Here is a 57671-nt window from a genome sequence, read left to right as displayed (position 1 = left end):
CGCCAGTTGCGTAATTCTTCCTGGATTGTTGCTGTAGTTACAGCATCATCCGATTGTTCTTCACGTTCACGTGAGCGACGTTGTTGCTGAGAATTGCTCCCTGGCTGGCGTCCACCATCCTGGTACATTTGTGACCCCAGAGAACTGTTCTGAGTAACCTCAAGTCGTTCCACTTGAATGCCTTGAGCTTGAAGCGAGCTACGCAGTTGCATCATTTGCTGTTCCAGCATGTCTTTCGCCATCGTATGCTCAGTCATAAACCGTGCAACCAATTGCCCGTTTTGCAAAGTAATTTGCACATCCAGCTTACCCAGATGCTCCGGACGTAGTGAGATAGTTGCCTCCGAAAATCCCTTTTGCTGCACGATATCCAGCTTGTTCACCACAAACTGTGTCATCTCTTTTGCAAACTGAGATGCTTGCATGACAGGTTCGGCTGGTTTACCTGCTGATGTCCCGGATGAACGTAAGGACAACTCTCCTGCCGTAATGATACTTGAATGGTCCACTTCTAGAGCTTCATTTGCAATAGGTGTTGAGTCCGTTTCCGCTGTAACTTTAATTCCAGTATTTGAAGCGGCCGCAACAAGAACTTGTGATGCCACTGAGTCTTGCTTGGACGTTTGATTTGTTGGAGCCACTTGCACAGCCTGATCCTTAGCCACCGCTAATGTATCCAGAATGGATTTAAGTTCAGTCCACCCTTTGTTAAGACTGGTGTCAACGCCAGCATCCTGCAGCTGACTTTGAAGAGATTGAAGCAGATGCTTGAATTCTGGAGCATTCTTGACAACTGTACTATCCGGCTCATTCATACCCGCAATTAACTGTGTGAGCACATCCTGCAATACAAAGCGCACTGCTGCTGGATGTTCCGCCAGATCAATTGCTGATGCTGCATTTCCCGCTTCACTTGTAGGCTCATTAGAACCATCAGCTTGAATACCAGCATTATTATCTAATTGAGCGTACATCTGCTGAATCAGACTTTGTAAATCCCCTAGTAGTGACGGATCATTTTCCAAAGCTTCATCTAGTGAATCCAAATCTGCGAATAACGAACTCAAGATATCAGTGATCGATGTTTGTTCCCCGTCTTCACTAGCTGCAAAGGTAAACATCAGCGGATTCGCTGTTAAGCTCGCTGCTGCAGCCGAACTGTTCTCAGCCGTTGCATCACCACTCAATGATTGGGCAAGAGTTTGCAAAAAATCACCAGCTCCAGCAGTTGCACCTTTGGATCCAGTTCCAGCTGTCTGTGCTGCTCCTGTTGTCTTGGCAGATGATGTGGATGCCATTTGATATACAATCGACATTTATTTTCACCTCCTCTCCGTAGTAAACAGAAGTTACTACTCTTACTTGTTACCCATTAATTTATTTAATATTTTTGCAGTCTCAACCGAATTTTCAGTCGACATATTTTCCAGCAATTGAGATCGTGTAGCATCGTCGACAGAATTCAAAATGGTCAAGGTTTTGTCCGGACTCAGCTTGTATGTTTCGAGCAACAGCTTGGCTCCACTAGAAGCTGACATGGAAGCAAACGTTTGACTAAGCTGATTTTTATCCAAGTTTTTGGAATTGGTTGTAGACGCCGTTGATGTCGTTGCAGTCTCTTTCTTTAATCGAGATTGCAGTGCATCCAGAGCCAGATCACCGGATGGTTTCGCATCCTTCATCATCATCGTGACATCAGCCGCTGTTTTTGGGTCCATCTTTTCCAGCACCTTGGTCCGTGCAGCCGATTGCATCGCACTCAGAAGCAGTACCATCTCTTCATTCGTCATATTTTGCAAAATCGGCGCGGCTTTACTAGGACTCATCTCTGCATACATCTTCGCCAAATCTTTAATTTGTTTCTGATAATCAGACTCGGTCTCTGGATTCTGCGCAGCGGTTTCAGCAGCTTTTTCCGCATCATCCAATTTCTTTTGCAAATCGCTTGCTTTCTTCGCCTCTGTGGTTGTGGCATCCTTTGCTGCTTTGAGCTCTGTTTCTTTCTCGCTTACTTGTGCCTTCAGCTTATCAATTGTCGCTTCTGCACTCTCGACCTGCTGCTCGCTCTTCTCCAGTTTCTTTTTCTCCGGATCTAGCACAGGATCAGGTACCCAGTCCTTCACGACAGGAATTTTGTTAGCTACTTCAAGCAGGTTGTTGCGAATATCTACATTAAATAGCGTGAGCAAAACACCCAACAAAACCACAGTGAACACAATTGGGATTGAAATCATCAAGAACTTTTCCCAACCGCCGCTCGACTCTTTTTCCATATCTGTGTCTTTAACAGCCATTGTTCATTTTCCTCCTTCACGAGACAACTTCGCGTCCGGCCACATCAATTCGCGCGTCCGGCTTTGGCAGCGAAGCGTACAGTAGCCATCTCGTCCAGATCGTTCTGTTCCCGGAGGAGCATCTCCTGCTGAAATTTGATTTTGGCCTTGTCTCTCGCCCCAAGCCATACTTTTTCGTCCATCATTTTGCCGTTCAGAAACGTCTGATTCCGTTGCACATTGACCTCAGCATGTCTGACATCACTGCTTTTGCGTGAGATGCACTCGTCAAGGTGATGGACATACCGTTGCATCTCCTGCAAGCTGGATACGGAAGCTGAACTTTCCGTAGCGGATTGAATGACATCAATCAGTTCTTTTTTATCATTTAATAGTTGTAAAAGATGCTCTTCCTCCGTCTGAAGTTTCCCGATGGCTGTGGATAACATCCATTCCGCTTGCGTTTTTTCATTGCTTTTCAGGTCAACAACCTTCTGGAAATGATATCGAAATTTCATCGTTTACCCATTCATCTCCTTGCAAATTCAAGAATCAAACGTTCCTGCACTTCACTCAGCGTTACTTTTTCATCAACTTTCTGCCTTGTAAAATTCCAGATGCTATCAATCTGGTCTATGGATTCATCAATGGCAGCATTTGAACCTCTTTGATAAGCCCCAATGTTGATTAAATCCTCAGATTCCTTGTACACAGCCATCAGTCTCTTCATATTATTAACGGCTTCCAGCTGCTCTTCAGGAGCAATATCCTTCATAACCCGGCTAATGCTTGCAAGCACATCAATGGCAGGGAAATGACCTTTGTTCGCGATGGACCGATTCAGTACAATATGACCATCCAATATACCTCTCACCGCATCTGCGATCGGTTCGTTCATATCATCCCCGTCGACAAGGACGGTGTAAAAAGCAGTAATCGAACCTGTGGGTCCAGTCCCTGCTCGCTCAAGCAGCTTGGGCAAACTCGCAAAAACAGAAGGAGTATATCCTCTCATTGCAGGAGGTTCCCCCACAGCAAGTCCCACTTCCCTCTGTGCCATGGCATACCGTGTAACGGAGTCCATCATCAACATGACATTCATGCCTCTATCTCTGAAATACTCCGCAATCGTAGTTGCGATGACCGCACCTTTGATTCGAATCAGAGCAGGTTGATCAGAGGTAGCCACAATAACGACGGATCGTTCCAGTCCTTCCGGACCCAGATCCCGTTCAATAAAGTCACGAACCTCACGGCCCCTCTCCCCCACCAAAGCAATGACATTGACATCTGCCGCTGTATTGCGGGCGATCATACCCATCAACGTACTTTTACCAACACCCGATCCGGCAAAAATGCCGACCCTCTGTCCTTTGCCAACCGTCAACAGACCGTCAATGGCTCTCACACCTACACTCATCGTTTCGAGTACCCGTGGACGGTCCATCGGATTCACAGGCGTGTTGGATGTGGAGTACATTGGCATTCTGGAGGGCAACAAGGAACCATCCAAAGGTTGTCCCAAGCCATCTATTACCTTGCCGAGCAATTCAGATCCAACCTGAACCCCAAGTGGTTTACCCGTTCCGACCACATCACATCCAGGACCAATGGACTGAAGTTCACCGAGCGGCATGAGCAATACTTTGTTATCCCGAAACCCGACAACCTCTGCCTGAAGAGGCTTGGCAGATTTTCCGGGGTAGATGTAACATACATCACCAATGCTAGCATCCGGACCTTCAGACTCAACCATAAGACCAATGACCTGAGTGACCTTACCGTTAATGCGAACGGGATCAAATTGTTTAAGATGTTCCATGTATCGCTGTGAGCTAAGAATCTTCATGTTGATTTTTTCGCCCCTCATCCTCAAGTGCTATGCGGATCAGTTCTTTTTTAATTTCAGCGAGCTGGGTATCAATTCTGGCATCTACACTTCCAAACGACGACCGTATAACACACCCCTTGTCTTTTACCGTAGCGTCAGGCAAAATCTGTAACTCTGCCTGAGAGTCAATTGCCATAGCCAACTCTTCACGTGCAGCCTGCACAAAAGAAAATTGCTCAGGTGCCACACATAAGGTGATCATCCCCTGTTCACGTTTGCGGGACAAACTTTGACGAATCAGTTCAAGCGTGTGTTCCGGTTCAACGGAGAGTTGTTTGTCAATCACCTTCTCAGCGATACCACAGGCGAGATCCACAAGGAAGGGCTCTGCTTCCTGAATAATCAGGTCTTTGGCAACGTAAGCTTCTTCAAGCACTCCACGGGCTTCCTTCATCATCTCTTCGATCTTCACCTGGAGATCCAGTTCGGCCTGTACTTTGCCTTCTTCAAAACCCTGCTGAAAACCTTGTGAACGAAGCGCTTCAGTCAGATGTTCATCCTGCTGACGCTGCTCCTGCCACCAGCTATCAATCTGTTCACGGGCTTCTTGAAGCAATCGCTCCGCTTCCTCCGAAGCTTCACGTACCTGCTTTTCTGCAAACTCCTTGGCATCCTCCAGCATTTCCGCAGTAAGACGTTGTGTTTCTTCGTCCACGCGTGCCTGCAGCATCTCAGCTTCGGAACCTTCAGCACGTTCACCATCTAATTCCGCATCAGACTCCTGTCCACCATAATGATGATGATTTTCGAGTCGTTTGCGGTCATCAACCGGCACATACTGGAAAGATTTAATCAAATTAGACAATGATATCATCTCCTCCACCACGAGCGATAATGATCTCACCAGCTTCTTCCAATCTACGGATCGTTCCTACGATACGGGTCTGAGCTTCCTCAACATCACGCAACCGAACGGGTCCCATGAATTCCATTTCTTCCTTGAACGTCTCGGACATCCGTTTCGACATATTCCGGAATACAGCATCCCGTACTTCTTCGCTTGCCACTTTGAGTGCCAACTGCAAATCGGCGTTGTCGATATCCCGGATAATACGCTGGATCGAACGATCGTCCACATTGACGATATCTTCGAATACAAACATCCGTTTTTTGATTTCTTCTGCGAGTTCTGGATCTTGGATTTCTAGCGAGTCGAGAATAGTACGTTCCGTACCACGGTCGACGCCGTTCAAGATCTGAACGATGGATTCGATACCACCCGCATTTGTATAATCTTGCGTAACAGTAGAAGATAGTTTCTGTTCGAGCACCCGCTCCACTTGAGAAATGACTTCTGGAGAAGTACTGTCCATAACAGCAACCCTACGTGCTACATCGGCTTGTTTCTCTTGTGGTAACGAAGACAAGATCGCTGCTGCCTGCTCAAATTGCAAATACGATAATACCAGAGCAATCGTTTGCGGACTTTCGTTCTGAATAAAGTTCAAGATTTGATTCGGATCGGCCTTACGCGCAAAGTCAAATGGTCTAACTTGCAGCGTAGCCGTCAAACGGTTAATAACTTCGAGTGCTTTTTGCGACCCGAGTGCTTTCTCGAGAATTTCTCTCGCGTACGTAATACCACCTTGAGAAATGTATTCCTGTGCGAGACAGATCTGGTGAAACTCAGACATAATCATATCTTTTTCGGAAGCATCTACTTTGCGAACGTTGGCAATTTCCAACGTCAGTTGTTCGATCTCCTCATCCCGCAAATGTTTGAAGATTTGCGCGGATACTTCCGGACCTAATGTAATCAACAAAATTGCTGCTTTTTGTCTTCCAGTCAGACCTTGACTGCTTGCCTTCGCCAATGCGTTCACCTCTATTCGTCAGCCAGCCACGTACGCAGCAGATTGACGAATTCGTCTGGCTTTTTCTTGGCCAAACTCTCCAATTGTTTGCGCACTTGACTTTCGTTCGTTACACTGTCCAACGTAATGGACGGAAACTCTGTTGCTACCGGAAGAGGAATGTCCTCTTCTTCTATTTCGTTCTGTTTGCGACGACGGCGCACTAACAAAATAACAACCGTTGCAATCAATGCTGCCACCAGTGCTCCTATGCCCCACATCATTCCGGTAGAAAGCTGGAAGCCTGTATTGGTTGCCGCAGCAGTCTGGAAACCTTGAGACATTACCGAAACTTTTTTGGCCAAATCTGCGTCACTTATTACAGTGCCTGAGTCCGCCAATGATGCACGAACAATGTTAACCAAAATATTTTCAATTGCATCGTGAACCGGTGCTTGTATTTCTGTTTGTCCTGCCGGTGGTTCAACCGCGACGTTAATGGTTAAATCTTTTACAGTATATGGACTGGAAATGATATCTTTAACAATTCGGTTGACATCGTAGTTTTTAGTGCTAGATGTTTCTTCAGAGGTTGAATTTCCAGATGCATCCGATGACGGATAACCCGGAACTTCCTCTTGGCCTGTGCCAGCAACACCACCTGTCGGGTTGCTTGCCCCAGTGTAGCTTTTTTGAATCTCTTGCACACTGATCTCGATGCCTTTCATATTATCTACATCGACCGGTGTAACCAGGTTTTCTTTCCGTGTTTCCTTGTCAAAATTAAGCTTGGAAGCAACCAGAACATTAACATTCTCGTCACCCACAATCTGGGAAAGAAATTGTTTCACATTATTGCGAACATCATTTTCGAATTTCTTCTGTAACGCCATGTTCTCTTGGACTTCAGAAGACAATCCCCCGCTACCACCTCGGGCCGTCGGAATCAGTTCCGCTTCATCCGTGTTCGTTATTGTTATGTTTTCAATAGGTAGATTCGGAATGGCTGTCTTGACCAAATTAAAATATCCATCTACCGCAGCCTGATTGGGGTGATAACCCGGTTTAAACTGCAAGGCCACTGATGCTGATGCTTTATCCTGTTCTTCCAGGCCAGCAAAGATATTATCTTTTGGCATATTGACCAGTACTTTAGCATCCTGTATGCCTTGCATCCGTTGAAGCAGCTGCTCCACTTCTCCGTTCAATGCGTTGTTATACTTCACATCGAACTCTTTATCCGTCATCCCGATTGGAGATGATGACTCCTCGAATGACTTATATCCTAATGAACCGTTCTGAATAATTCCTTGTGATCCGATATTTACTTTTGCAATAGCAACATCCGTGCTCGGTACAGATATAGTCTTGCCGTCTGCACTTAATTTGTATGGAATACTGGATGAATCAAGATAACTAATGACGCCTGCGGAGTCACTTGCATTCAAATCCGTGAAAGCAACTTCATATTCCGTCTTTGACAATTGCATGGTTAGTACAACTGCAGCCAAAATTAAAAACAGGAAGGTGGAAATAAATAATACTTTTTGCTTTTTGCTGAAACTATTCCAATACTGGGATGCCTTATCCCTGTACTGGGCAATTCTCTCATTCACTCTGTCACCCCATCCGAAACTTTGCTTGGTCTGTCCTTCCGCAATCTCTATAGGTTCTAAAGTTTAACGGTCAGGAGCAGCATTGCAGCTGCTTGTTGTAGTAATCAGCGCTGTTGTCGAAGCGCATGTAAGCCATTTTATAATTGCGTACGCATAATCTCCTGATATGCTTCGACTACTTTGTTTCGGACTTGAGTCGTAAGTTGAAGACTCAGCAGAGCCTGTTCAGAAGCGATCATCACCTGATCAACGTTCGCTTTTCCAACCAGGAATTGGTTTGACATTTCATGTGCTTGGGTCTCCTGTGCAGCTACAGACCCTAGCGCATTCTGTAGGTATGTACCGAAGCTCTCAATGGTTTCGGCTGGTGTAGATGGTTTACTTTGTGCCGTACTTTGCATCTGAAGCGGTTGAATCCCCTGTGTGCTAAACATGTTGTTCTGAATCATTAATGTCCCTCCCTTTCATCTGTGTTCTTTGATTTTATGAACATTTCCACCTTTAGCCGTTAACTAGGCTCTTCCAATTTCCAATGCCTTGGATATCATCGCTTTGGTTGAGTTCAAAGCTGTGACGTTTGCTTCATATGATCGTGAAGCTGAGATCATATCCACCATTTCTTTCGCGATATCGACGTTAGGCATGTACACGTACCCTTCAGCGTTGGCATCCGGATGTGAAGGATCATAGACCGGTTTCAGTGGCGACTGATCTTCACGAATCTCTGATACTCGAACTCCCTCTCCAGACCCACTGCTTTTCATCTGATTTTGAAGCAAACTGTTGAAGGAAGTCTTGTTGGGCTCAAGTACAACCATCTTGCGCTTGTAAGGAACCGCCTCGCCGTTGGTTACACTCGCGCGCGTCGTCTCTGCGTTGGCAATGTTGGAAGATATAACGTCCATCCGCAAACGCTGAGCTGTTAGAGCCGATGCACTGATACTGAAACTGTTACTGATATTCACCTAAGTTATCTCCCTTCGACTCCAACACGCATCATTTTAATCTGTTCATTCACTTGCTGAATATAAGCGTTGTAACGCAGCTGGTTCTCCGCCAGAAGACTCATCTCTTTGTCTACATCGACGTTGTTCTGGTTGTTATTCATGGAGGTTGACTGGTCCATATTAACTACAGGTGTAGGTATGGAAGAGGAAGGACCTATGACAAAATGCCTTGAATCCGTTACTTTTCCTTTAAGAACAGGCATATCTCCATTCATTTTTTCCTGTAGCATTTCTTCAAAAGCAACGTCCGAACGCTTAAAATATGGGGTGTCCGCATTCGCAATGTTGTCAGCAATCGTTCGTTGTCTAATGTTGGAGGCATCGAGTGCACCTTGTAGCCTTTGAAAACTAATATCATTCAAAAGATTCATAATCGCCCTCCTCTCTTTAGAAATTATGGAAATAGATTCAATCTTTTTCCGTCAGGATGCTTATGTTTTTTCGACAAAAAACATTCGCTTTTACACGGTTTTCTAGGACTTAAGTAGAATTAACTCTGATGTTGTCGTATAACATAAGTTTCTTCGAGATTGGGATATATTACAATAAGAAAAAAGCCCTATCTTTTCTGAAAGACAGAGCTTTTTGTGTATTTTCTGCAAATTATGAATTTTTTCGTAAATGTCGGGGCCCAAAACAAAAATAAGCTTAAGTGCTCGATATGAGCTCTTAAACATTCTTAAAATTTATACTCTGCTTCAACACATTTGAGCACATCATAATAATACATACAAGGGATTCATCGAAAAGCTTCAAACGATTTCCAGTTAGAAATATTTACCGATATAATAAGCTTTCTTATTAATTCATCTACACTCTTTGAACTTCAATGAAATAGATAATTGACAAAATATCGATATTACATTATTTGATTTTACTGAATTTCCCCAACACTTTTTTAACATTTATATCTTGTATGCAGATTTTGATGAAACGATATTTTTTTGTCACATCCGCAATGAAATCCAATTCATATTTTGCACATTTGCGCAAACTCATCTTCTCTTGTTAATTAAACCGATAACCAGACTTGGAAAAAATAAATCCTTTTATTGGCATTTTTAGAACTATAAATTATTAGCTCCCACTATACCAATAATCTTAAATTCATTATATCTGCGGCACAAGTCCTAGATTATCTTTCGTCTTATAACAACTCCATCTCTTTTATCGGTTGTAATCCAGCATTATATTAGGTTATAACAAAAATAAACGGCATACAGATGGGTTCAATAAAGTCTACTACAGTCAGAACCAGGACCGGTTATCCTATATCCCTGTAGTCTTTTAACCTTTATTGATCCATAATGTATACCGTCATTCTACTTCAAATACACTTTGAACAGAGCATTACATCTATGTTACAAGATATATTGACTTAAATCACGATCAAGTGCAATGTCATTCAATTTCTCACGTACATATTCCGGAGTGATTACCATACGCTCCAGCGTAAGCTCTGGTGCTTCAAAAGACAGATCCTCAAGAAGTTTCTCCAGAATAGTATGCAGGCGCCGTGCACCGATATTTTCGGTATTCTGATTCACGGACTCAGCCAGCTTGGCAATCTCACGAATAGCATCATCCGAGAACTCAATCTCAATATTCTCCGTACGCAGCAAATCCACATACTGCTTGGTTAACGCATTTTTAGGTTCCGTGAGGATTGATACAAACTCATCAAGCGTCAGGCTGTTCAGTTCTACACGGATTGGGAAACGCCCCTGGAGCTCTGGAATGAGATCCGAGGGTTTCGCTACGTGAAATGCACCGGCTGCCATAAACAGGATGTAATCCGTTTTGACAGGACCATACTTTGTCATTACCGTAGACCCTTCCACGATTGGCAAAATATCACGCTGTACACCTTCACGGGATACATCGGGGCCGCTACCGCGTCCTTGACTGGCCACTTTATCAATTTCGTCAATGAATATGATACCTGTCTGTTCCGCCCGGCGAATGGACTCCTGAGTAACATCATCCATATCGATCAACTTGCCCGCTTCTTCCTGAATGAGCACTTTGCGGGCTTCCTTAATCGCCAGTTTACGTTTCTTGGTACGACGAGGCAATAAACTGCCAAACATCTCCTGCATGTTCATCCCCATCTGATCGTTCCCTTGACCTGCGAACATGTCCATCATGTTAGGCGCGGTATCTTCCACATCAATCTCGATAACGTCATCTTCCAGTTTGCCAGATAACAAATCAAATTTGATTTTGCGTCGACGCTCAGCCACTCCCGTATCCGGTTCTTGCTCATCGGTTTCTGGCGTGTTGCTGCCATTATTGCCAAAAATCATTTCGAACGGATTCCGCTGATTTTTGGATTTGGATTGTGAAGGGGCCAAAATATGTACAATCCGCTCATTGGCAGCCTCTTCCGCTTTGTCCTTGACCTTTTCAGTACGTTCCAGCTTGACCATCCGCAGCGATGTTTCAATCAAATCACGAATCATAGATTCCACGTCACGGCCAACATAACCCACTTCCGTGAACTTCGTAGCCTCGACCTTGACGAATGGGGCTCCTACCAACTTAGCCAGTCGGCGTGCAATCTCTGTTTTACCGACACCAGTAGGTCCAATCATCAGAATATTTTTAGGTACAATATCATCTTGGGTATGTTCGGGCAAAAGGCTACGGCGATAACGATTGCGAAGGGCGACCGCTACCGATTTTTTAGCCTGTTTTTGACCTACAATGTACTTATCAAGCTCTGTAACGATTTGTCTTGGCGTTAATGCTTGAGTATTCATATAGCTTCCCTCCTACCAGTATGCGAACCTTGTTTATGCGATAGAATGTTATAAATTTTACCTACAAGGACAAAGAATCTCCACGAAGTAACTGGAGCCGATTTAATCATCATGCCCCATAACGGGAGATTGCTTTCCTTACAACTCTTCAACAATGATATTATTGTTGGTATATACACATAACTCTGAAGCAATCTGGAGTGATTCACGAGCAATGTCTTTTGCTTCCAAATCCACCGCATGACGTTTTAACGCACGTGCAGCAGATAGGGCGAAGTTTCCTCCTGAACCAATGGCAATAACATCATCATCCGGCTCGATAATTTCGCCCCCACCCGAAATCAGCAGCATACCCGTTTTATCCATAACAATAAGGAGTGCCTCCAATTTGCGCAAGATCCGATCCTGCCGCCAATCCTTGGCAAGCTCTACAGCTGCGCGCTGCAGATTACCATGGTGCTCCTCCAGCTTGCCTTCGAATTTCTCAAACAAGGTAATGGCATCCGCTACGGAACCGGCAAAACCGGCTACAACCTGCCCACGATATAAACGTCTTACCTTTTTGGCTGTATTTTTCATCACAACACTTTGCCCCATGGTTACCTGACCATCACCGGCAATGGCTGCTTTGCCATTATGACGAACTGCACAGATCGTTGTAGCATGAAATGACATATCCATGATATCAGCCTCCTCCCACGATTAATTTACACGCGTTCCGGAACGGTTAGACCTTCTGCTGCTGCAAAACGGGCAATGCCATCCAGTGCACGCTGCGCAAGTGCTTCATTTTTTTCCTTTTTGTTGCGTATTTTAGTTTCCAGCTTTGGCAGCAATCCGAAGTTTGCGTTCATGGGCTGGAAGTGTTTGAAATCAGCTGTTGTAATATACTGTGCCATACTGCCCAGCGTGGTCTCCACAGGCAATACCACCAGTTCCTGCCCAAGCGCTGCTTTGGCCGCATTCATACCCGCGATTAAACCGGATGCCGCAGATTCAACATACCCTTCTACTCCCGTCATTTGACCTGCAAAGAACAGGTTCGGACGCTCTTTGAACTGATACGTTGGACGAAGCAGTTTAGGAGAATTGATAAATGTATTACGGTGCATTACGCCATAACGGACGAATTCCGCATTTTCAAGTCCTGGGATCAAAGAAAATACACGCTTTTGTTCTCCCCATTTCAGATGCGTCTGGAATCCTACCAGATTGTACAGTGTTCCTGCCGCATTGTCCTGTCTAAGCTGAACAACAGCATGAGGCAGTTCTCCAGTATGCGGATTGACAAGTCCTACAGGTTTCATTGGGCCAAACAAAGCTGTTTGTTTACCACGTTTCATCATGACTTCAATTGGCATACAGCCTTCGAAATAAATTTCTTTCTCAAACTCTTTCAGTTGAGCCACTTCCGCTGTGATCAATGCTTCATAGAACACATCGAATTCCTCTTCTGTCATCGGACAGTTCAAGTATGCTGCTTCGCCTTTATCATAACGTGAAGCCAGATAAACTTTATTCATATCAATGGAATCTTTTTCGATAATTGGCGCAGCCGCATCATAGAAGTAAAAGTATTCTTCACCCATAAGTGCCTTGATTTGCTCGGACAATGCGGGTGAAGTCAAAGGCCCCGTTGCAACTACAACGATTCCGTCTTCAGGCAAAGAAGTCAACTCTTCATTGACAACTTCGATGAGTGGATGCTGATGAAGCGTAGATGTGATCTCACCTGAGAATCCGTCCCGGTCCACTGCAAGTGCTCCACCTGCCGGAACGGCATGACGGTCTGCTGCACCCAAGACCAGAGAATTAAGCATTCTCATTTCTTCCTTCAATACACCGACTGCGTTGGTCAACCCATTGGCACGAAGCGAGTTGCTGCACACCAGTTCTGCAAATTTATCTGTATGGTGAGCCGGCGTTTTCACAACCGGTCTCATCTCGTATAGTTTTACGCGCACACCACGACTTGCGATCTGCCAAGCTGCTTCTGTTCCTGCGAGCCCGGCACCAATAACGGTTACTTGTTGTTCATTCGTCAAAATCATTTACCCCCATTAAGCTAATCCGCTCATTCTTCTTCCGGTTCCTCTACCGGCTCTTGATGATCACATGAAGTACACTGCAATCGTGTTCCCTGTTTGTTCCGCTTCTCAATCATTAGTGAGCCACAACTTGGACATGGTTTCGCTGACGGTTTATCCCATGATACAAAATCACATTCAGGATATTTGTCGCAACCATAGAAAATACGTCCCTTTTTACTGCGGCGTTCAACCACATGCCCTTCCTTACACTTCGGACAAGTTACACCGATATCCTTAATGATCGGTTTGGTATTCCGGCAATCCGGAAATCCGGAACATGCGAGAAACTTGCCGAAACGGCCCAGCTTATAAACGAGCGGTTTGCCGCACTTCTCACATATTTCATCCGATACTTCATCTTCAATCTCGATTTCTTTCATTTCTTCTTCTGCAAACTCAAGGCGTTTCTCAAAAGATTCGTAGAATTCTGCGAGTACTTTGACCCAATCCTCCGACCCTTCCTCCACATGGTCAAGATCACCTTCCATGTTGGCGGTGAACTCCACATTCAGGATCTCCGGGAAAAACTCCTCCATCTGTTCGATGACGAGTTCGCCCAATTCCGTTGGCATGAACTTCTTCTCTTCAATGGCAACATATCCACGCTTCTGAATGGTCTCCAGCGTTGGCGCATATGTACTCGGACGCCCTATGCCCAGTTCCTCAAGTGTTTTAACCAACCTTGCTTCCGTATAACGTGGCGGCGGCTGTGTAAAATGCTGTTTCGGCTCAATTTCCCGATTCTCCAGCACATCTCCATTTTTCAGCGGAGGCAGCAGACGATCTTCTTCCGTTGTGCCGTCATCATTACCTTCTACATATACCTTCATGAATCCTTGGAAACGAACCTTCGAACCAGCTGCCCGGAAAATTGTATCTCCTGCAGCAATGTCCACGGAGAGTGTATCCAGAACGGCAGATGACATCTGGCTCGCTATAAAACGTTCCCAAACCAGTTTGTACAACCGGAATTGATCACGACTCATAAACGATTTAATGGAATCCGGATCACGCAAAATTGACGTTGGACGAATCGCTTCATGCGCGTCTTGGGCATTGGCTGCTTTTTTGGAATAGTTTCTAGGCGTCTCTGGTGCAAATGGCTCACCGTACTTGCCAATAATGTATTCCTTGGCTTCTTCCTGAGCCGATGCTGCAATTCGGGTAGAGTCCGTACGCATATACGTAATGAGACCGACTGTGCCTTCTTTTCCGAGGTCTACCCCTTCATACAGCTGTTGGGCGACAGACATCGTCTTGGAAGCTCTGAAATTCAATTTACGCGCTGCTTCCTGCTGCAAGGAACTCGTTGTAAACGGAGCAGAAGGGTTACGGCTGCGTTCCTTCTCTTTAACTTCTTTGACTGTAAAAGAAGCGCCCTCGATCTGTTTTAAAATGGCCTGTACTTCTGCCTCACTGCCAAGTTCGGTCTTGGTGCCGTTTAACTGATGGAATTTGGCTTCAAACGGATTTCCGTCCGCTGTCAGTTTGGCAGTAATGCTCCAGTACTCTTCCGGTTCAAAATCATTAATTTCGTTTTCACGATCCAAAATGATTTTGACAGCCACGGACTGAACGCGGCCAGCGGACAATCCTTTTTTGACTTTCTTCCATAATAATGGACTAATTTTATATCCTACGAGCCGATCCAGAATACGTCTTGCCTGCTGTGCGTTAACCAGATCCATATTGATCTTGCGCGGCGTTTTGAACGCATCTTTGACAGCCTGTTTCGTAATTTCATTAAATACGACTCGGCAATCGGCAGTTTCATCCAGTTCAAGTGCATGGGCCAAATGCCAAGCAATAGCCTCACCTTCGCGATCCGGGTCAGCTGCGAGATACACTTTTTTCACTTTCTTTCGTGCATCCTTCAGTTCTTTCAAAATTGAACCTTTGCCGCGGATCGTAATATATTTCGGATTAAAATCGTTTTCTACCTCAACGCCGATCTGACTCTTTGGCAAATCGCGTACATGTCCCATCGAAGCTTTCACGATGAACTTGCTGCCTAAATATTTGCCGATCGTCTTCGCCTTTGAGGGCGACTCCACGATTACGAGTGCATCCGCCATAGGTTCATCCTCCTCTCAGTCATGAAACTGCTGCTTGTTTCTATGATTCATACTTCATCAGCAGCAGGACTAACTTCCGCTAATAATCTATTTTCACATGCTGCCTTGATCGCAGCATCGTCATACCCTTGCGTATTTAGTTCCAGGTAATTGGCTAATCTGCTTTTTTATGATTAAAGATAACAGAACTGAATGCAAATGTCCAAAATCCCAGTTGAGCTGTTCCACAAGTTGATCCAGTGATTGTTCTTCCTGCTCTAGCAGATAAATAACACGTTCTTCATCTGAAGATAGTTTTACGACAGGGAATATTCCTTGATTCGAAGTTTCACTACTTTCCGCCGAACGTCCTCTATTGTAAGGAAGTTGCTCCGCATTTGGCAAGTCCAATCGAAACTCTTCCAATAAATCTGTGGCACATGTCACCAATTTTGCTCCCTGACGAATCAGATTGTGCGAGCCTCGGCTTTTGGGAGATGTAATGGGACCTGGGACTGCAAAGACGTCTCTTCCCGCTTCGAGTGCAGCATCTGCAGTAATGAGTGATCCGCTTCGGATATCAGCCTCAACGACTAGCGTACCGAGGGTTAACCCTGCAATGATTCGATTACGTTCAGGGAATAACCCCTGACGCGCCCGTGTTCCCGGAGGATATTCTGACAAAAGCAGCCCTGTTTCGGCAATTCGTTCGGCAAGACTTGTATTTTCGGGAGGATAAATGTTGTCAATTCCTGTCCCAAATACCGCAATTGTTTTGCCGTTTGCACGAAGAGCCGCATCATGACATACGCTATCTATTCCTCTAGCAAGCCCGCTTACAATGGTCAGCCCTGCCTTGCATAATTGCTCGGTCAGTTTTTCACCAATTTTACGTCCGTATACAGTGGGCATGCGGGTTCCTACCATTGCAATGGATTGAGCGTGCAAGAGATTTAGATCTCCGCGACCATACATTACCCAGGGTGGCTGAACGGTTTCCTTCATTAATATGGGGTAATTCTGATCCAGATAGGTAATGACCTCAATTCCCTGTCTATAAACACGCTCTTGTTTCTGCTCAATCCAGTCGATATTGAATTGCTTGGTTAGACGGTCAGCCTGATCCTTGCGTAAACCCGCGGCAATCCAATCCCCTTCTTTATAATCCAGAAAATCCGTCAGTTGATGTTGTCCTGATAGCAGTTTCGAGATTGTTTTCTTACCAATACCATCCGTTTCATGCAGTCCAATCAAAATCCATCTCTCTTCCATAATCAGAAACCTCCCATAATGGGAAGAAAATCTTCCCTCATATTGTGTGATAAGTGACAACGGATTGCAAGCGTTTACTCTTACAGGCTGACAACAGCTTCCTTTTACACCCGTAAAAAAACGCAAAAAAGCAACCCTTCGCCCTGTTCAGGACAAAAGGTTGCTTACCTTTTCCGCATTATCAATAGTCGGCTCACCAGAAAAATAAATTTCCTGCACCGTTTCTTCTATTATAACGAAAAAAGAATTAGTGTGTCGTGCACAAATTCAGAATTCCGCGTTCTTCAAGTACGCTCACAAGAGTCGAGCCCATTTCAGCTGGCGTTGGAGCAACTTTGATTCCGCAAGATTCCAGTTTCGCAATTTTTTCTTTGGCTGTACCTTTACCACCAGAGATAATAGCACCCGCATGACCCATACGTTTGCCTGGAGGCGCCGTAACCCCACCGATAAATCCAACTACCGGTTTGGTCATGTTTTCGCGTACCCACTCTGCAGCATCTTCTTCAGCCGTACCACCGATTTCACCGATCATGATGACCGCATGTGTCTGCGGATCTTCATTGAACCGTTTCAGGATATCAATGAACTCGGAGCCTTTAACCGGGTCGCCACCGATTCCCACAGCAGAAGATTGTCCAATTCCACGTGCAGACAATTGATGAACAGCTTCATACGTGAGTGTTCCACTACGGGAAACCACGCCAACGTGACCAGGCATATGAATATAACCCGGCATGATGCCAATTTTGCATTCACCTGGTGTAATAACGCCCGGACAGTTTGGTCCGATCAGAACGGTATCTTTGCCTTCCATGAAACGGTCAACCTTGACCATATCAAGGACCGGAATACCTTCGGTAATACAGATCACGAGATCCAGCTCTGCGTCAACAGCTTCCATGATGGAATCCGCTGCAAATGCCGGAGGAACGTAGATGACGCTCGCTGTTGCGCCAGTAGCTTCCTTCGCTTCCTGTACTGTATTAAACACCGGCAGACTGACTACTTTGCCATCTTCCAGCGTGATATCAACATTGGTTCCGCCTTTACCCGGTGTAACGCCGCCTACCATCTGGGTTCCGTAGTCCAATGCGCCCTTCGTGTGGAACATTCCCGTTGAACCCGTAATGCCTTGCGTAATGACTTTTGTATTTTTATCAATCAAAATACTCACGTTGCTTCACATCCTTACGGTTATTTTTCAAGTGCCGGACAGCTCCGGAACTAAGGCAGCAATTTGCCCAGGAATGAACTTATTTTACGAGGGCAACAATTTTCTGTGCACCATCGGCCATGGAATCGGCAGGAACGATATTCAGGCCAGATTCACCCAAAATACGTTTGCCAAGCTCCACGTTAGTTCCTTCAAGACGAACAACCAGCGGTTTAGTCAGGCCCAGCTGCTTCGCTGCTTCAACAACACCATTGGCAATGACATCACAACGCATAATGCCGCCAAAAATGTTAACGAAGATACCCGCCACTTTGGCGTCAGACAAAATGATTTTGAAAGCTTCGGTCACTTTCTCTGTTGTAGCACCGCCCCCAACATCGAGGAAGTTGGCCGGGTCGCCGCCATAGTATTTGATGATATCCATCGTCGCCATCGCAAGTCCCGCACCATTTACCATACAGCCGATGTTGCCATCAAGTGCTATGTAGCTCAGGTCGAATTTGGAAGCTTCGATTTCTTTTTCGTCTTCTTCATCCAGGTCACGCAGTTCCAGAATGTCTTTGTGACGGAACAAGGCGTTGGAATCAAAATTCAATTTTGCATCCAGCGCGATAACGTTTCCATCTCCGGTAACAACGAGTGGATTGATCTCGGCAATGGAGCAATCTTTTTCGACAAATGCTGTGTACAACGCAAGCATAAACTTAACTGCTTTGTTCACCAACTCATTCGGAATACGAATGCTGTACGCCAGTTTACGTGCCTGGAACACTTGCAATCCAATTGCAGGGTCAATAATTTCTTTGAAAATTTTCTCAGGTGTAGCTTCAGCTACTTCTTCGATCTCTGTACCGCCTTCTTCGGAAGCCATCATTACGACGCGGCCTGTGGCACGGTCCACAACAACACCCACATAATACTCTTTGCGGATGTCGCACCCTTCTTCAATCAGAAGACGCTTCACTTCTTTACCTTCAGGTCCAGTCTGGTGTGTTACCAATACTTTTCCCAAAATTTCGGATGCATAAGCACGAACTTCGTCGATACTTTTCGCTACTTTCACGCCGCCGGCTTTCCCCCGGCCACCTGCATGAATTTGCGCTTTGACTACAGTCACCGGACTGCCCAGTGCCTCTGCGGCCGCAACCGCTTCATCGACTGTATAAGCAACCTTTCCGTTTGGAACGGTGACTCCATACTGTTTCAGTACTTCTTTTCCTTGATATTCATGGATATTCATTCTCGAATCCTCCTATCAACATGACTGCAACAAGGCGGGTTGGTAGACTAACAAAAGACAAATGTTGACTATTTTCACTTAAACCCAATTCATTGTAACATGTTTTTAAAACGCTTTCCTTAAAAAAGTAATGGTTAATAGACAGTATTTTGATATGGGTATGATCCCATATTGTGAATGCTTGGATATTAATGGAAAAAACCTCGGCTAATAAGCCAAGGTTTCTAATAGTAATACAACGATGCAGTTTATTTTCTGGCTTCTTTGGTGTTGGTCTGATGGACTTTCTCCAGAAGCCCCTTGAACTGTCCCAGTAAAGATTCAAACTCTGAACTGTTCAGACATGCATCTTCCCGGATCGCTTCAGGTATAGACAAGGCTTTATGGCGAAGTTCCCGCCCGGCGTCGGTAAGTGTAATCAATACTTTTCGTTCATCCTGAACTGAACGTTCGCGATGAATAAGTCCCGCTGACTGCAAACGTTTCAGAAGAGGTGTCAAAGTCCCTGAATCGAGGTAAAGTGCCTCTCCGATTTCCTTAACCGTACATTCTTCACGTTCCCACAATACCATCAAGACCAGGTATTGAGAATAGGTTACACCAAGCACCTCAAGGTAGGGCTGGTACATCTTCGTAATTTCACGTGAACAAGCGTATATGGCAAAGCATAATTGATTATCCAGCTTCAAACTTTCATTCTGCATATATCTGTCTCACCTACCTATTGTGCATTCTATATTTCTTATAATTGAGGCTTACAACTGTTATAACCGCTATAATTCGCGAATTATAAGGAGCCCTTCATCTATCTTATCATAAATTAGAAAAAAAACAGAATAATTGAGCACAAATGATTTTACTTTTCTATTTAATAGTGATAAATTTAATTGTATAAAATATAATTTGAGACATAGATGATCAAAATCATATGACTACTTAACAAAAAACTATTGATTGTTGAAACAGCTCAACCAGCTTCTACATTCTTTTTTCCCAACAGCGCGACATTGATTCAGAACTGAACATTCTATACATCTGCTAGAAACTTCATGCGGTAACTGTAAACAATCCAGGAGTCAGGGAATGATATACAACAGCTATGACGATGACGGGTTGACGCCCTGATTTCTTTTATATAAAATGCTTGTTAGAAGCTGAGGAAGCACCTTAATTCGTAGACTGGCCCGTATTATGCGCGCCAAGGACGAAGTGAGGTGTTTCTTTTATTATGTACGGAAAACTGCATAGTGCCTGTTTATATGGAATTGACGGCGTTTTGATTGAAGTGGAAACAGATTTGTCGAATGGTCTACCCCAGACGTCTATTATCGGATTGCCGGATTCGGCTATTCGTGAAGCGGTTGAACGCGTTCGTGCCGCTATAAAAAACTGTGGCTATCAGTATCCGCTGCAGCGGATTACGATTAATCTGGCTCCTGCCGATTTGCGAAAGGAAGGATCTTCTTTCGATCTTGCCATTGCTATTGGTTTACTGACAACAAGTGGTCAGCTGGTACTTCCTGCACAGGAACGGACATTGGTGGTGGGTGAGCTGGCATTGGACGGTTCAGTGAGATCTGTGCCTGGTATTTTGTCCATGGTCGATTTGGCGAAACGGCAAGGCTTTACCTCTGTTCTTCTGCCCGCCGATAATCTGGAAGAGGCTTCGTTGATTCGGGGTATACGGGTATATGGCATTCGTCATTTGCAAGATATCGTACCTGAACAGGAAACGAATTCAAAGAACAAGGAAGGACGGCTACAGAATACCAGGCCTGTTGTTTTAAAAAATTACACCCATCTGTCTGCTCTGAATCCCAATGTCGGTGATATGGAGCGACGTGAGGGTCCAATGCGATCTCCGTCGTTGGACGATGATTATAGTGATGTTTTGGGACAGCATCATGTGAAGCGTGCACTCCTGATTGCCGCAGCAGGCATGCACAATATTTTGCTCGTCGGACCACCAGGAACAGGGAAAACCATGTTAATTAAACGACTGCCTACAATTCTCCCACCGTTGTCCGAAGACGAAGCGCTGGAAGTCACCAAAGTGTTAAGTGCTGCTGGCAAGCTTAAAGATACCTCGAATGGTCTCATCGCGGACAGACCCTTTCGCTCTCCACACCATACGATCTCCACTTCAGGTCTAATTGGAGGCGGCGGCATCCCCAAACCGGGCGAGGTAAGTCTTGCTCACCGGGGGATATTGTTTCTGGATGAGCTGCCTGAGTTTCAGCGGCAAGTCCTAGAAGTGTTAAGACAACCATTGGAGGATCGTAAAGTCACCATTAGCCGGGCAAGAGCTGCCTTCACATTTCCAGCACAATTTATGCTCGCCTGCTCTATGAATCCCTGTCCTTGCGGATATCTCTCTGCCCAATCGGAGGATCAGCGCTGTATATGCAGTCCTGCTCGTGTTGCCGCCTACCGTGCCAAAATCTCGGGACCTCTGCTAGATCGCATCGACCTTCAGGTCGAAGTTCCTCCCCCAGGCGAGTGGCGCAAGGCAGGCGCTTCTCCTTCATCTGCGGAAATGCAGTCCAAAGTCATTCATGCTCATCATATTCAGGCCGCACGATATGCGAATCGTTCTGTTCGCTGGAACAGCCAGCTATCAGGTACCCTTCTGCGTCGAACGATCCGTCTGCCTGAAGAAGCTGACCAACTGCTTCAGCGGACACTGCAAACACTGAATCTAAGCATGCGTGCACATGATCGAATTATTAAGATGGCCCAGACAATCGCAGACTTGGATCATGATGGCGTCATTTTGACAGCTCATGTGGCTGAGGCGATTCAGTATCGTCAACTGGATTTGAATTTATTTTGAGCGAGGGTCATCCAGGCAATAAAGGCTATTAGGGCAAGGCTATAAGGGGAAATACGTGCCTCACCTTTAAGCATCATGAAAGGTTCAAGCGAGATATCTGTAGATTTCAAATTCAAGGTTAAATATTTTCACAAATCAAATACCCCTGCATATATATCCTCTTTATAAAAGAAGAATGCATACGTGCAGGGGCTTGGCATATAACATCACGTTCGAAAGTATAGCGAACAAGATATCAATTATTCAAATATAGTCAGCTTGTCCTTGGCTGGTGTACGTTCTTTGGCAGAAGGAATAACCTCCGGATACCCCATGTAAACCATTCCGATAATTTTTTCTCCAGCCTGAATGCCAAGGGACTTCCGGAATTTGGGTCCATACAGGAAAGGCTTGGTTACCCAGAACGTTCCGATGTCTTCACTCCATGCAGCGAGTAGGAAGTTCTGTACCAATGCACTCACTGCAGCAAAATCTTCATCCCAAATATTCTGGCGCGGATCTTCTTCCATAACGACAAGCATGACGGAAGGGACCTGTTTGATATTGGCAGAGAACTTGTTATCCTCTCCCATCTCTGCATCAATAGCGTCTGCGAGCTTGTTCAGTCCATTTCCGCTAAACAATAAAAACCGCCACGGCTCACGCAATTTATGATTGGGTGCCCATACGGCTGTATCTAACAAATCAATAATCTGCTGTGTGGGAACAGCTTCTTTTTTAAACTTTTTGACGGTACGACGATTTTGAATGGCTTCTCTTACAACGTTACCCGTTTGAGTAGATTTACTCATGACCATGCCTCCCAGGTTATAAAAAATTATCCATGACCGCAGTTCAAGCCTGCGGTGTGAATCGACTCATTTATGAAAAATCAAACGGTGCAGCAAAACTGGATTACCCTCTTGATTATACACTGATCTGTTCATTGGATTCAAAGGAATGCGGATAACATTATTTCGTTCTGATTATTTCGGATGCAAAAAGGCGACTTCGACTCTTCCCCCACGGAGGGATTCTTAGAGTCAACGTCGCCTTTCTTCATTATAAATAGCTATTTAATCAATAAGGGTATGATCCTGCTCCTTCATATTTCCCATTCACAAAATCCATTTTGTTTATTTTTTCTTGGTTGCCGGCGATATCCGTGCTGAAATACTCCACTGTTTTGACATCAGGAGCATAAATTTTTATTGGTCCGGTAAACGTGATCCATTGCCCGCCATTGATTCTGTACTGGGTCATCTTCAAGCCAGATCCGTTAACTTCATCCGTTGCCTTTAACTTAAAATTAAAACCATTAATATATTGTTTTCCGTTAGATACCTCTGTTAGAGGAATTAAGGCATATTTGGTTATAGGCGCGGTTTTGTCCACATTACTCTTGAGAATAAAATCAAAATTATTGTTAGGTCCTTTGACCAAAGTTACCCTAATCGTTTGCTTGATATAACCATCCGCTTCGACAGAGATTGTGCTTGGTCCCGGAAGCTGCTGTTTCATCGTATACTTACCTTGTTTGTCTGTTGTTGTCTGTAAACCATTGATTGTCACTTTGGCGCCTATGATCCCCTTTCCACTCTCATCGATCACCACGCCGTTTACAGCTGCAGCCTCTTGCAGATAGAAATTCAATTTATTCGTAGTTCCATAGGATACTGTCACATATTTCGTGTACGGAACATAGTCATTCGCATTGACCTCAACATCAATGTTTGTGGTTTGATATGCGTTAATCCCCGTGATGGCGTAGTTGCCATCCTTGTCTGTTTTAATTGTTTGGCTTACCGTTGTAGCTTTTACAATTGCACCCACAATAGGTTTGCCCGATTGGTCAGTCACTGTACCTACGATGGTGGCTGGCTCAAAGAGTACTAAATTCACTACTTTCGTATCCCCCGGATTCAAGGTTACATAACTAAAATTCATTCCTGAATCCAAGTACCCCTTCGCTACCGCTTTAATGGAGAAATCTGTGCTTTCACCTATCGCCGTTTCAAACCGAAAATCTCCTTTGGAATCGGTCTTCACTATTTGTTTTTGTTCCCCACCCGTTTGCTGCGTAATATGTACGTTCACATCTTTTACTGGAAAACCATCGAGATCAGTAATTTGTCCAATAATATACGCAGTTTGAGCGAAACGATTCCCCATTTCCCTGACAGAAGCATCTTTGGATGCTGCATATGTCGTTTCAGAATGCAGCAGACCAAACACCCCAGAAAATAATAAAAACACACTTAAACGAATCATCCATTTCCATTGAATACTCATGACAATCGTTCACCTCATCCAAATATAATAGTAAATTTTAACAATATGAAATTGTTACATCTATCTAACTGACTAACATTTCGAGCTTCCAAAATTCCCCGCCCCATACATATTGCCAAATCTCCTCGCCACCGTTCATGGTTTCACTTATATCCAGGACTTCCATTCTAGGAGTCTCCCAGACCTGTTTATCTTTCTTTTCTGCAGCAGATTGAATTTCCTTCATAGTTTACACCCTCTTTTTAATATTTTCTTTTCTTATTTTATTATGAATGATACATTTTGTATCTATTTATTTTAATACTTCAATCTCTTTTGTCGTCTAGCAATAAGTTAGAACACATCGCGAGGCTTTATTGTTTATGGAATTAGAATGAACTTGGGAATGGACATATATGGCAAGGAGAATGAGTGCACTTTATAACAAGCAACTCAGTAGCATAGACTGGTTTGAAACACATCGTTTGAGCTCTTATTTAGAGAATTATTAATGAGATGTAGTCCATTAACGTTCGGAAAAGGAAATATTAACAATAAGGATAATTTCAATTACTCACTTTTAGATACAAATTGTATCATCGTTACTGCATGTGAAGCAGTTATGTTCTTAATTTCTTTTTACCTATAACCAGCCCCAAAAAAATAACCCACAGGAGAGTCACTTTTTCAAGTGTCTTTCCTGTGGGTTAACAAGAATCCCTTATATAGTAGGAACTCAAAATGCATTAATAATATGATCAACCGAGACGGTTTCACCTGCTTTATCCAGCATGACTGCGATCACATCAAAACGAATTTGATGATTTGTCTCTCCCGTCATTTGCAAATATACAGATGCAGTTGCACGTACCTGCTTCATTTTACGGATATCTACCGACTCCTGGGGTGTACCATACTGCATAGTTCCGCTTCTACTGCGGACTTCAATAAAAATAATCATGCCTTCATGGGAAGCAACGATATCAATCTCTCCGCTACGGCAACGCCAATTGCGCTTCAAAATGCGATAATCATGCTCCTGAAGCCAGTCGCATGCAGCTTCTTCACCCAATCGTCCTTTTTGCTGACGTGTCAGTTTTGAAGCTGGAGCTTGTTCTGATCTGCGCTCTACCACGATTCCTCTTCCTCTCGTCCAGAAGCCAGACGGTCAGCACGATAAATGTAGGTCAACACTTCGGCCACCAGTTGATACAGTTCGGACGGAATCTGTTCATCCAAATCCAGCTTGGAAAGCACTTCAACAAGTGCGGCATCCTCCTGAACCGGCACACCATTTTCCTTGGCTTTATCCAGAATGGCCTCTGCTACTTTGCCACGGCCTTTGGCTACGACCACTGGCGCTTCGCTCTCACCAGGTACATATTTTAAAGCAACGGCCTTTTTGGATATCAGGTCCGGTTGCGAATCCTCTTTCATACCCGCATGTCCACCCCTTTGTATCGTTCAGGACTGTAGTCCGAGGCAGTCATTTTACGTTCAGCACCCTGTTCCTGGCCAACAGGCCAGGGTTCCGCCTTGAAAGTCAGCAACTGATAACCCAGCTTGTCCAGCGCCCGATGGATCTCTTCACGCCCACTTTCTAGAAGCGGTCCCATTCCTTCGCCGTCATTCAGTACACGCAGACTGACGATATTGTTGACAACATGCACATCGACCAGTGTTGGACCGAGACTTTTCATATCCAGATCGAACCACAGGCGACAGTTGGATGCATCCAACTCACCACGTTGTCCGCGGCGTGATTGAATTTGGACGGAAGCCGTCTCTTCTCCATCAGGTCCGGTAATGGGGATAAACCAGTGCATCTGTGCAAAGGTAGCACTCCGATCTGTTGTTAGCAATAACTGCTGACCTGTCAGAAATTGCACAGCCTGTCCGGCGGCATCCTTAAGCGCCGCCGGTGCACCATCGCTGCTGGCAAGCTGCAGCAGCAAGCCCTTGAGCGTGTCCGCGGTTCCCGGACTCGCCACATCCCCCACGCGCGCCTGCGCAGCCGCGCCGTGCACTGCCTGCTGCTCGTGCTCCGCACCGAGCAGCTTCAACACGCGCCCCACCCACGGGTCCCCCTCGTGGGTGACGGGCGCCGCCGCAGCTCCCGCAGGTGCTGCGGCACTACCGCCAGCCGGCAGCGCATCCGCGCCGGCTGGCAAAGGCTGCGGCACGCCTCCGGCAGCCGCAGCCGCCTGGCCGCCCTGCGATGCAGGGGCGGCCTGTGTCGCCGCACCAGGCTGTGCCGGTGCGGCTGTGGACGCGCTGCGCAGCGCGTCCAGCAGCGCCAGCAGCTTGGGCGCCAGCTGCGCTGCCGATGGAGCTGCTGGCGCCGCCTGCCCTGCTGCGGAAGGGCTAGGCCCCGCAGCAGCAGGCGTTTCACCGCGGCCGTCGGTTCGTCCGGCCACGCCACCCTCAGGCTGGCCTGCAATCACTCGGCCAACCGCAGCTTCCACTGCCGCCCCCGTCGTGCTCGGGCGGCTTCCAGCAACGCCCGCGTCAGCTGCACGCAGGCTCTCGCCAGGTATTCCGGTTCCTGCCGGAATACCTGTACCCACCTTGCCAGCAGTTTCAACATGGCTGGCCCCAGTCTTAACCCCAGCCATCTCGGCAGTCCCTGCTCCAGTCTGTCCATTGCCTTTCACCGCACTACTACCAACAGCATCCTCCGGTCCATCTGCCATTGGAGTACCACCAGCAGCTGCCCCAGGCACAGGTTGCCCAGATAAACCACTTGTTCCTCCTACCTGACGGTTACCGCCTAAGGCAGCTACCGTTTCTCCCGCCTGCTCTCCGTTTAACGGTACAGGCACTCCCCCCATAATGTTATTCTTCACCGTAGCCGCCTGTTCTCCGGTCGACAGCGTTTTACCCGCGGTTTGGGTTAGCATGGACTCCAGCTGTTCAGCCAACCCCTTCAACAACTGATGTAGTGGCGGGCCAAATACCGCTTGATGCAAGCCCTTTACCGTTTCCGCCGTAACCGGAAGACCACGCTGAAAAGCAATACCTGTTGCCTGCACCCACTCTTCAACAGGCACCTGCGCAGGTTTGGCTGTCATCATATTTTGAACCATGGCTACATTATCCTTGGTTAAAGGTAATCCGCTTCGCTGCATAGCTAACAGCAGTTCCCGATTCCCCTTGGTATCCGGTAAACCTACCTCCTGAAGCAAATTGTTCAAAGATGCCTGTGGCAGTTCTGCCAATGTACCCGTCAGAGGTTTCATTACCGTTACGCCATTTTCACCTGGAGGCTGGACCTGAAGCAACGTTGTTTCGCCTGGCCGAAGCGGAGTTTCCAGTTTTGCACGCACCTGTACTCCCTGAATCTGAAGAACCGCATCTGCTCCATCATCGGATACACTAACCACAGAACCCCGTACAACCTGACCTTCCTTTAACTCCAGTGGCTTGGCATTTCCCGGTTTACTATCCCCTAGCAACCCACGTATCACGGAACTTATATTCAAAACCTTCACCCTCCCTCCGTGTATGGTTTAATTAGAATAAAGTGTGCTGTTCTCCAAGCAGATTGCCGAGAAAACTGCGACGGTGCATGGGTGTAGCACCAAGAGCCATAATTTGTTCACGATGAAATTTCGTTGCATATCCCTTATGTATCGATAAACCATATTCCGGATATAACGTATCCCAATCCTCCTTGCAAAGCCTATCCCGGGTAACCTTCGCAATAATGGATGCTGCCGCAATGGATTGACTGTTGGCATCGCCTTTAATAATGGACAACTGCGGTATATTCACATCTACCTTTTCGGCATCCACCAACAGGTAGTCCGGCACGCCCTCAAGCGCTTCTACCGCACGTTTCATGGCAAGCCTTGCAGCCTGTTTAATATTCAGTTGATCAATCGTTTCCGCATCCGCATAACCGATCCCCACTGACAACGCCTTTTCCATAATGATGTCATATAATGCGTCGCGCTTTTTCTCCGTTAATTTCTTGGAATCATTAACCCCTTCCAGAATCAGATCACGAGGTAAAATAACGGCTGCCGCTACTACATCTCCAAATAAACAGCCACGTCCCACTTCATCAATTCCGGCAATATGTTCAAATCCGCTTTCCCAATATTCACGCTCATAGATCAGCAGATCTTTGGGCTCCACCAATTCTTTTTTCTTCTTTTTCGGTTCAACCAGGGCATCCAGTTGGGTCAATTCAGTTAACTCATTCATTTCCTTCATTACAGTGTCATCTCCTCTGCCCACTCTTGCTTCAACACATCATTTTTATATCATTTTATTATATAGACGTAGATTCCCCGATTTTTGTTCTATCAGATCCAATTAAACAAGAAATAAACTTCTGTGAAGCATACATGATCATACGATGGTGAGTTATTATTTTATCGGTATCTGATGGCTTAAATTGAAGATATTCAACATTGAGCTGGCTAAATCTTTATCACTCATCATAGCATGATTTAAGAGACCCAGATATACTTACAATGCAATCCCATAAAGTGCAATTTTCTAGAATCACCTTCCAGATCAATCACGGTTCCTCTATTTTAATTCCAGTACGGCAAAAAGCGACCGCTCCCGGTTATCCGGTAACGGCCGCTTCTTTCGGCAGTTGTTTCTTATTTAATAAGGAGCTTCCATAGAGAAACGTCCCATTTTGCCCGCACGCAGTTCACGCAGAAATGCTCGCGATGCCTTTTCCAAATCGATACGCCCACCACTTACCACACAACCACGTATACGACCAACCTGTTCCATGATCGCAACAACGCTGTCCGAATCATCCGCATCCTTGGAGAACTCCTGAAGTCCATAGCGTTCTTCAAGTGAATCCCAGTAATAACGCATCAGATAACTGATGCCAAAAAAGGCGATGTCTTCTGCATTCAGAATCTCTTCCTTAATTGCACCAGTTACCGCAAGACGATAACCCACGTTTTGATCTTCAAATTTCGGCCAAAGAATACCCGGGGTATCCAGCAGTTCCATCTCTTTACCCACTTTAATCCACTGTTGTCCCTTCGTCACACCAGGACGATCTCCCGTTGCCGCAATGTTCCGTCCAGCCAGTCTGTTAATTAACGTGGATTTACCCACGTTTGGAATACCAACAATCAGTCCACGAACCGCTCGAGGGTTAATCCCTTTAGCTACTTGACGGTCAATTTTTTCTTTAAGGAGAAGCTTGGCTTGTGTTGGGATGTCTTTCACGTTGGTTCCTGTTGAAGCATCTACAGGGAAAGCAGTGATTCCCTCTTTTTTGAAATATTCAATCCATTCTTGCGTCACTTTCGCATCCGCCAAGTCGGACTTATTCAACAAAATCATCCGGGGTTTGCCCTGTAAAATCTCGTCAATCATCGGGTTGCGGCTGGAGACAGGCAGACGGGCATCCAGCAGTTCGATGACCACGTCAATCAGCTTTAATTTATCCTGAATCTGGCGTCTGGCTCGGGTCATATGACCTGGAAACCATTGAATCGTCACCTTGTCTTCACCTCATTATTTGTTGATGTACAAGCTTTTTCTATAACATGCACACCGCATCACTTCGCTGGCAAAACCATCTTAGATCTCTATTATCCCCAGATTAGTTCTACCCTTAACGTTTAGTGCACATTCCATATTTTGCTTATACATCCTGCATTCATATTAATGGTTAATCCACTTGATATCGCCGATCGGCCAGAAAATCACATCTGCACGACCTACAATATCCTTCAATGACACATAACCGATCATCCGGCTATCTGTACTGTTCGGACGGTTATCCCCCATTACAAAAACATGACCTTCAGGTACTTTCCCATCCGGGAATTGCTCATTAGGGAAGTCCTTCACGTTATAGGTTCCACCGTTCGCTTCAGCAGCATCGATGGCTCCCTGAATGTAAGTCTCATCGACTTTTTTACCATTGACGAGAACCGTATCATCCTGGACCTCGACGGTATCACCAGCGACAGCAATGACACGTTTAATGAAATCACGGCCTTCAGATGGAACGTGGAATACGATAACTTCTCCGCGCTGTGGCTCTCTGATATCATATAAAATTTCATTGACGATCACACGTTCACCTGTATGAAAATTCGGCTGCATGGAAGGCCCGTCCACAACAAACGGTTTGAACAGCAACCACCGAATCAAAATGACAAGTACTAGTGCGATCACGATGGCTTTGAGCCATTCGAAAATTTCATTTTTGGCTTTTTTGGATCGACTGCCTTTCTCTTCGACAGTATTGCCCTGGTCCTGTTGAACTTCCTGTTCCATTAATGATCTTCCTCTCTTCACAGTACATGTTATAGCAGTTTTTACACATCATCAGTTATGTAATCTTTCACGCAAGCATTACCAGTACATTTAATCCACAATTCAAATGTCCTTCAATAACTGATTCCACAAGCCTCCCGGACTATTCGCGCATGTGCCGCCATACCATTTTACTCGGAAGTGCACCTCCGGTTCAACTTTTCCCGGACAAAAACGAAAAGGGCTTGTCTCCAAGCCCTCCCCGGTATCCGTTATATTAACGAATTTCTTTAATTCTCGCTGCTTTACCGCGTAGTTCACGAAGATAATAAAGCTTCGCACGACGCACTTTACCACGGCGAGCCACTTCGATTCTATCGATTTTAGGGGAATGAAGCGGGAAAGCTCTTTCCACACCTACACCGTAAGAAATTTTACGAACTGTAAAAGTCTCACTGATTCCACCACCACGGCGTTTAATCACAACACCTTCGAACAATTGGATACGCTCACGAGTTCCCTCGATTACCTTAACGTGCACTTTCAAAGTGTCACCAGGACGAAAACTCGGAATATCTTTACGAAGTTGTTCTTGTGTAATCGCTTGAACGATATTCATCTATGACTCCCTCCTTCCGTACAGGCGTTCATACTTCTTCCAGAGAACACCTTGTCTCCTTCATTATCCATAGAGGACCGCCGTATTCCACATAACAGACTTATTGTATCACGCACCATAACAAAACACAAGGAAAAATAAACAAATTGCTGACAGCACTCTTTGGTTCTTCAATCGCCTTCTTTAATGACCTTTATTCCAATTAGTCGTTATCCACTATAACGTTCATCTTAAACAAATCCTGAATTCTATTATAGTCACATTACATTCCCATTAAGCTACATCTCTCCCATCCTCTTTTCTGCACAATTCCTTTATGCACATCGAAGATTCGCCCCTATGGATTGTCATAATTAGTATTCTGGAATAAGTCAAGCATGAGACGGAAAAAATACTGTAACTTTCTGTCAAGAAAGATCGTCTATGATATAGCTTGTTGGATTACGTGCTGAGCATCTAAAATCTAATTCCACGAAGAAATGAAATGGCAAAAGGAGAACCAATCGACTTATGAAACACTTCAAAAAAATTGCTCTTGCTGCACTCGCATTACTCACTTGTACCATTACAATGTATGCGTATGCGGTAACTCATCCTACCAATGCAATGTCTCACAAAGCATGCACGTCCTGGGATATGGTCAAACGTAAGGCATTTCTAATGTCTCACTCCGACTATTCCAGCAAACCTGCACTTGATCTGGCTACCTTTCACATCGCACCAGGTTCGGCTACTGAAGTACCTGTACTGATGTATCATTACATACTGCCCAAAATCAACAATCACGAATCAAACAACAAATCGATCATTAATCTGGAAGATTTCGAAGAAAACATGAAATATTTGCATGAAGAAGGCTATAACACAATTACACTGGAGCAGCTAGAGCAATACGTGAATGGACAGATCTCCCTGCCCAAAAAGTCAATTGTCATCACCTTTGATGACGGATATCAGAACAATTATACGTTAGCCTACCCTGTGCTCAAAAAATATAATTTCCATGCTTCCCTGTTTGTAATCGGCAGCAAAATTCAGGATCAGCCTTCGGCTTTTGATCCAACCAAAAATACGTTTATCTCCAAACAGGAGATGCAGGCCGCTAAAGACGTCTTTGAGTTCAATAGCCATACCTATAATCTGCATCACAAAGGATATATGCGTTGCGGCGACAACGTACCTGTTGGACTCGACACAAGCCTGTTGAATGATGACGTAAAGCTGATGAAAGAAACGGGTATTGATACGCCATATCTTGCCTACCCTTTTGGTTATACCAGCACACAGATGATCTATCAACTTCAGCAAAATGGATATCGCATGGCCTTTTCCGTACGTTCAGGATTTGTTCGACCTGGGGATAATCCTATGAAGCTCCCACGATTAACGGTTACAACAGGAACCGATTTGGCTGCATTGCTCCATCATGAATCAGACCAACAGGAAATCCTTCCTGTCGTAGAGATCAGTCATTAAGTTAGATTGAAACTTCCCCGCCTGGATAAAGAGTCGAGCTATACAGCCTTTTCGGCTGAAGCTGGGCTCTTTTTAAGTTCACAGAGGTTGGAGTGGTTACATCCATCACTGAGCTGGAATAGATCACCGCCTCATGTGCATCATAAATGATGACCTGTTCCCTTCCGCTTTGACACAAGTCTGCGTGTACGGCATAGCCCTCTTTTCCGAACGCTGCAACCGTTTGCATGTTACCATTAATCAAAGATGGCAGGTCGCCCCCACCTCGGCGATAAGCCAGGATATAGTCAAGCCCGCTGTCATCCCAGTTGCGTACAGGCTCAATAATGGTTAACCAGCCACGAGTTTTACGATCTTCTTTCCATAGTTCTTTTCCGTCGCGATCCAGCATAAATAGTCCATCCTTACCATTCTCATCTCCACGAATAATCCGATCCAGACCTGCAATCTGTAATCCTTGTCTTTCGCCATAAAATTTCCCCAATGCAATATGCTGTGATTCAATCGAATCCTCATATCGCCATTTTTCATTACCGTGCCGATCCATCATCACCGTGACACTGCCACCGATAACAATTTCAACCTCTCCATCCTCGTCCACATCGCCAAACCATATACAGTCTGCATGATCATCAAGATTATGACAGGACCATAATAATGTTCCATCATGATCCAGCATGTCATACCCGGCCATCACTTCATCCTTGCCATCCCCATCGATATCGTATACCCACGGAAAATGACCTATATTGCCTTCATGCTTCCACAACACATTGAAATCATGGTCTAAAGCCCATAACGTCTTATACCGATCCTTCAGCAGGATATCCATTGTGTGTTGGTCCCCAGTCAGGTTTGCAAGGATAATACAGTCATGCGCTTGCTCTCCAGGCAAATCATGACGTTTCTTTATCACCCCGGTTCTTCCGTCCAGAATAAGAAATTGTTTGTTCATTACACACAGCACTTCATTATTTCCGTCCCCATCCCAATCTGCAATCTGAGCGGGATAGTCTGATCCTGGACCGCCTGCGTCCGGATTTGGTGTTCCGACCTGCCACATTAATGTTCCATCCAGATCATATGCCGACAAACAGCATACCTGATGCGGAACGTAACGATCGTCTATGCCCCCATCTGCCTGTACCAACAGCATCTCAAGCCTGCCATCTCCATTCAGATCCCCCAGAAGCATCTTGCAGCGCTCTCCAGCTTCACTAATATTCACTCTGCCAACTTCATAAGGCTGATAATTCATATTCTTCCTCCTCAGCATGTCGTCATACGCTTCTAGCTGAGATCACCATAAAGAAATTTTTCAGTTTATACAACCCCATTTCGGAACATGCAAAAATGTTCAAAGCGGCAAGAGTGTTCAATAGTAGGAGTAAGCTTGTTAGCTTATGGCTTAATCCATTCTAGAAATTCAAGTCGATTTCCAAAGGGATCATTGATATAGAACCTTTTTACACCTTCATCAGTCCGCGCTTCATCATCAATGACTTGAATATGGTTACGATTCAGAACGTCACGCAACGCATCTAAATTCTGTACGTGAAATGCCGGATGTGCTTTTATAGCGGGAACAAAATCTTTTTGCACTCCAATATGTACTTGATGCATGCCACATTGAAACCAAACACCACCACGTTTTCTCAACATTTCAGGTTTGGGAATCTCGTTCCAACCTAACACTTTAATAAAAAAATCACGTGCATCCGTTTCACACTCTTCTGGTGCAGCAAGTTGCACATGGTCAAGACCATAAAAGTGATAAGACATATATACGCCACCTTTCGTTTCATTTGATGAAACCAAGTTTCATATTATACTCACATTTTATAGTACCTGCCGATGAAAATCCAGTTTTTTCACATTCTTCAATATAAAAAAAGACCAACCTATATATCACTAGGCTGGTCTTTCAGACTTTCGAAAGAGATTATTTTACGTGCTCAAACGAAATACCATCAAATTACTCAACATTCTTTTCACGTTCGGAACGAATCTTATTTAGCCAAATTCGTTCTTTGTCCGTCAAGTCCGCCGTCTCCAACATATCGGGTCTACGTTCCAGCGTACGAAGCAAGGATTGCTCTCTGCGCCATGCCTCAATATTCAGATGATGTCCGGATAACAGCATATCTGGAACCTTCATACCTCTGAATTCGGGAGGACGTGTATAATGCGGGTATTCAAGCAATCCGGTACTAAAGGAATCCGTTACAGCACTTGTCTCATTGCCAAGCACACCCGGAATAAGGCGCACAATACTGTCGATCGCCACCATCGCAGGCAGCTCGCCACCCGTCAGCACGTAATCACCAATCGACAACTCGTCCGTCACGAGAAATTCACGGATACGCTCATCGTAGCCTTCATAATGTCCGCAAATAAAAATCAGATGATCTTCTTGTACAAGTTCCTCTGCTTTTTTCTGTGTGAACGTCTCACCTTGCGGACACATTAGAATAATACGTGGCGGTTTCATCGTTGCCGCAGCTTCGCCCCGCTGCTCTAATACATCTTCAACAGCAGCAAAGATGGGGTCTGGCTTTAATACCATACCTCCACCTCCACCATAAGGTGCATCGTCGACTGTATTATGTTTATTGGTCGCAAAATTCCGAAAGTTTGTTGCTCCCAGAGATACAAGCCCTTTGGTTTGGGCTTTACCCAGAATACTGGTTCCGAACACACCGTCAAACATTTCCGGGAATAGGGTTAATACATCCACTTTCATGTTACAGCAGCCCTTCCATCAGGTGAACCTTGACTTGCTTCTCTGTAACATCCACATCAAGAACAACATCATCAATAACCGGGAGCAGAATTTCTTTGCCTGCCGGCGTTTTGACAACCCATACATCATTCGCTCCAGGAGTCAAAATCTCAGAGATGGTTCCAAGTGTTTCACCCTCTTCGGTGATGACAGAACACCCAACGATTTGATGGAAGTAGTATTCACCTTCCTCCAGCTCTGCCAGATTCTCTTTTAACACTTTGGCCATGCCGCCTTTAAACTTCTCTACTTCATTAATGTTGCCATACTCTTTCAGACGAAGAATATACATATTCTTATGCAAACGTGCAGATTCCACGTTAACCATGACTGGATGATTATCTGGTGTAAAGAAAAACAACTCTGCATTTTTCGCAAAACGCACTTCCGGGAAATCAGTTAAAGGCATGATTCTCACCTCGCCGCGAATGCCATGCGTATTGACGATTTTACCTACATTCATAAACTCTGCCATACTTTCCTCCTACAATCCATTCATATTGGTACTCATATGTGATGATCTCCCTGCTGCCGTTCCGGTTACGGATCATTTTTCGGATCGCTATTATCCTAACGCTTCTTCAGAATCGATTCCGTGCCCTTCACTACGTCAGCAGATCATCATACTTGACGAGCTATTTCAATCCTATTATTTAAGTTTCAGCATGCACGAAAAGGGGCTAGGACATGCATCCTAACCCCCTTTCGTATATCTTTAAGATATGATATCGACGGTTACCCGTTTATCCATCTTAACTGCTGCTGATGTGACGACCGTACGAAGAGACTTTGCGATTCGTCCCTGTTTACCAATCACTTTCCCAACATCGTCAGGATGAACGGTTAACTCATATACGACAAGCCGATCTTTCTCAACCGTCCGAACCGCCACATCTTCCGGATGATCGACCAAAGCCTTAGCAATTATGCTTACTAATTCTTCCATAGATGACCCTCCGAATCAGCACCTTATTTAGTCAATTTAGACTCGTGGAACTTCTTCATCACGCCCGCTTTGCTCAGCAAGTTGCGGACAGTGTCGGATGCTTGCGCACCGTTTTGAAGCCATTGCAATGCTTTATCTTCATCGATCTTAACAACAGCCGGTTGTTCAACCGGGTTGTAGTAACCGATCTCCTCGATAAAACGACCGTCACGTGGGGAACGGGAATCCGATACCACTACGCGGTAGAAAGGAGCTTTGTGAGCACCCATACGTTTCAGACGAATACGAACTGCCATTTGAAAATTCACCTCCTTCAATGAAATCTGTATATCGTTCAGCTGCCATTGGAATCAACGGAAAGGAAACTTCATTCCTTTGCCCAGACCCTTAAGCTGCTTCATCGCTTTGTTCTTACCGCCTTTAGGTCCCATCATATCTGAGAACTGTTTCATCATGCGGCGCATCTCATCAAACTGCTTGATCAGACGGTTTACTTCGGCCAGGGATGTTCCACTACCTGTAGCAATCCGCTTCCGGCGGCTATGGTTAATCATATCCGGGTTACGTTTCTCCTCCGTCGTCATGGAGTACACGATCGCTTCGATCCGGCCCATCTGTTTATCATCAACCTTCAGGTCCTTGGCTTGTTTCATCTTGCCCATACCAGGAATCATATCCATGATCTGATCGATTGGCCCCAGCTTTTTCACTTGGTCCATTTGCTCCAGGAAATCTTCGAACGTGAATTCTGCATTACGCATCTTCCGTTCCATTTCCTTGGCTTTTTCGGTGTCAATGTTGGACTGTGCCTTCTCAATCAAAGAGAGCATGTCACCCATACCAAGAATACGTGAAGCCATACGCTCTGGATGGAAAGGCTCAAGTGCGTCCAGCTTCTCTCCAAGAGAAGCAAACTTGATCGGACAACCGGTGACTGCTTTAACCGAAAGCGCGGCACCACCACGAGTATCTCCATCAAGCTTAGTCAGAACCACCCCGGTCAGATCAAGCTGCTGGTTAAAGTGTTCTGCCACATTAACTGCATCCTGACCCGTCATGCTGTCTACGACAAGCAGTACTTCATCCGGGTTCACTACGCTGTGAATCTGACGAAGCTCTTCCATCAGTTCTTCATCGACATGCAGACGTCCAGCCGTATCGATAATGACGTAGTCATTACCGTTATCCTTGGCGTGCTGCAGACCCTGACGTGCGATCTCTACAGGGCTTGTCTGATCTCCCAGTGTAAATACTGGCGCTTTGATCTGCTCGCCGAGCACTTGCAACTGCTTGATCGCTGCTGGACGATAAATATCTCCTGCAACAAGTAACGGTCTGCTATTTTGCTTTTGCAGCATCTTGGCCAGTTTACCGGATGTAGTCGTTTTACCCGCACCCTGCAAACCAACCATCATCAGTACCGTAGGCGGTTTGTTGGCTTTGGCCAGTTTCGACTGGCTTCCACCCATCAAATCCGTCAGTTCCTTGTTTACGATGTCGATAATGACCATTCCGGGCGTGAAGCTTTCCATCACTTCTTTGCCGACAGCCTTCTCTTTCACCTTGGCGATGAATTCCTTGACCACTTTGAAGTTTACATCCGCTTCGAGCAATGCCAGACGTACCTCGCGCATAGCTTCGGCAACATCTTCATCAGACACCTTGCCTTTGCCGCGCAGCTTGCTGAACACATTCTGCAATCGGGTCGTTAATCCTTCAAATGCCATGATCCCACCTCCTTAAGCTGTAATACTGTTTTCAGAACCGATACGTTTCGTTCAACTCTTACGAACTACTCTCTGAGCTGTTGAATAATATCGTTTATTTGTTGGTTGTTATCAATGGAAACGCCTGCGCGCTCCAATGCATTTTGCAAATCTTCAAGATTACGGTTGCGCCGTTCGTGCTTCTCCAGCAAGCCAAGCTTGCTTTCGTAATTTTCCAGCACTTGTTCGGCACGCTTGATATGCTCGTATACCGCCTGGCGGCTGATCTCGAACTCGGCTGCAATCTCGCCCAGTGAAAAATCATCATGAAAGTAATACTTTAGAAAAGTCTGCTGCTTCTCGGTAAGCAACCGTTCATAGAAAGCAAACAGCAAGTTAATCCGGTTTGTCTTCTCAAGCCGGTTTTCTTGACTCATAACGGGGCACTCCCTTCGTCAAGGAAAAACACTTTACACTCTTGCAACGTTCCTAATAATACCTAAAACAAATCAGGTTGTCAAGCAAAAATACTTGTCACAATAAAAACGTTCATTTTGCACTCATTTTTCGTGCCTACACGGTTGATCTTAGCCATTCCTATACAGTAGAATACGACCTACTGCATCCTTTATATAGAACAAAAAACGAATGGGCCTCCACAGATGAAGCCGATTCGTTTTACGCTATCTACCGTGTTCTAGCGAAGTGGTGTCAGGTACAGCAGTACCATAAAGAAATGAAGAATACTGCCTGCTAACACAAAGAGATGCCAAATCGCATGGTGATACGGAAATCCACGCCACACATAAAAAAGCGTACCCAGTGTATACATCAGGCCTCCTGCAACCAGCAGCACGATTCCGCCTGTAGGAATGGCAGCCATAAGCGGTTGCCAGGCAATAACGATGAGCCAGCCCATCGCAATATAGAAAATCGTGGACATGAATAGAAACTTTTTCGTAAAAAACGCCTTAAAGATCACGCCGAATAATGCGATTCCCCAGATTACACCGAACAGGGTCCAACCAAGTGTGCCGCGAACAGCAATAAACAAAAGCGGAGTGTACGAACCCGCAATAAACAAATAAATGGAAGAATGGTCGAAAATCTCAAATAAATCTTTCATTTTTCCATCTTTCCATGCATGCACGAGTGTAGAGCTCGTATAGAGCAGCAGCATAGTGATCCCGTAGATCGTGAAACTGACCACATGCCAAGCCGTGCCTTTCATACTCGAAAATACAATCAATAGCACCAGTGCAGCTACACTGAGCGCAGCTCCGATTCCATGAGTCACCGCATTGGCGACTTCCTCACGGCGGGAATAGGTATAGGTATTGGCCATATCAACCGTCCTTTCTAGCCCTTTAGCCTTGCCTTCTTTATTCCCATTATACACGTATTGCCAGTGACATTACACGTGACACTTATCACGTATATCACTGGCAATACGGTTAACGCTATTCATTCATCCTATTTATTAATGGTTCTAGGAACTGGCTTCCTCATCTTCAGCACTTTCAGCTGGCTGTTCCTGGATCAGTCCGGCAAACAACGCATGCACGAATTGCTCTGAGTCGAACGGCTGCAGATCATCAATTTTTTCACCAAGTCCGACCAGCTTCACAGGCAGATCCAACTCCTGACGAATTGCAACAACAATACCACCTTTGGCGGTACCGTCCAGCTTCGTCAGTACAAGTCCGGTTACCCCACTCTTCTCTCCGAAGAGTTTGGCCTGATTCAGTGCATTCTGACCAGTAGTTGCATCCAGCACCATTAATACTTCATGTGGTGCTTCCGGAATTTCACGTTGAATGACACGGTAAATTTTGTTGAGTTCGTCCATCAGGTTCGATTTATTTTGCAGACGGCCCGCAGTATCACAGAGCAATACATCAGCACCCCGCTGTTTCGCAGCCTGCACCGCATCATACATTACAGCGGCAGGGTCAGAACCTGATTGCTGCTTGATGACTTCCACACCGGCACGTTGTCCCCATACTTCGAGTTGCTCAATCGCTCCGGCACGGAACGTATCGCCTGCTGCCATAATGACCTTTTTACCCTGCTGTTTGAAGCGATGGGCCAGCTTACCAATCGTTGTTGTTTTACCCACACCATTAACACCGACAAACAAAATGACCGTAATGCCATCCGGATTCATTTTCAATTCATTATTCTGCTCTCCACGAAGCAAATCCGTCAGTTTCTCGGACAATACAGGCTGTAGTTCAGCCGCATCCTCAATTTTGCGTTTTTTGACTTCATCACGCAGATCTTCAATCAGTTTCATAACCGTATTGACACCTACGTCGGCTCCAATCAGAATTTCTTCTAATTCTTCATAGAATTCCTCGTCGATTTTTTTACGACGGATAACGAGATCCGACACTTTCTCTACAAGACCTTTACGCGTCTTTTCCAACCCGTCCTTGAACTGCTTGGTAACCGACTCTGTTTTGCTTGCAATGCTGTCTCTCAGCTTTTTAAAGAAACTCATAAAGCCCCTCCATCGTGTACATTTCTTAGTTTAAATGATATTAGATGAGTTCATGCGTGACCACCAACTCAAAGATTAGGCAATGACAGCTTCCTCATCTTCCAGTTTAACCGAAACGAGCTTGGATACTCCGCCCTCTTCCATCGTGACACCATACAGCACATCCGCTTCTTCCATTGTGCCTTTGCGATGTGTAACAACGATGAATTGTGTTTGTTCCGAGAACTCACGTAAATACTGGGCAAAACGCACCACGTTGGCTTCATCCAGCGCCGCTTCCACTTCATCCAGTACGCAGAACGGTACAGGCTTAACATGCAGTATAGCGAATAAGAGTGCCATTGCGGTCAACGCTCGTTCCCCACCGGATAATAGCTGCAGGTTTTGCAGCTTTTTGCCTGGTGGCTGGGCGACGATATCAATGCCCGTATCGAGCAAGCGCTCAGGGTCCATCAATACAAGATCCGCGCGTCCTCCGCCAAACAGCTTGGTGAAGACAGTGCCAAACTCCCGGCGAATCGCATCAAATGTTGCCTTGAATCGTTTGGCCATCTCGTCTTCCATTTCTCGAATAACCTGATACAACGTTGTCTTGGCTTCGACCAGGTCATTCTTCTGCGTGCTGAGGAACTCATACCGTTCGTTAACCCGCTGGAATTCCTCGATGGCTCCCAGATTGACATCGCCGAGAGCCGCAATGCTGCGCTTCAGTTTCTGCACCTCAGCCTGTGTGCTCTCCACATCTTCCGGTACTGGATAACGCTCTTTGGCAAGTTCATAGCCGAGCTCATACTCATCCATCAGTTTGCGCAAAATGTTTTCCAACTCGACATCCAGTCTGTTCACGGAAATTTCCGTTTGTCGCATCTGTTCCTCCACAGCTTTCAGCTGTGTGCGCTGTTCCTTCGTTTCACTCTCGGCAAGCTCAAGCTTCTTCGACAGTTCGCTTCGGGCAGCACGCTTGAAGTCCAGCTCCTGTGCGGATTCCGCTTTTTTCAGCTTGTATTGGTTAAGATCTTCAATCTGTTTAACACTTTCAGTCTCTGTTTTCTTCAGATCGGCTTCCATGGAGGCCAGCAACGTACGATTTTGACGAAGCTCCTTCACCAGTGAATCCACTTCGCGCTCCAGACGGCGTAATTGCTCCTCGTTGGAGAATCGCTCCTGATCCAGTTTCCCCTCTCGGACTTTCAGATCAGTGAGCTGAGTCTGCAATTCCTCCTTCGCGGATTCATTCGCTTTACGCGCAAATTCTGCCGCATGAATGGCACGATGGGTCGCCTTCTCTTCTTCCTCAAGCTGCTCCAGCTTCTTCACAGCGACATCACGGGCTGTATCCATCTCTTTGATTTCTTCAGTAAACCCGCTCTTCTCCTGCCCGGCTACGGCAACCTGTTCCAGTACGTGGCGCAGTTCATGCTCAACCTGCTTCATTTCCATTGAAGCCTGCTGTTCTGCATTCCGGGTGTCGTCTCCGGACTGACGCAGCTCGTCCAGCTTATCCTGGCACTGCTCCAGTTGGGCTTTTATATCATCCACACTGCGATGCAGTTTTACGATCTGATTTTCAGTATCCAAAATATCCTGATCCAACTGATCCAGCTGCCGTTTACGGCTGAGCAGACTACCATTTTTCTTGTGCTGGCTACCACCAGTCATGGAACCACCCGCGTTAACCACATCGCCTTCCAGGGTTACGACCCGGAAACGATATTGACAGCGAGCAGCGATCTTATTGGCATCCTCCAGCTTCTCCGCAATAATGACGTTACCGAGCAAGCTTCCAATGATCGCAGCATAACGGGATTCGTATTGTACGAGATCCGCACCAATTCCCACAAAACCATCCATGCCTTCAATCATCGAACGTTCACCCGCGCCAATGGTACGTGCACGAATAACATCCAACGGGAGGAACGTAGCTCTGCCCAATTGGCGTTGTTTCAGAAAAGCGATTGCCTGTCTGGAAACCGATTCATTCTCCATGACAACATGCTGCAGGGAAGCGCCCATCGCTGTCTCTACCGCAAGCTCGATCTTCTCAGGCACTTTAACGAGCTCTGCAACGGCTCCATGAACCCCGTTCAGTGTGCCTTTGCGTGACGCCTTAAGAACTTCTTTGACACCCAGCATAAAACCGTCAAAATCATCCTGCATCTCTTTCATTGTATCGCGACGGGAGACCTGGGCCTCACGCTTCTGCTCCCATTTACGAACAGTTCCCCGGCTTTCTTCAAGCAGCTTCTGCAGCGATTGGAGACGTTCACTTTCCGTAATATATCCACCGCGCAGATCACTGATTTCCTTGCCTAAGCGAACGACTTTCTTCTCAATCTCCGTTTTGCGGGCTTCCAGCGTTTCCTTCTGGCCTTCCCACTTGCCGGATTCCTCAGTCGCGCGATTCATTCGCCGTTCCAGCGTTTCTTTCTGTTGGTCCGCGTAACGAATTTCATTTCGTGTCTGAGCCATCTGATTCATCAGTTCCAGCAAGTTTCCTTTAAGGCTCTCCTCCTGCTGTTGGCTAATACCACCAGTGACACCGATGAGTTTGGCCTCTTCTTCGGACAGACGGTTTCTCACGTCACTCAGTTCAAGCTCAAGCTTGGAAAACTTCTCGCGTAATGCCAGTAACTCAGCTTCACGCTCCCGATGTCTCTCTTCACTCGCTGCAAGCGTCACTTTAAGCTGTTCCTGGTTCGTCTGCAGATGACGCGAACGCTCCTTGAGCAGTTCCCCGAGCCCTTCACTTTTCTCCGTTGCTTCACTGAATTGCAATAAGGCCGATTGCAGCTGTTCGGTCTCCGTTTCCAGCGTTCGCAGTGCATTTCGGTCACTTTCCAGCTTGGCATCATGAGTGGAGACGATGGCGGCCAATCCGACTTCTTCCTGTTTCAACGATTCAAGTCGTTGGTTTGCTTTGCTCCATGAAGCGTGAATTTGTTCGATCTGATATACATACATGGAGATTTCCTGTGATTTCAACTGTCCACGCAATTCTTTGTAGTGGATTGCTTTCTCCGATTGTTCCTTTAACGGACCAATCTGGTCTTCCAACTCGGTCACCAGGTCATGAATACGCAACAAATTCTGTTCCGTCTCATCCAGTTTGCGAGTAGCATCCCGTTTGCGAGATTTATATTTAACAATACCTGATGCCTCTTCAAAGATCCCCCTGCGATCCTCTGAACGGGTACTCAGAATCTCTTCAATTCGTCCCTGTCCAATAATCGAGTAAGCTTCCTTGCCGATCCCGGTATCCATAAACAATTCGGTAATATCCTTCAACCGACACGACTGCTTGTTAATAAAATATTCACTGTCTCCGCTGCGATGTACACGACGCGTCACCGTTACTTCACCAAAATCCAAAGCAAGCGCATGATCTTCATTATCCAGCGTCAACGAAACTTCACCATAATTAACAGCCTTACGTGCATCACTGCCGGCAAAAATGATATCTTCCATTTTGCCACCACGCAGTGATTTGGCGCTTTGTTCTCCAAGAACCCAGCGTATGCCGTCTGAAATGTTACTTTTTCCACTTCCGTTCGGGCCCACAACAGCGGTTATGCCACGAACGAATTCCATTTCCGTTTTGTCGGCGAATGACTTGAATCCACCCAGTTCAATCCGTTTCAAAAACATAGGGTTTCCCGTCACCTCCTCTTGCAAATTTCAATTGTTGCATTCAGCGCCTAGTTATCGAACAGGAAAAGAATATCCTGATCCTCCTTACAAAAAAAAGAGCAAAAAGCAGTCCGGCCGATAAATTCCGCCAGGCGGACCCGCGGGCTGCTCTTTGCTCTTCGTTTGTCTATGCGCTTACGGTAAAGCTCAGGCTTCCGGAAGCTTCAGTCGATCCAGTGCTGCGGATGCAGCCTGTTGCTCGGCTTCCTTTTTGGAACGTCCTGTACCTCTGCCAAGCCGTTCTTGACCCATATGGACCTCGGAGACAAACTCCCGTTCATGGGCAGGGCCCCGTTCCTCAACAATACGGTATTCCAGAGCTCCCATATTGTGATGCTGAGTGAGTTCCTGCAATTCCGTTTTGTAATCGCTCATTTGCAGCTTGCTGCCCAGAACAATTAACGGAAATACATGCTGATCCAGAAATGTCCGGACAGGCGCCAATCCCTGATCCAGATATAATGCACCGATGAAAGATTCAAACACATCCGCTAGCAAAGCCGGTCTAGTTCGTCCTCCCGTCAGTTCCTCACCTTTACCAAGAAGTACATACTGCCCAAAACCCAACGCTTCAGCAAATTTGACGAGGGAAGGCTCGCAGACAATGGATGCCCGCAGCTTAGTTAATTCACCTTCCGGCCGGTTAGGAAACAAGTGATACAAGTATTCCGACACAGTCAGTTCCAGTACCGCATCGCCCAGAAACTCCAGACGCTCGTTATCCTGATGCTGACTGAACCGGTGTTCGTTTACATAAGAAGCATGGGTAAACGCTTGTTTTAAAAGCTGCCTGTTGTCAAATTTGATTTGAAGTTTGTGTTGTAACTGCTTCAGATCTTCACTCAAACGAACTAGCCCCTTATGCTTCAAATTTTTTGAGAATAATGGTGGCATTGTGACCGCCGAACCCAAATGAATTGGACATGGCAATATTGACCTTAGTTTGACGTGGAACGTTTGGAACATAATCCAGATCACATTCCGGGTCCTGATTTTCCAGGTTGATTGTTGGAGCAAGCGTCTGATGTGTCAGCGACAATCCGCAGATTACGGCTTCCACGCCACCAGCAGCACCAAGCATATGACCTGTCATCGATTTGGTTGAACTCACCGCAAGCTTGTACGCATGATCACCAAACGCTTTTTTGATCGCAAGCGTTTCGGATCTGTCACCTACAGGTGTTGATGTACCGTGTGCATTGATATAGTCCACTTCTTCTGGTTCGATTCCCGCATTACGCAGAGCCATCTTCATGCAACGAGCTGCTCCGTCCGGATCAGGCTCCGTCATGTGATGTGCATCGCCAGTGAGACCGTAACCAATCACTTCGCCATAAATACGAGCACCACGTTTTTGAGCATGCTCAAGGGATTCAAGGATCAGAACACCCGCGCCCTCCCCCATAACAAAACCGTCACGCTCTGTATCAAAAGGACGGCTCGACTTCGCCGGATCATCATTACGTGTAGACATGGCACGCATTGCACAGAACCCAGCCAGACCAGTTGGTCTAATGGTTGCTTCCGCACCGCCACAAATCATCGCATCCGCATCACCGTTGGCAATCAGCTTGAAGGAATCTCCAATGGAGTGTGTTCCTGTAGCACATGCGGTTACCACGTTGATGTTAGGACCTTTCGCCCCGAGAGAAATCGACATTTGGCCAGAAGCCATGTTGGAGATCATCATCGGAATGAAAAATGGGCTTACGCGTTTAGGACCTTTTTGCAGCAATGCATTATGCTGGTCCTCCCAAGTACCCAATCCACCGATACCCGATCCGATGGACACACCGAAACGCTCTGCATCAATGTTCTCGTCAATTTTCAGACCACTGTCTTCAACGGCTTTGAAACCAGCTGCCACAGCGAACTGAACAAAACGGTCCATTTTACGTGCATCTTTGCGATCCATGTATTCTTCAGGGTTGAAATCCTTGATCTCGGCTGCAATTTGAGTGGTGTATTCACTTACATCAAACGCCTCAATCTGAGAGATTCCGGACTTGCCTGCCATTAAACTGCCCCAGAACGTTTCCAAATCTTTTCCGAGCGATGTCATTACGCCCATTCCGGTAATTACAACTCTTTGTTTCAAACCGACTCACCTCTATATCGACTGCATTACGCAATTATTTTGTGGGAATATCCGCAAGCAGACGTCTAGCCAAGCAGGACCCGAAGATCCGTTTGACCAGCGCCGCTTGCGGAATGAGAAAAACCAATGAATGATGAGAAGTCCCGCCTGTTCGAAAACAGGTGCGGGACTGAATTGACTTTAGGTATGAGATTGTATGTAGTTTACAACTTCACCTACGGTCGTAATTTTTTCTGCATCTTCATCAGAGATTTCCAAATCGAATTCATCTTCCAATTCCATGACCAATTCCACTACATCCAAAGAATCAGCACCCAAATCTTCTTTGAAAGATGCTTCAAGTGTAACTTCAGCTTCGTCTGCGCCCAAGCGGTCGACGACGATGCGTTTTACACGCTCCAATACATCGGACATCCGGTTCACCTCCTCCTTGGTATTATACGAGAATCGCAGGCAAAATGCCATAGAAGACATATGCGGCTCCCGGCCGGGGAACCCGGCCTTTTTCCGGCATTTCGGATCGTCCAGCGCCTGTTCCCCGACTATTGTTCAAGTCCGGGAAGAATTACATGTACATGCCACCATCAACATGCAGTGTCTGCCCTGTCATATAAGATGAAGCTTCTGAAGCCAGGAACGTGACAACACCGGCAATTTCATCCGTCTGGCCCAGACGGGACAACGGAATACCGTTCAACATGTTGTCCACGATCTCCTGGGACAATTCCTTCGTCATATCGGTCTCAATAAATCCGGGTGCAACGCAGTTAACTGTGATGCCGCGGGAGGCAAGCTCACGTGCAGATGCCTTCGTCAAACCGATGACCCCTGCCTTGGCAGCAACATAGTTTGCTTGTCCAGCATTTCCGAGCACACCCACAACAGAGGAGATATTGATAATTCTACCAGACCGTTGCTTCATCATTGGACGCGTAACCGCCTTAAGACAGTTAAACACTCCTTTGAGATTGGTTTCGATTACCTGATCAAATTCCTCTTCTTTCATACGCATGATCAGATTATCACGGGTAATTCCAGCATTGTTGACAAGAATATCAACGTTGCCCCACGCCTCAATCGTAGCTTTGACCATTTGTTCGGCTTCGTCCATCTGGCCCACATTCGCTTGAATCGTAATGGCCTCGACACCTTTGGCACGAATCGCTTCCGCTACTTCCTCAGCTGCCGCTTGACTGCCCGCATAATTCACGGCCACGTTGGCGCCAGCCTCAGCCAAAGCGAGTGCAATACTACGCCCGATACCACGGGATGCACCGGTAACGAGCGCATGTTTACCTTGTAATGGTTTAGACATAATCATTCCTCCTTTCCCCAAATCTAATCATGGTTAATCAAATTAGTGCAGCTGCTGTTGCTTCGAGCGTCTCAAGACTGTTTACATTGTACAGTTTAACGGTTTTATCTGTTTTTTTAATCAAACCTGTTAGCACACTGCCAGAGCCAATCTCGATAAAGGTATCCACACCTTGCTCAATAAGCCATGTCACACTGTCTTCCCATAAAACCGGAGAATAGACCTGAGCTGTCAATAAATCCTGAACCTTACCGTCCTCCACAGGTCTTGCAGTCACATTCGCGACTACAGGGACCGACCCAGGTGAGAACGAAACAGTTTTCAATTTCTCAGCCAGCTTCTCTGCTGCATCCTTCATTAAGGAAGAATGGAACGGACCGCTTACTTCAAGTGTGATGGCGCGTTTGCCGCCTGCTTCCTTAACCCGTTCAGCGACAGCAGCTACCCCTTCCTTCACACCGGAAATCACGATTTGTCCCGGGCAGTTGATGTTGGCAAGTTCAACGGCATGACCACTTTCGGATACGTCCCGGCAAAGCACCCCCAGCGCTTCCCGATCCGCACCCAATACCGCAGCCATCGCACCCTGTCCACCAGGAACAGCCTGTTCCATGTATTGACCGCGTGCCCGCACAATGCTTACCGCGTCCGCGAACGAAAGAACGCCCGCCGCGACCAGTGCACTGTATTCACCCAGACTATGGCCGGCCGTATAATCAGGCTGAATTCCTTTTTCTTTAAATGCCTCAAGCAATGCAATACTTGCTGTCAACAGAGCCGGCTGCGTATTTGATGTCTGTTTCAACTCGGTCTCTGGTCCCTCAAAAACAAGATTGCTCAGCGAGAAACCCAGCGTTTCATCGGCTGTGCGAAAAATCTCTGTTGCCGCAGGCACAGACTCATACGCGTCCTTGGCCATGCCCACAGTCTGCGATCCCTGTCCGGGAAATACAAATGCTATTTTACCCATCCAATCCATCTCTCCCAGCTGTCTAGTTTACCAAACGAGTACCGATGCGCCCCATGTCAATCCGCCGCCGAACCCAACCATAAGCACGGTATCTCCGGCTTTCATGCGGCCTTCTTCAGCAGCTTCTACCAAAGCAAGCGGAATGGAGGCTGCAGATGTATTGGCGTATTTATCCACGTTGACTACAACTTTCTCTTCAGGAAGCTCAAGCCGCTGCATTGCAGATTGGATAATCCGGATATTGGCTTGATGAGGAACAAACAGATCCACGTCCGTACGTTCCAGACCAGCCTTGCGCAGCACTTCGACTGTCGCTGTACCCATCACCCGTACTGCAAATTTAAACACTTCACGGCCATTCATGTAAATGTAATGTTTTTTGTTCTCAACCGTTTCTACCGATGCAGGCAGACGTGAACCCCCGCCCTCCATTTGAAGCAGGCTTCCGCCCGCACCTTCAGCTCCGAGATCGAATGATTTAAATCCACGGCCTTCCGGCACTTCACCAACGATAACCGCACCCGCGCCATCGCCAAACAGCACACAGGTATTACGGTCGGTATAGTCCGTAATGCGAGACAAGCAATCTGCACCAATAACAAGCGCATTATTGTACATGCCGCTTTGTATAAAGCTCGTTGCTGTTGCCAGACCGTATACAAAGCCGGAGCAGGCAGCAGACAAGTCAAATGCCGCAGCGCCCTTGGCACCAAGCTTATCTTGCAAAATACAAGCAGTAGAAGGGAAGGAAGAATCCGGTGTAATGGTTGCCACAATAATCAGATCCAGATCACTGCCAGTCATGCCAGCAGACTCAAGTGCTTTGATAGCTGCCTCGTATGCCAGATCCGAAGTCGCCTGATCCGGTGCAGCGATATGACGCTCCTTGATCCCTGTACGACTGACAATCCACTCATCATTCGTATCAACCATTTTCTCCAAATCGCTGTTTGTCAAAATTTTCTCTGGTACATATTTACCTGTACCGATGACCCCTACCGGGCGCAAATTATTCATGTCGTCACTCACTTCCCACTAATTTCCTTAGATATGCTCTCCACCAGTTGGTTCTGTACTGCAATCCGTGCTTGGCGCACAGCATTTTTGATGGCATTGCCATCAGCCGATCCATGACTTTTCACCACAAGTCTGCTCAAACCGAGGAGCGGCGCACCGCCATGCTCGGTATAATCCAGCTTTCGTTTCAAACCGCGCAGTTCAGGCATAAGCACAGCAGCAGCCAGTTTGCTTTTGAGCGACGATGAGAATTGTTCCTTAAGCAGAGCAAAAATGGCACCTGCTGTGCCTTCGAGCGATTTGAGCAATATATTTCCGGCAAACCCATCACATACAAGTACATCACACGCACCTGTAAGCACGTCACGGGCTTCCACGTTACCAACAAAACGAATTGGAAGTTGCTCCAGCAACGGATAGGCATGTTTGGTCAACTCATTCCCCTTACCCGGCTCCGTTCCCACATTGAGCAGACCCACTCTTGGTGACGCGATCCCCTGCACTTTTTGCCGATACAAGCTTCCCATCAGACCATACTGTGCGAGGTGTTCCGGTTTGGCATCCATATTCGCGCCGAGATCAAGTGCAAGTACACCCACATCATCGATCGTGGGAATCATGGGTGCAAGCGCCGGGCGCTCAATGCCTTCCATACGGCCTACTACAAGCAAGCCGGCAGTCATCAATGCTCCGGTATTGCCCGCTGAGATCATGGCGTCTGCTTCACCTTCCTTAAGCATACGCCCCGCAACCACCATGGAGGCATCCTTCTTGCGACGGACTGCCTTCACCGGTTCATCATCCGAACCGATGACTTCGGAAGCATGCCGAATAGTCAGATTAGCAGGTTTGGCTCCTGACTGACTCAGAAGAGGTTCCAGCTTGGCTTCATCGCCGACCAGGACGATCTGTGTATCCGCCCATTCCGTAGCCGCGGCGATCGCACCTTCTACTGTTGCCGCAGGGGCATTATCGCCTCCCATGGCATCAATGACGATTTTCATCCCAAATGACCTCCTTCTACGCTGTCTTCTCCACCTGAACGGTAGATTACAAAGTTGCCTTGAAACACCATTTCTTCACCCACATAAGTGAACACTTCCACTTTGGCTTTGCCCTTTTGACCCGAGATCGATCGCACATAAGCCTTCGCAATACATTTCTCAGACAAATGGACCGAACGGACAAAACGAATGTCTGCGGAAGCCGTCAAAGCTATCTCGTCGTTAATAACGGCTACAGCCAACGAGTTGGCCTGTGCAAAAACATAGTGTCCCCTTGCAATGCCCGTTCTCGAGAATACGTGCTCTTCCTTAATCTCAAACAAGGATATCCCGCTTTTGTCCAGTTGCAGATCCACAATATCACCGATAATCTCATGCAGGGGCAAGGAGCGCACCTGATCATAGGAACGCTCCGCCATCAGTTTCATCCGTTCCCGAAGCTCGGGAATCCCAAGCTCCAGTCTGTCGAGACGAATCGTCTGAATACTTACCTTCAATTGGCGTGTAAGTTCCTGATCCGTCACAAACGGGTTGTCTTCGATCATTTTGGTTAACTGCTGCTGCCTCTGTCTCTTCGGTACACGTTCGATGCCTGACACCCCCCGCTGTATCGTTTAAGGAACCACCTAATCCGGTCAGTTCAATATATTCTTTCACATTGCTTCTATAGTTGCATCCCTGTTCAGCAGGGGCGTTCTCACACGAATCATGGTTCATGTTTATGTAACGTCAAATCTTAGAACCTGGTACTAAACTATAGTATATCTCATCCCGTGTCAAAAAGAAAGGCTGGCAGAGCAAAAACAATCCTGCCTTGCAAAGCCCGGCTTCACAGCCCCAAACACAACCTGTAACGAGCCTTACTAAAATAGTAAAAACGTATATTGAACTTTATTCAAGAAGATAGAATACAGGTAGAAGTAGTCGTTCTTGTGATGTTATAGTTTAAAAAAAGTAGCACCTCATCGAAATGAAGTGCTACTTAATGTCTAGCTATTATTGAGAGATGATCTCTCTTGCTTTGTACGTTCCGCACACTTTGCACACGTGGTGACTAAGTTTAAGTTCGCCACATTGTTCACATTTCACCATGCCCGGTACAGCCAATTTAAAGTGAGTGCGACGTTTGTCGCGACGCGTCTTGGACGTTCTCCGTTGAGGTACTGCCATTATTCCCACCTCCTTATCAAAATCAACCTTTGCAGGTAGTTGTTACGTTCGATTTTCACTCATGCTCATTTAAAAAAATCCTTGAGCCCTGCAAGCCGCGGATCGATAACTTGGTTATCACAACCGCAGTCACCTTCGTTCAGCTCATGGCCACACTTGGGGCATAACCCTTTGCATGTATCGCTGCATAGCGGTATAAACGGAAGATCCAGCAGAAAAGCTTCCTCGGCATAACCTTTCAGATCAACGCTCTCTCCATCCACGTAGAAAGTATCATCGTCTTCGGGCAATTCCTCTGGCTGTTTCCCCTGCTTGAATTGCTCATGAAAATCAATATGAAAATGTTCATTAATCGGCTTAAGACATCGGGAGCATAACATGTCCACTCCTACTGTCAGTTTGCCATGAACATCCACAACGTCGCCCTCTCTGTGTTCTGCAGATAAATCCGCAGTCAGCGGGGTAACGGCTGTGATATCCTGTCGGTTAGAAACCAGTTCCTTGATATCCCACTGTTCATTGAACTGCAGGGGTCGGTCACTGGTAGCCACTTTGCGAAATGGCATTAACATTTCCCATCACTCCAAACGAAACCAATCTCATAATGTAAGTTAAACGCCTTACGACAGTTATACAGGTCAAGCCTGACTCTTGCAACACATCATATTCCTGACTGTATGTATTCTGACGATTCCTCGTTAAAAGTATTATGAAATTGACTTAACAAACAAAAATCATTATACCGATTTTTCAAGACGTTTGTCAACACTTTTAACTTTACACCCTTTTTGAAAATGACTCACCTAATCCGCATTCGATCTCTGAACCATTATAGGCTTACTGTAAGTTAAACTACAAGTCATGCATTTTGAGGGTGGGTTCGGGCTATATCGACCAGCAGGAATCTTTTCTTTTGCGGTGTATACATTGCGATATGATTTGAACAAAGGTATACCCATGTCCTATTATGGAACAAGATGAGCTCGTATATAATCGGGCTAGGAGTGAATGATTAAACCGCCATTGAATATTTACCGAAAGGAGCGCGTTCTCATATGAAAGCCGTTGGCGTCATTGTTGAATATAACCCTTTACATAACGGACATGTCTATCATCTAAGTGAAGCCAGACGGCTCAGTGGAGCAAACGTTGTTGTGGCTGTGATGAGCGGCCCTTTCCTCCAGCGCGGCGAACCCGCCATCGTGGGTAAAAGGGCCCGCACGGAGATGGCGCTCCATGCTGGCGCCGATCTGGTGATTGAACTGCCGGTTGCCTATGCTGTACAACCGGCCGAGTGGTTCGCCTTTGGTGCGGTGTCACTGCTGCACCGCACAGGCGTGGTGGACTCGCTCTGCTTTGGCAGCGAGTCCGGCGACCTGGACAGCCTGCAGCGCATTGCGCGCGTGCTGGCTGTGGAGCCCGCAGGGCTGCGCGAGGATATCGCGCGCCGCCTGCGGGAAGGCGCCAGCTACCCCGCCGCATACGCAGGTGCGGCGGCAGCGCTGGCGCCTGGCGGCGTCGATGCGAACGACGCCGCTGCACTGCTGGGGCAGCCCAACAATTCGCTTGGGCTGCATTACCTGATCGCGCTGCAACGGCTGGGCAGCGCGATCAAGCCCTTTACGGCGGCGCGTACCGGTGCCGCGTATCATGAGGCGACGCCCGGACCGGGGGCGATCGCCAGTGCAACCGCCGTCCGCCGCCTGCTGATGGCAGACGGGCCCGAAGCCGCCGCGCCATACGTGCCGGCGGCAACTCTTGCCATTCTGCAGCGCGAATGGCAGGAAGGGCGCGCTCCCGTGCACTGGGAGCGCTTTGCACAGCCGCTGCTGCACATCGCGGCCACACGCCGTGCCTCCGAGCTGGAGCAGATCGCCGAGGTCACGGAAGGACTCGAACACAGGCTGAGCCGCACGCTCGCTCAGCTCCCGGAGCCTTCAGTCGAGGCGTTGCTGAATACACTCAAGACGAAACGCTACACCCGCACAAAGCTACAGCGCATGCTGACCCATATCCTGCTGAATCATACCAAGGCCGAATGTTCGCCCGAGAAGCTTGCTGAAGGGCCAGCATATCTTCGAGTGCTTGGGTTCAATGCACAAGGACAGGGCCTTTTGAAACAAATGAAAAAGACGGCTTCTCTGCCCGTTCTTCTGAAACCATCAACCTTTGTCCATAACCAGTTGGAGCTGGATGTACAAGCACAGGCAGCATATGCACTCGCCTGCAAACACACCAATACACGCATGATGTACAGCGACTACTATGACCCTCCTGTGAGGCTCTAACCCTACGTTCAGTCCTATCCTTAGCAGGCTCAACATAAACGATTTTTGAATTCCTCACACTATTTTATTTGGATCAACTTGTACGTTTTTTGCCTGGTGCGTGCCCAAGCTTGTATCTGGATTGATCCAATCCTGATCTGCGGGTATAAGCTTGTTCAAACTCTGTTGATCATGCGTTGTTTAATATCAATTACCCAAAACAAAATCCCCCTACTGCATACCGATTCGGCATCGTTGCAATAGGGGGATTTGACATTATTCTACTATTCTTTATTCAAGGCATACTGCTCACTAATGATAATTGTTTTAGGATTTAACAGACAAGGTTTTCAGATAAGCCAGCGCATCATCCACTGTGCTGACAGGAATGAGTTTCATTTTGGTACCAATCTGTTCAGCCTTGGCTTCGGCTTCTTTATAATTGTCCTTCGGCACAAAGAAAAACTCCGCTTCTTTCCGGTCCGCCGCAACAATTTTGTGCACAACGCCACCGATTGCACCAACCACACCTTCTTTGTTAATGGTGCCTGTGCCAGCAATCCGGTGCCCTTTCGTCAAATCTCCAGGAGTCAACTGATTATAAATCTCCAGGGTGAACATCAGTCCGGCAGAGGGGCCACCAACCTGAGTATCCGTGAAGGATATCTGTTTATCCGGATCTTCTGCTTTCACCTTCTGAACCGCTCCGATCATGACACCCAGTGCCGGGCGAACTTCACCGGTTTTGCTATCTTTCACTTCAATCAATTGAACGTCGCGGCTGATGGTCTCTCCGCCTCGCTCCAATTGCATCTCAACCGTATCCCCGACCTTTTTGTTCTTTAACTGCTCAGACAACACCGTATTGTCTGGAGTTGCCGTTCCGTCCACACCCAAAATAATATCTCCGGGCTCAATATCTCCCTTAGGCTTTGGATCTTCGGACAGCCCGAATACAAAAATATGCTCAGGAACAATGGAGTATTTCACTCCCGCCTGCTCATAAGCCGCCTCCATGGCCGAGGATTGTGAATCACTCATGAACCAGACCTGTTCGGCAGAATATTCCGCTTCGCTTTTGCCGCGCAGCCGATCTTCTTTTTTATCCACTTGGGCATTTCGATTAAACAAGGAGGTTCCTAGCAAAAACACATTGGCGTATGTTGCCGACACTGTCGTCATCATAAACACACCGCGTTCTTCCTTATCCCCCTCTTTCACGGTAACCATGGGTTTTACCTCATCGGCACTGCCAGGCATATAAATGATATATGGCGTTGGCATATATACCGCAACATAGACGACTAGAGCCACCACGATCACAAAGATCGAAGCTCTGAATCCGCCAGATTTCCGAATCCGATTCATTGCTTGAGCCCCCGTTCTTTGCGTATCTTTCAATAATTATAAGTCTAACACTCTCATGCTTTTGCATACAATGGTACAGGCCGGATAGGCCGCTGTTTACAGTAGCTTATCCGGTCAAGGCCGAAGCGTCTACGGACGTCTTTCGGCCGTCCACAACTAATCCTGGCCGAGTGTATGCGGCACGATCCATATGAGGTGAAACAATGACAATGCAGAGCGAAGTTACGGGCTCAGGGCCGTTACAAACGGTACTTATGAGTACCGGCGCTTTAATGCTGGTAATTGCAGTAGTTGTATCTCCAAAAGATGCATTTGATGCCTCTATTCAAGGTTTGGACATTTGGTGGAAAATCATCTTTCCGGCCATGCTTCCATTCCTGATGTTATCCCAAATGCTGACTGCGTTCGGCTTTACTCACGCGCTCGGTGTCTTGCTTGGGCCATTGATGCAGCGCTGGTTCCGTCTGCCGGGCAAAGCCGGACTGGCTATTGCTGTCGGCATGTGCGGCGGCTTTCCGGCTGGAGCAGATACCGCCTCCCGCCTAGTGCAGGATCAACAAATTACCGCCAAACAGGCGGGCATTGTCGCTGCAGCATCTCATTTCGCCAATCCATTGATGATTATACTTGTCATTGGTGCAGCTTTTCTACACCAGCCTGTGGCCGGATATTTCCTTTTGATCGTTCACTGGGTTAGTGGCTGGATGGCCACCATGATCGGAGTACGACTCCTGCCCAAAGAATCAAAAGGGGAAAAACAATCAACTGCAAACCCTTCTTCGTCCAAACGACAGAGCCTATGGTCCCAGATGATGCTTGCAGCCCGTGCAGCCCAGGAACGTGACGGACGCGGGTTCGGCAAATTGCTTGGTGACACCGTCTCCCAAGCTGTACAAACCTTAATGATGACGGGAGGATATATGATTGTGTTTGCCGTGTTTGTTCGGCTGCTCACCCTCTATATCACCCCCGGTGCTTCAGTTGCTTTTTGGCCCTCCCTGCTGGAGCACCATCTGGGAACGTATCACCTGAGTCAGAGCCCATTAACGCCTGTTCTGCTCATGTCTTTGCTTGCAGCCGTCCTCGGCTGGGGAGGTCTATGCTCTCATCTGCAAGTTTCCGCCGTGCTGAAAGCTGCGGGACTTGCCGCAACGTCCATGATGTATTTTGCTGGAATCCGTCTGCTTCATGCATTGGTTGCAGTTTTCCTCAGTTTGCTGCTATGGCTGCCATTCAGCCGTTACAGCTCAGAAGTCTTGCCCACGTTTCAGACCAATCCAGGCAATGGTTGGGCACCATTCTTAACCAATCAATCTCTGGTAGGCATGAACACCTCCGACATTATCGAAGTCTTTTGGAGTGGTTTCCCTGCTGCCTGTATCGGTCTGGCATTGCTGCTCACCGTCATGATCAGCCTGTCCGGGCTGACTTTCTGGTTTAACCGCCGGTTTTCTCGCTAATTTTCTGACGCAGCGCAGCTTCCACTTCAGGTGAGACCAGATCGGTGACATCTCCGTGGTAGTGGGCAATTTCCTTGACGATGCTGGAGCTCAGGTACGAATATTTCGGATTGGTCATCATAAAAATGGTTTCCGCATCCGGATTTAACTTGCTGTTCGTCGAAGCCAGCTGAAGCTCATACTCAAAATCCGTCACCGAGCGGATACCGCGGACGATGACCTGAGCATCTTTTTGCCTTACATAATTTGCTGTCAGATCACGGAAGCTATCCACTTCCACATTAGGCAGGTAACTCGTGACTTCTGAAATAAGACTTTTCCGTTCTTCCACCGTAAACAGTGGGTTTTTACTCATATTATTCAATACAGCCACGATGACGCGATCAAACTGCTTCGACGCGCGGGCAATAATGTCCAGATGGCCCATCGTTACGGGATCAAAACTCCCTGGATATACGGCAATTCGTTCCTGACGATGTATCATTTCACTCATGAGGAGCCTCCTCTTCCGCTGTGCTAGGTTGTCCATCTTCTGTTGCTGCAGCAGGTGCATAATGATAGATGGATACAGCTGTCTCCCCATACAATGCCTTGCGCGTTTGTTCAAACGGGCCGAATTGCTCAGGGTAATTATATTTGGATTCATATTCAAGCACGATGGTCGCTTCCGGTTCAAGCAAGCCCAGCTCGTGCATCGTAAGCATTAACTCGTCCCCATTTTTCATACGGTAGGGCGGGTCCAGAAATACGAGATCAAATTGTGTGCTTCGCTTGGC

56 protein-coding genes (2 of these 56 cut by a window edge) are annotated in these 57671 nt (G+C 46.6%); 4 read left to right on the top strand and 52 right to left on the bottom strand.

Features of this window, described 5'->3' with window-relative positions; translation table 11 throughout:
* The 18 genes from BMY78_RS07060 to BMY78_RS06975 form a co-directional block, all read right to left on the bottom strand.
* Positions 1 to 1316: the 5' portion of a flagellar hook-length control protein FliK gene (locus BMY78_RS07060; protein WP_090895969.1), read on the bottom strand. It extends 58 nt beyond the left edge of the window; 1316 of the gene's 1374 nt are visible here — the first part of the coding sequence; it begins with the start codon at positions 1314 to 1316; its stop codon lies off the left edge, out of view.
* Between the two features lie 42 nt (positions 1317 to 1358).
* Positions 1359 to 2294, bottom strand: a complete 936-nt coding sequence (locus BMY78_RS07055; RefSeq protein WP_090895967.1) for a MotE family protein — start codon at positions 2292 to 2294, stop codon at positions 1359 to 1361.
* 44 nt (positions 2295 to 2338) lie between these two features.
* Entirely contained in the window at positions 2339 to 2791 is a 453-nt protein-coding gene (gene fliJ, locus BMY78_RS07050) for a flagellar export protein FliJ (RefSeq protein ID WP_090895964.1), read from the bottom strand.
* 11 nt (positions 2792 to 2802) lie between these two features.
* On the bottom strand, positions 2803 to 4122 hold the full coding sequence (gene fliI / locus BMY78_RS07045; RefSeq protein WP_090895961.1) for a flagellar protein export ATPase FliI: 1320 nt from the start codon (positions 4120 to 4122) through the stop codon (positions 2803 to 2805).
* Positions 4109 to 4969, bottom strand: a complete 861-nt coding sequence (locus BMY78_RS07040; protein WP_090895959.1) for a FliH/SctL family protein — start codon at positions 4967 to 4969, stop codon at positions 4109 to 4111. The genes fliI and BMY78_RS07040 overlap by 14 nt, the downstream gene beginning before the upstream one ends.
* A complete protein-coding gene (gene fliG, locus BMY78_RS07035; protein WP_053783792.1) occupies positions 4962 to 5978 on the bottom strand; it encodes a flagellar motor switch protein FliG in 1017 nt (338 codons plus the stop codon). Before fliG ends, BMY78_RS07040 begins: the two co-directional genes overlap by 8 nt.
* An 11-nt stretch (positions 5979 to 5989) precedes the next feature.
* On the bottom strand, positions 5990 to 7573 hold the full coding sequence (gene fliF, locus BMY78_RS07030) for a flagellar basal-body MS-ring/collar protein FliF (protein WP_090895957.1): 1584 nt from the start codon (positions 7571 to 7573) through the stop codon (positions 5990 to 5992).
* A gap of 137 nt (positions 7574 to 7710) precedes the next feature.
* Positions 7711 to 8022, bottom strand: a complete 312-nt coding sequence (gene fliE, locus BMY78_RS07025) for a flagellar hook-basal body complex protein FliE (RefSeq protein ID WP_090895954.1) — start codon at positions 8020 to 8022, stop codon at positions 7711 to 7713.
* A gap of 63 nt (positions 8023 to 8085) precedes the next feature.
* Positions 8086 to 8538 carry a flagellar basal body rod protein FlgC gene (gene flgC, locus BMY78_RS07020; RefSeq protein ID WP_090895951.1) on the bottom strand — a complete coding sequence of 151 codons (453 nt, stop codon included), beginning with the start codon at positions 8536 to 8538 and terminating at the stop codon, positions 8086 to 8088.
* A 5-nt stretch (positions 8539 to 8543) separates the two neighbouring features.
* Complete coding sequence (flgB, locus tag BMY78_RS07015) at positions 8544 to 8951, bottom strand: flagellar basal body rod protein FlgB (protein ID WP_090895949.1); 408 nt, start codon at positions 8949 to 8951, stop codon at positions 8544 to 8546.
* Positions 8952 to 9941: 990 nt separating this feature from the next.
* On the bottom strand, positions 9942 to 11342 hold the full coding sequence (hslU, locus tag BMY78_RS07010) for an ATP-dependent protease ATPase subunit HslU (RefSeq protein WP_090895946.1): 1401 nt from the start codon (positions 11340 to 11342) through the stop codon (positions 9942 to 9944).
* Positions 11343 to 11480: 138 nt separating this feature from the next.
* Positions 11481 to 12023 carry an ATP-dependent protease subunit HslV gene (gene hslV, locus BMY78_RS07005; RefSeq protein ID WP_024630205.1) on the bottom strand — a complete coding sequence of 181 codons (543 nt, stop codon included), beginning with the start codon at positions 12021 to 12023 and terminating at the stop codon, positions 11481 to 11483.
* Positions 12024 to 12049: 26 nt separating this feature from the next.
* Positions 12050 to 13393: an FADH(2)-oxidizing methylenetetrahydrofolate--tRNA-(uracil(54)-C(5))-methyltransferase TrmFO gene (trmFO, locus tag BMY78_RS07000; RefSeq protein WP_371121177.1), complete on the bottom strand. Its 1344-nt coding sequence runs from the start codon at positions 13391 to 13393 to the stop codon at positions 12050 to 12052.
* Positions 13394 to 13416: 23 nt separating this feature from the next.
* Positions 13417 to 15507 (bottom strand): type I DNA topoisomerase, encoded by a 2091-nt coding sequence (gene topA, locus BMY78_RS06995; protein ID WP_090895940.1) that lies wholly within the window; start codon positions 15505 to 15507, stop codon positions 13417 to 13419.
* Between the two features lie 120 nt (positions 15508 to 15627).
* A complete protein-coding gene (dprA, locus tag BMY78_RS06990; protein ID WP_090895937.1) occupies positions 15628 to 16758 on the bottom strand; it encodes a DNA-processing protein DprA in 1131 nt (376 codons plus the stop codon).
* A gap of 247 nt (positions 16759 to 17005) precedes the next feature.
* On the bottom strand, positions 17006 to 17935 hold the full coding sequence (gene sucD / locus BMY78_RS06985; protein WP_076289497.1) for a succinate--CoA ligase subunit alpha: 930 nt from the start codon (positions 17933 to 17935) through the stop codon (positions 17006 to 17008).
* 79 nt (positions 17936 to 18014) lie between these two features.
* The gene (gene sucC, locus BMY78_RS06980) at positions 18015 to 19175 is read right to left on the bottom strand and encodes an ADP-forming succinate--CoA ligase subunit beta (protein WP_090895935.1); all 1161 of its coding nucleotides are present in this window, start codon (positions 19173 to 19175) and stop codon (positions 18015 to 18017) included.
* Positions 19176 to 19423: 248 nt separating this feature from the next.
* Complete coding sequence (locus BMY78_RS06975; RefSeq protein WP_090895933.1) at positions 19424 to 19879, bottom strand: MarR family winged helix-turn-helix transcriptional regulator; 456 nt, start codon at positions 19877 to 19879, stop codon at positions 19424 to 19426.
* Between the two features lie 524 nt (positions 19880 to 20403).
* On the opposite strand from BMY78_RS06975, the gene BMY78_RS06970 reads away from it, so the two are divergent.
* Positions 20404 to 22008, top strand: coding sequence for a YifB family Mg chelatase-like AAA ATPase (locus BMY78_RS06970; RefSeq protein ID WP_090895931.1), 1605 nt, complete (start codon positions 20404 to 20406; stop codon positions 22006 to 22008).
* Between the two features lie 239 nt (positions 22009 to 22247).
* Here the strand turns inward: BMY78_RS06970 and BMY78_RS06965 are convergent, their stop codons facing one another.
* The 10 genes from BMY78_RS06965 to rplS form a co-directional block, all read right to left on the bottom strand.
* Positions 22248 to 22799: a nitroreductase family protein gene (locus BMY78_RS06965; RefSeq protein ID WP_090895928.1), complete on the bottom strand. Its 552-nt coding sequence runs from the start codon at positions 22797 to 22799 to the stop codon at positions 22248 to 22250.
* A gap of 268 nt (positions 22800 to 23067) precedes the next feature.
* Entirely contained in the window at positions 23068 to 24279 is a 1212-nt protein-coding gene (locus BMY78_RS06960; RefSeq protein WP_090895926.1) for a carboxypeptidase-like regulatory domain-containing protein, read from the bottom strand.
* A gap of 64 nt (positions 24280 to 24343) precedes the next feature.
* A complete protein-coding gene (locus BMY78_RS32490) occupies positions 24344 to 24505 on the bottom strand; it encodes a paeninodin family lasso peptide (RefSeq protein ID WP_143067009.1) in 162 nt (53 codons plus the stop codon).
* Positions 24506 to 24994: 489 nt separating this feature from the next.
* Positions 24995 to 25393 carry a YraN family protein gene (locus tag BMY78_RS06955; RefSeq protein ID WP_090895924.1) on the bottom strand — a complete coding sequence of 133 codons (399 nt, stop codon included), beginning with the start codon at positions 25391 to 25393 and terminating at the stop codon, positions 24995 to 24997.
* A complete protein-coding gene (locus tag BMY78_RS06950) occupies positions 25387 to 25695 on the bottom strand; it encodes an EscU/YscU/HrcU family type III secretion system export apparatus switch protein (protein WP_090895922.1) in 309 nt (102 codons plus the stop codon). Before BMY78_RS06950 ends, BMY78_RS06955 begins: the two co-directional genes overlap by 7 nt.
* Positions 25692 to 27749, bottom strand: coding sequence for a TrbL/VirB6 family protein (locus BMY78_RS06945; RefSeq protein WP_256221978.1), 2058 nt, complete (start codon positions 27747 to 27749; stop codon positions 25692 to 25694). Before BMY78_RS06945 ends, BMY78_RS06950 begins: the two co-directional genes overlap by 4 nt.
* A gap of 22 nt (positions 27750 to 27771) precedes the next feature.
* A complete protein-coding gene (locus BMY78_RS06940) occupies positions 27772 to 28476 on the bottom strand; it encodes a ribonuclease HII (RefSeq protein ID WP_371129121.1) in 705 nt (234 codons plus the stop codon).
* A gap of 402 nt (positions 28477 to 28878) precedes the next feature.
* Positions 28879 to 29742 carry a ribosome biogenesis GTPase YlqF gene (gene ylqF, locus BMY78_RS06935; protein ID WP_090895917.1) on the bottom strand — a complete coding sequence of 288 codons (864 nt, stop codon included), beginning with the start codon at positions 29740 to 29742 and terminating at the stop codon, positions 28879 to 28881.
* A 165-nt stretch (positions 29743 to 29907) separates the two neighbouring features.
* Entirely contained in the window at positions 29908 to 30528 is a 621-nt protein-coding gene (lepB, locus tag BMY78_RS06930) for a signal peptidase I (protein ID WP_090895915.1), read from the bottom strand.
* Positions 30529 to 30784: 256 nt separating this feature from the next.
* Entirely contained in the window at positions 30785 to 31126 is a 342-nt protein-coding gene (gene rplS / locus BMY78_RS06925) for a 50S ribosomal protein L19 (RefSeq protein ID WP_024630190.1), read from the bottom strand.
* 510 nt (positions 31127 to 31636) lie between these two features.
* Between rplS and BMY78_RS06920 the strand changes: the two genes are divergently transcribed.
* Positions 31637 to 32602: a polysaccharide deacetylase family protein gene (locus BMY78_RS06920; protein ID WP_090895911.1), complete on the top strand. Its 966-nt coding sequence runs from the start codon at positions 31637 to 31639 to the stop codon at positions 32600 to 32602.
* Position 32603: 1 nt separating this feature from the next.
* Here BMY78_RS06920 and BMY78_RS06915 read toward each other — a convergent pair whose 3' ends face one another.
* From BMY78_RS06915 to BMY78_RS06815, 21 genes are all read right to left on the bottom strand, one after another.
* The gene (locus tag BMY78_RS06915; protein WP_090895908.1) at positions 32604 to 33860 is read right to left on the bottom strand and encodes a hypothetical protein; all 1257 of its coding nucleotides are present in this window, start codon (positions 33858 to 33860) and stop codon (positions 32604 to 32606) included.
* A 143-nt stretch (positions 33861 to 34003) separates the two neighbouring features.
* A complete protein-coding gene (locus BMY78_RS06910) occupies positions 34004 to 34384 on the bottom strand; it encodes a VOC family protein (protein ID WP_090895906.1) in 381 nt (126 codons plus the stop codon).
* Between the two features lie 193 nt (positions 34385 to 34577).
* Positions 34578 to 35345 (bottom strand): tRNA (guanosine(37)-N1)-methyltransferase TrmD, encoded by a 768-nt coding sequence (trmD, locus tag BMY78_RS06905; RefSeq protein WP_090895903.1) that lies wholly within the window; start codon positions 35343 to 35345, stop codon positions 34578 to 34580.
* A gap of 1 nt (position 35346) precedes the next feature.
* Positions 35347 to 35859, bottom strand: a complete 513-nt coding sequence (gene rimM, locus BMY78_RS06900; RefSeq protein ID WP_063564660.1) for a ribosome maturation factor RimM — start codon at positions 35857 to 35859, stop codon at positions 35347 to 35349.
* Positions 35860 to 36099: 240 nt separating this feature from the next.
* Complete coding sequence (locus BMY78_RS06895; RefSeq protein WP_024630185.1) at positions 36100 to 36330, bottom strand: KH domain-containing protein; 231 nt, start codon at positions 36328 to 36330, stop codon at positions 36100 to 36102.
* 23 nt (positions 36331 to 36353) lie between these two features.
* Entirely contained in the window at positions 36354 to 36626 is a 273-nt protein-coding gene (gene rpsP, locus BMY78_RS06890) for a 30S ribosomal protein S16 (RefSeq protein ID WP_024630184.1), read from the bottom strand.
* Positions 36627 to 36680: 54 nt separating this feature from the next.
* Positions 36681 to 38057, bottom strand: a complete 1377-nt coding sequence (gene ffh / locus BMY78_RS06885; RefSeq protein ID WP_024630183.1) for a signal recognition particle protein — start codon at positions 38055 to 38057, stop codon at positions 36681 to 36683.
* A 65-nt stretch (positions 38058 to 38122) separates the two neighbouring features.
* Entirely contained in the window at positions 38123 to 38473 is a 351-nt protein-coding gene (locus BMY78_RS06880) for a putative DNA-binding protein (RefSeq protein WP_076289483.1), read from the bottom strand.
* A 260-nt stretch (positions 38474 to 38733) separates the two neighbouring features.
* Complete coding sequence (locus BMY78_RS06875) at positions 38734 to 39381, bottom strand: PAQR family membrane homeostasis protein TrhA (RefSeq protein WP_090895901.1); 648 nt, start codon at positions 39379 to 39381, stop codon at positions 38734 to 38736.
* Between the two features lie 144 nt (positions 39382 to 39525).
* Positions 39526 to 40539, bottom strand: coding sequence for a signal recognition particle-docking protein FtsY (gene ftsY, locus BMY78_RS06870; RefSeq protein ID WP_090895899.1), 1014 nt, complete (start codon positions 40537 to 40539; stop codon positions 39526 to 39528).
* A gap of 75 nt (positions 40540 to 40614) precedes the next feature.
* Positions 40615 to 44184, bottom strand: coding sequence for a chromosome segregation protein SMC (gene smc / locus BMY78_RS06865; protein WP_090895897.1), 3570 nt, complete (start codon positions 44182 to 44184; stop codon positions 40615 to 40617).
* 189 nt (positions 44185 to 44373) lie between these two features.
* Complete coding sequence (rnc, locus tag BMY78_RS06860) at positions 44374 to 45072, bottom strand: ribonuclease III (RefSeq protein ID WP_024630178.1); 699 nt, start codon at positions 45070 to 45072, stop codon at positions 44374 to 44376.
* A gap of 13 nt (positions 45073 to 45085) precedes the next feature.
* Positions 45086 to 46324, bottom strand: coding sequence for a beta-ketoacyl-ACP synthase II (gene fabF, locus BMY78_RS06855; protein WP_024630177.1), 1239 nt, complete (start codon positions 46322 to 46324; stop codon positions 45086 to 45088).
* A 180-nt stretch (positions 46325 to 46504) separates the two neighbouring features.
* Positions 46505 to 46738, bottom strand: a complete 234-nt coding sequence (gene acpP, locus BMY78_RS06850) for an acyl carrier protein (protein ID WP_024630176.1) — start codon at positions 46736 to 46738, stop codon at positions 46505 to 46507.
* A gap of 151 nt (positions 46739 to 46889) precedes the next feature.
* On the bottom strand, positions 46890 to 47639 hold the full coding sequence (gene fabG, locus BMY78_RS06845) for a 3-oxoacyl-[acyl-carrier-protein] reductase (RefSeq protein ID WP_090895894.1): 750 nt from the start codon (positions 47637 to 47639) through the stop codon (positions 46890 to 46892).
* A 37-nt stretch (positions 47640 to 47676) separates the two neighbouring features.
* The gene (gene fabD / locus BMY78_RS06840; RefSeq protein ID WP_090895892.1) at positions 47677 to 48609 is read right to left on the bottom strand and encodes an ACP S-malonyltransferase; all 933 of its coding nucleotides are present in this window, start codon (positions 48607 to 48609) and stop codon (positions 47677 to 47679) included.
* 27 nt (positions 48610 to 48636) lie between these two features.
* A complete protein-coding gene (locus tag BMY78_RS06835; protein WP_062322268.1) occupies positions 48637 to 49626 on the bottom strand; it encodes a beta-ketoacyl-ACP synthase III in 990 nt (329 codons plus the stop codon).
* Between the two features lie 8 nt (positions 49627 to 49634).
* Positions 49635 to 50630 (bottom strand): phosphate acyltransferase PlsX, encoded by a 996-nt coding sequence (gene plsX, locus BMY78_RS06830; RefSeq protein ID WP_064639094.1) that lies wholly within the window; start codon positions 50628 to 50630, stop codon positions 49635 to 49637.
* Complete coding sequence (gene fapR, locus BMY78_RS06825; protein WP_205525006.1) at positions 50627 to 51175, bottom strand: transcription factor FapR; 549 nt, start codon at positions 51173 to 51175, stop codon at positions 50627 to 50629. The genes plsX and fapR overlap by 4 nt, the downstream gene beginning before the upstream one ends.
* A gap of 451 nt (positions 51176 to 51626) precedes the next feature.
* The gene (gene rpmF, locus BMY78_RS06820) at positions 51627 to 51800 is read right to left on the bottom strand and encodes a 50S ribosomal protein L32 (protein WP_017689233.1); all 174 of its coding nucleotides are present in this window, start codon (positions 51798 to 51800) and stop codon (positions 51627 to 51629) included.
* A 65-nt stretch (positions 51801 to 51865) separates the two neighbouring features.
* On the bottom strand, positions 51866 to 52372 hold the full coding sequence (locus BMY78_RS06815) for a YceD family protein (RefSeq protein ID WP_090895887.1): 507 nt from the start codon (positions 52370 to 52372) through the stop codon (positions 51866 to 51868).
* A gap of 483 nt (positions 52373 to 52855) precedes the next feature.
* Between BMY78_RS06815 and BMY78_RS06810 the strand changes: the two genes are divergently transcribed.
* The gene (locus BMY78_RS06810) at positions 52856 to 54088 is read left to right on the top strand and encodes a nucleotidyltransferase (protein WP_090895884.1); all 1233 of its coding nucleotides are present in this window, start codon (positions 52856 to 52858) and stop codon (positions 54086 to 54088) included.
* A gap of 306 nt (positions 54089 to 54394) precedes the next feature.
* On the opposite strand, the gene BMY78_RS06805 is transcribed toward BMY78_RS06810, so the two are convergent.
* Positions 54395 to 55435 carry a SepM family pheromone-processing serine protease gene (locus BMY78_RS06805; RefSeq protein ID WP_090895881.1) on the bottom strand — a complete coding sequence of 347 codons (1041 nt, stop codon included), beginning with the start codon at positions 55433 to 55435 and terminating at the stop codon, positions 54395 to 54397.
* Between the two features lie 203 nt (positions 55436 to 55638).
* Here BMY78_RS06805 and BMY78_RS06800 point away from each other — a divergent pair, with 203 nt between their 5' ends.
* Positions 55639 to 56895 (top strand): nucleoside recognition domain-containing protein, encoded by a 1257-nt coding sequence (locus tag BMY78_RS06800; RefSeq protein WP_090895879.1) that lies wholly within the window; start codon positions 55639 to 55641, stop codon positions 56893 to 56895.
* On the opposite strand, the gene coaD is transcribed toward BMY78_RS06800, so the two are convergent.
* A complete protein-coding gene (gene coaD / locus BMY78_RS06795; RefSeq protein WP_090902131.1) occupies positions 56873 to 57379 on the bottom strand; it encodes a pantetheine-phosphate adenylyltransferase in 507 nt (168 codons plus the stop codon). The two genes, BMY78_RS06800 and coaD, sit on opposite strands and share 23 nt — an antisense overlap.
* A gap of 1 nt (position 57380) precedes the next feature.
* A protein-coding gene (gene rsmD / locus BMY78_RS06790) for a 16S rRNA (guanine(966)-N(2))-methyltransferase RsmD (protein ID WP_090895876.1) crosses the window boundary here: on the bottom strand, positions 57381 to 57671 show its 3' end. 321 nt of this gene lie beyond the right edge of the window; 291 of the gene's 612 nt are visible here — the last part of the coding sequence; the start codon falls outside the window, past its right edge; its stop codon occupies positions 57381 to 57383.

The sequence above is a fragment of the Paenibacillus sp. OK076 genome, assembly GCF_900110055.1.
Classification (GTDB): domain Bacteria; phylum Bacillota; class Bacilli; order Paenibacillales; family Paenibacillaceae; genus Paenibacillus.
Note: the sequence above shows the minus strand (reverse complement) of the source record. Positions and strands in the feature narration are given on the sequence as shown.

What these genes read in the sequence shown, in the direction of transcription:
- BMY78_RS07055 (WP_090895967.1), bottom strand. Translation starts at nt 2,294, where the DNA reads ATGGCTGTTAAAGACACAGATATGGAAAAAGAGTCGAGCGGCGGTTGG.
- fliJ (WP_090895964.1), bottom strand. Translation starts at nt 2,791, where the DNA reads ATGAAATTTCGATATCATTTCCAGAAGGTTGTTGACCTGAAAAGCAAT.
- fliI (WP_090895961.1), bottom strand. Translation starts at nt 4,122, where the DNA reads ATGAAGATTCTTAGCTCACAGCGATACATGGAACATCTTAAACAATTT.
- fliE (WP_090895954.1), bottom strand. Translation starts at nt 8,022, where the DNA reads ATGATTCAGAACAACATGTTTAGCACACAGGGGATTCAACCGCTTCAG.
- flgB (WP_090895949.1), bottom strand. Translation starts at nt 8,951, where the DNA reads ATGAATCTTTTGAATGATATTAGTTTTCAAAGGCTACAAGGTGCACTC.
- hslU (WP_090895946.1), bottom strand. Translation starts at nt 11,342, where the DNA reads ATGAATACTCAAGCATTAACGCCAAGACAAATCGTTACAGAGCTTGAT.
- hslV (WP_024630205.1), bottom strand. Translation starts at nt 12,023, where the DNA reads ATGGATATGTCATTTCATGCTACAACGATCTGTGCAGTTCGTCATAAT.
- trmFO (WP_371121177.1), bottom strand. Translation starts at nt 13,393, where the DNA reads ATGATTTTGACGAATGAACAACAAGTAACCGTTATTGGTGCCGGGCTC.
- topA (WP_090895940.1), bottom strand. Translation starts at nt 15,507, where the DNA reads ATGGCGGATGCACTCGTAATCGTGGAGTCGCCCTCAAAGGCGAAGACG.
- dprA (WP_090895937.1), bottom strand. Translation starts at nt 16,758, where the DNA reads ATGGAAGAGAGATGGATTTTGATTGGACTGCATGAAACGGATGGTATT.
- sucC (WP_090895935.1), bottom strand. Translation starts at nt 19,175, where the DNA reads ATGAATATCCATGAATATCAAGGAAAAGAAGTACTGAAACAGTATGGA.
- BMY78_RS06975 (WP_090895933.1), bottom strand. Translation starts at nt 19,879, where the DNA reads ATGCAGAATGAAAGTTTGAAGCTGGATAATCAATTATGCTTTGCCATA.
- BMY78_RS06970 (WP_090895931.1), top strand. Translation starts at nt 20,404, where the DNA reads ATGTACGGAAAACTGCATAGTGCCTGTTTATATGGAATTGACGGCGTT.
- BMY78_RS06965 (WP_090895928.1), bottom strand. Translation starts at nt 22,799, where the DNA reads ATGAGTAAATCTACTCAAACGGGTAACGTTGTAAGAGAAGCCATTCAA.
- BMY78_RS06960 (WP_090895926.1), bottom strand. Translation starts at nt 24,279, where the DNA reads ATGAGTATTCAATGGAAATGGATGATTCGTTTAAGTGTGTTTTTATTA.
- BMY78_RS32490 (WP_143067009.1), bottom strand. Translation starts at nt 24,505, where the DNA reads ATGAAGGAAATTCAATCTGCTGCAGAAAAGAAAGATAAACAGGTCTGG.
- BMY78_RS06950 (WP_090895922.1), bottom strand. Translation starts at nt 25,695, where the DNA reads ATGAAAGAGGATTCGCAACCGGACCTGATATCCAAAAAGGCCGTTGCT.
- BMY78_RS06940 (WP_371129121.1), bottom strand. Translation starts at nt 28,476, where the DNA reads ATGAAGGAAATGAATGAGTTAACTGAATTGACCCAACTGGATGCCCTG.
- lepB (WP_090895915.1), bottom strand. Translation starts at nt 30,528, where the DNA reads ATGGAACAGGAAGTTCAACAGGACCAGGGCAATACTGTCGAAGAGAAA.
- rplS (WP_024630190.1), bottom strand. Translation starts at nt 31,126, where the DNA reads ATGAATATCGTTCAAGCGATTACACAAGAACAACTTCGTAAAGATATT.
- BMY78_RS06920 (WP_090895911.1), top strand. Translation starts at nt 31,637, where the DNA reads ATGAAACACTTCAAAAAAATTGCTCTTGCTGCACTCGCATTACTCACT.
- BMY78_RS06915 (WP_090895908.1), bottom strand. Translation starts at nt 33,860, where the DNA reads ATGAATTATCAGCCTTATGAAGTTGGCAGAGTGAATATTAGTGAAGCT.
- BMY78_RS06910 (WP_090895906.1), bottom strand. Translation starts at nt 34,384, where the DNA reads ATGTCTTATCACTTTTATGGTCTTGACCATGTGCAACTTGCTGCACCA.
- trmD (WP_090895903.1), bottom strand. Translation starts at nt 35,345, where the DNA reads ATGAAAGTGGATGTATTAACCCTATTCCCGGAAATGTTTGACGGTGTG.
- rimM (WP_063564660.1), bottom strand. Translation starts at nt 35,859, where the DNA reads ATGGCAGAGTTTATGAATGTAGGTAAAATCGTCAATACGCATGGCATT.
- BMY78_RS06895 (WP_024630185.1), bottom strand. Translation starts at nt 36,330, where the DNA reads ATGGAAGAATTAGTAAGCATAATTGCTAAGGCTTTGGTCGATCATCCG.
- rpsP (WP_024630184.1), bottom strand. Translation starts at nt 36,626, where the DNA reads ATGGCAGTTCGTATTCGTCTGAAACGTATGGGTGCTCACAAAGCTCCT.
- ffh (WP_024630183.1), bottom strand. Translation starts at nt 38,057, where the DNA reads ATGGCATTTGAAGGATTAACGACCCGATTGCAGAATGTGTTCAGCAAG.
- BMY78_RS06880 (WP_076289483.1), bottom strand. Translation starts at nt 38,473, where the DNA reads ATGAGTCAAGAAAACCGGCTTGAGAAGACAAACCGGATTAACTTGCTG.
- BMY78_RS06875 (WP_090895901.1), bottom strand. Translation starts at nt 39,381, where the DNA reads ATGGCCAATACCTATACCTATTCCCGCCGTGAGGAAGTCGCCAATGCG.
- ftsY (WP_090895899.1), bottom strand. Translation starts at nt 40,539, where the DNA reads ATGAGTTTCTTTAAAAAGCTGAGAGACAGCATTGCAAGCAAAACAGAG.
- smc (WP_090895897.1), bottom strand. Translation starts at nt 44,184, where the DNA reads ATGTTTTTGAAACGGATTGAACTGGGTGGATTCAAGTCATTCGCCGAC.
- acpP (WP_024630176.1), bottom strand. Translation starts at nt 46,738, where the DNA reads ATGTCCGATGTATTGGAGCGTGTAAAACGCATCGTCGTCGACCGCTTG.
- fabG (WP_090895894.1), bottom strand. Translation starts at nt 47,639, where the DNA reads ATGTCTAAACCATTACAAGGTAAACATGCGCTCGTTACCGGTGCATCC.
- fabD (WP_090895892.1), bottom strand. Translation starts at nt 48,609, where the DNA reads ATGGGTAAAATAGCATTTGTATTTCCCGGACAGGGATCGCAGACTGTG.
- BMY78_RS06835 (WP_062322268.1), bottom strand. Translation starts at nt 49,626, where the DNA reads ATGAATAATTTGCGCCCGGTAGGGGTCATCGGTACAGGTAAATATGTA.
- plsX (WP_064639094.1), bottom strand. Translation starts at nt 50,630, where the DNA reads ATGAAAATCGTCATTGATGCCATGGGAGGCGATAATGCCCCTGCGGCA.
- fapR (WP_205525006.1), bottom strand. Translation starts at nt 51,175, where the DNA reads ATGATCGAAGACAACCCGTTTGTGACGGATCAGGAACTTACACGCCAA.
- rpmF (WP_017689233.1), bottom strand. Translation starts at nt 51,800, where the DNA reads ATGGCAGTACCTCAACGGAGAACGTCCAAGACGCGTCGCGACAAACGT.
- BMY78_RS06815 (WP_090895887.1), bottom strand. Translation starts at nt 52,372, where the DNA reads ATGTTAATGCCATTTCGCAAAGTGGCTACCAGTGACCGACCCCTGCAG.
- BMY78_RS06810 (WP_090895884.1), top strand. Translation starts at nt 52,856, where the DNA reads ATGAAAGCCGTTGGCGTCATTGTTGAATATAACCCTTTACATAACGGA.
- BMY78_RS06805 (WP_090895881.1), bottom strand. Translation starts at nt 55,435, where the DNA reads ATGAATCGGATTCGGAAATCTGGCGGATTCAGAGCTTCGATCTTTGTG.
- BMY78_RS06800 (WP_090895879.1), top strand. Translation starts at nt 55,639, where the DNA reads ATGACAATGCAGAGCGAAGTTACGGGCTCAGGGCCGTTACAAACGGTA.
- coaD (WP_090902131.1), bottom strand. Translation starts at nt 57,379, where the DNA reads ATGATACATCGTCAGGAACGAATTGCCGTATATCCAGGGAGTTTTGAT.